Origin of the sequence: Streptomyces fumanus, assembly GCF_014655295.1 — a bacterium.
In the GTDB taxonomy this organism is placed as follows: Bacteria; Actinomycetota; Actinomycetes; order Streptomycetales; family Streptomycetaceae; genus Streptomyces; species Streptomyces fumanus.
This window is the reverse complement of record NZ_BNBI01000010.1, coordinates 282,401-340,071: the sequence shown is the minus strand read 5'-3', so window position 1 is coordinate 340,071 and position 57,671 is coordinate 282,401. Positions and strand designations below refer to the sequence as shown.

Annotated in this window: 49 protein-coding genes and 1 pseudogene (2 of these 50 running past the window's edge); 9 read left to right on the top strand and 41 right to left on the bottom strand. The window is 72.5% G+C overall.

Features of this window, described 5'->3' with window-relative positions:
• The 7 genes from IE316_RS23700 to fmt all read right to left on the bottom strand — a co-directional run.
• Window positions 1-81 carry the 5' portion of an amino acid permease gene (locus IE316_RS23700; protein ID WP_190206459.1) on the bottom strand. It extends 1,389 nt beyond the left edge of the window, so 81 of the gene's 1,470 nt are visible here — the first part of the coding sequence; the start codon lies at window positions 79-81; the stop codon falls past the left edge of the window.
• Window positions 82-318: 237 nt separating this feature from the next.
• Window positions 319-1,761 (bottom strand): GuaB1 family IMP dehydrogenase-related protein, encoded by a 1,443-nt coding sequence (locus IE316_RS23695; protein ID WP_190206534.1) that lies wholly within the window; start codon window positions 1,759-1,761, stop codon window positions 319-321.
• A gap of 108 nt (window positions 1,762-1,869) precedes the next feature.
• Complete coding sequence (locus IE316_RS23690) at window positions 1,870-2,250, bottom strand: barstar family protein (protein ID WP_190206458.1); 381 nt, start codon at window positions 2,248-2,250, stop codon at window positions 1,870-1,872.
• Between the two features lies 1 nt (window position 2,251).
• Window positions 2,252-3,295, bottom strand: a complete 1,044-nt coding sequence (locus IE316_RS23685) for a sugar-binding transcriptional regulator (RefSeq protein WP_190206457.1) — start codon at window positions 3,293-3,295, stop codon at window positions 2,252-2,254.
• A gap of 93 nt (window positions 3,296-3,388) precedes the next feature.
• Window positions 3,389-4,075, bottom strand: a complete 687-nt coding sequence (gene rpe, locus IE316_RS23680) for a ribulose-phosphate 3-epimerase (protein ID WP_190206456.1) — start codon at window positions 4,073-4,075, stop codon at window positions 3,389-3,391.
• 311 nt (window positions 4,076-4,386) lie between these two features.
• The gene (locus IE316_RS23675) at window positions 4,387-5,841 is read right to left on the bottom strand and encodes an RsmB/NOP family class I SAM-dependent RNA methyltransferase (RefSeq protein WP_190206455.1); all 1,455 of its coding nucleotides are present in this window, start codon (window positions 5,839-5,841) and stop codon (window positions 4,387-4,389) included.
• Window positions 5,842-5,895: 54 nt separating this feature from the next.
• Entirely contained in the window at window positions 5,896-6,828 is a 933-nt protein-coding gene (gene fmt / locus IE316_RS23670) for a methionyl-tRNA formyltransferase (protein ID WP_190206454.1), read from the bottom strand.
• Window positions 6,829-7,129: 301 nt separating this feature from the next.
• Here fmt and IE316_RS23665 point away from each other — a divergent pair, with 301 nt between their 5' ends.
• Window positions 7,130-7,675 (top strand): hypothetical protein, encoded by a 546-nt coding sequence (locus IE316_RS23665; protein WP_190206453.1) that lies wholly within the window; start codon window positions 7,130-7,132, stop codon window positions 7,673-7,675.
• A 125-nt stretch (window positions 7,676-7,800) separates the two neighbouring features.
• Here IE316_RS23665 and IE316_RS23660 read toward each other — a convergent pair whose 3' ends face one another.
• On the bottom strand, window positions 7,801-9,960 hold the full coding sequence (locus IE316_RS23660; protein WP_190206452.1) for a primosomal protein N': 2,160 nt from the start codon (window positions 9,958-9,960) through the stop codon (window positions 7,801-7,803).
• 233 nt (window positions 9,961-10,193) lie between these two features.
• On the opposite strand from IE316_RS23660, the gene IE316_RS23655 reads away from it, so the two are divergent.
• From IE316_RS23655 to IE316_RS23640, 4 genes are all read left to right on the top strand, one after another.
• Window positions 10,194-11,495, top strand: coding sequence for a helix-turn-helix domain-containing protein (locus IE316_RS23655; RefSeq protein WP_229910529.1), 1,302 nt, complete (start codon window positions 10,194-10,196; stop codon window positions 11,493-11,495).
• Between the two features lie 13 nt (window positions 11,496-11,508).
• Entirely contained in the window at window positions 11,509-12,261 is a 753-nt protein-coding gene (locus IE316_RS23650) for a TIR domain-containing protein (RefSeq protein ID WP_190206451.1), read from the top strand.
• A complete protein-coding gene (locus tag IE316_RS23645; RefSeq protein ID WP_190206450.1) occupies window positions 12,258-14,204 on the top strand; it encodes an ABC transporter substrate-binding protein in 1,947 nt (648 codons plus the stop codon). Before IE316_RS23650 ends, IE316_RS23645 begins: the two co-directional genes overlap by 4 nt.
• Window positions 14,205-14,288: 84 nt before the next feature.
• Window positions 14,289-15,395 carry a hypothetical protein gene (locus tag IE316_RS23640; RefSeq protein ID WP_190206449.1) on the top strand — a complete coding sequence of 369 codons (1,107 nt, stop codon included), beginning with the start codon at window positions 14,289-14,291 and terminating at the stop codon, window positions 15,393-15,395.
• Between the two features lie 53 nt (window positions 15,396-15,448).
• Here the strand turns inward: IE316_RS23640 and metK are convergent, their stop codons facing one another.
• The 13 genes from metK to pyrR all read right to left on the bottom strand — a co-directional run bounded on the left by metK (window position 15,449) and on the right by pyrR (window position 29,783).
• Window positions 15,449-16,657: a methionine adenosyltransferase gene (gene metK, locus IE316_RS23635; protein WP_190206448.1), complete on the bottom strand. Its 1,209-nt coding sequence runs from the start codon at window positions 16,655-16,657 to the stop codon at window positions 15,449-15,451.
• A gap of 261 nt (window positions 16,658-16,918) precedes the next feature.
• The gene (coaBC, locus tag IE316_RS23630) at window positions 16,919-18,121 is read right to left on the bottom strand and encodes a bifunctional phosphopantothenoylcysteine decarboxylase/phosphopantothenate--cysteine ligase CoaBC (protein WP_190206447.1); all 1,203 of its coding nucleotides are present in this window, start codon (window positions 18,119-18,121) and stop codon (window positions 16,919-16,921) included.
• A gap of 133 nt (window positions 18,122-18,254) precedes the next feature.
• Complete coding sequence (rpoZ, locus tag IE316_RS23625; protein ID WP_003988945.1) at window positions 18,255-18,527, bottom strand: DNA-directed RNA polymerase subunit omega; 273 nt, start codon at window positions 18,525-18,527, stop codon at window positions 18,255-18,257.
• 51 nt (window positions 18,528-18,578) lie between these two features.
• Window positions 18,579-19,172 carry a guanylate kinase gene (gene gmk / locus IE316_RS23620; protein ID WP_190206446.1) on the bottom strand — a complete coding sequence of 198 codons (594 nt, stop codon included), beginning with the start codon at window positions 19,170-19,172 and terminating at the stop codon, window positions 18,579-18,581.
• Window positions 19,173-19,209: 37 nt separating this feature from the next.
• A complete protein-coding gene (locus IE316_RS23615; protein ID WP_190206445.1) occupies window positions 19,210-19,533 on the bottom strand; it encodes an integration host factor in 324 nt (107 codons plus the stop codon).
• A 291-nt stretch (window positions 19,534-19,824) separates the two neighbouring features.
• Window positions 19,825-20,664, bottom strand: a complete 840-nt coding sequence (gene pyrF / locus IE316_RS23610) for an orotidine-5'-phosphate decarboxylase (protein WP_190206444.1) — start codon at window positions 20,662-20,664, stop codon at window positions 19,825-19,827.
• On the bottom strand, window positions 20,661-21,767 hold the full coding sequence (locus IE316_RS23605) for a quinone-dependent dihydroorotate dehydrogenase (protein WP_190206532.1): 1,107 nt from the start codon (window positions 21,765-21,767) through the stop codon (window positions 20,661-20,663). The genes pyrF and IE316_RS23605 overlap by 4 nt, the downstream gene beginning before the upstream one ends.
• 91 nt (window positions 21,768-21,858) lie before the next feature.
• Window positions 21,859-25,167 carry a carbamoyl-phosphate synthase large subunit gene (carB, locus tag IE316_RS23600; protein WP_190206443.1) on the bottom strand — a complete coding sequence of 1,103 codons (3,309 nt, stop codon included), beginning with the start codon at window positions 25,165-25,167 and terminating at the stop codon, window positions 21,859-21,861.
• Window positions 25,160-26,302: a glutamine-hydrolyzing carbamoyl-phosphate synthase small subunit gene (carA, locus tag IE316_RS23595; protein ID WP_190206442.1), complete on the bottom strand. Its 1,143-nt coding sequence runs from the start codon at window positions 26,300-26,302 to the stop codon at window positions 25,160-25,162. The genes carB and carA overlap by 8 nt, the downstream gene beginning before the upstream one ends.
• On the bottom strand, window positions 26,299-26,865 hold the full coding sequence (locus tag IE316_RS23590) for a PH-like domain-containing protein (protein ID WP_190206441.1): 567 nt from the start codon (window positions 26,863-26,865) through the stop codon (window positions 26,299-26,301). The genes carA and IE316_RS23590 overlap by 4 nt, the downstream gene beginning before the upstream one ends.
• Window positions 26,862-28,148, bottom strand: coding sequence for a dihydroorotase (locus tag IE316_RS23585; protein WP_190206440.1), 1,287 nt, complete (start codon window positions 28,146-28,148; stop codon window positions 26,862-26,864). The genes IE316_RS23590 and IE316_RS23585 overlap by 4 nt, the downstream gene beginning before the upstream one ends.
• Window positions 28,149-28,152: 4 nt before the next feature.
• On the bottom strand, window positions 28,153-29,124 hold the full coding sequence (locus IE316_RS23580) for an aspartate carbamoyltransferase catalytic subunit (RefSeq protein ID WP_190206439.1): 972 nt from the start codon (window positions 29,122-29,124) through the stop codon (window positions 28,153-28,155).
• Window positions 29,125-29,216: 92 nt separating this feature from the next.
• Entirely contained in the window at window positions 29,217-29,783 is a 567-nt protein-coding gene (pyrR, locus tag IE316_RS23575; protein WP_190206438.1) for a bifunctional pyr operon transcriptional regulator/uracil phosphoribosyltransferase PyrR, read from the bottom strand.
• Window positions 29,784-30,068: 285 nt separating this feature from the next.
• Here pyrR and bldD point away from each other — a divergent pair, with 285 nt between their 5' ends.
• Window positions 30,069-30,572 (top strand): transcriptional regulator BldD, encoded by a 504-nt coding sequence (gene bldD, locus IE316_RS23570; RefSeq protein ID WP_190206437.1) that lies wholly within the window; start codon window positions 30,069-30,071, stop codon window positions 30,570-30,572.
• 184 nt (window positions 30,573-30,756) lie between these two features.
• On the opposite strand, the gene nusB is transcribed toward bldD, so the two are convergent.
• The 12 genes and pseudogenes from nusB to IE316_RS23510 form a co-directional block, all read right to left on the bottom strand.
• Complete coding sequence (gene nusB / locus IE316_RS23565) at window positions 30,757-31,185, bottom strand: transcription antitermination factor NusB (RefSeq protein WP_190206436.1); 429 nt, start codon at window positions 31,183-31,185, stop codon at window positions 30,757-30,759.
• Between the two features lie 2 nt (window positions 31,186-31,187).
• Window positions 31,188-31,754 (bottom strand): elongation factor P, encoded by a 567-nt coding sequence (gene efp, locus IE316_RS23560; RefSeq protein WP_190206435.1) that lies wholly within the window; start codon window positions 31,752-31,754, stop codon window positions 31,188-31,190.
• Between the two features lie 69 nt (window positions 31,755-31,823).
• Window positions 31,824-32,930 (bottom strand): aminopeptidase P family protein, encoded by a 1,107-nt coding sequence (locus IE316_RS23555; RefSeq protein WP_190206434.1) that lies wholly within the window; start codon window positions 32,928-32,930, stop codon window positions 31,824-31,826.
• Window positions 32,931-32,999: 69 nt separating this feature from the next.
• A pseudogene (locus IE316_RS23550) lies at window positions 33,000-33,959 on the bottom strand (AAA family ATPase); the annotation flags it as partial.
• 687 nt (window positions 33,960-34,646) lie between these two features.
• A complete protein-coding gene (gene aroB / locus IE316_RS23545) occupies window positions 34,647-36,293 on the bottom strand; it encodes a 3-dehydroquinate synthase (RefSeq protein WP_190206433.1) in 1,647 nt (548 codons plus the stop codon).
• Complete coding sequence (aroC, locus tag IE316_RS23540; protein ID WP_190206432.1) at window positions 36,290-37,474, bottom strand: chorismate synthase; 1,185 nt, start codon at window positions 37,472-37,474, stop codon at window positions 36,290-36,292. Before aroC ends, aroB begins: the two co-directional genes overlap by 4 nt.
• A gap of 213 nt (window positions 37,475-37,687) precedes the next feature.
• Window positions 37,688-38,566: a shikimate dehydrogenase gene (locus IE316_RS23535; RefSeq protein ID WP_190206431.1), complete on the bottom strand. Its 879-nt coding sequence runs from the start codon at window positions 38,564-38,566 to the stop codon at window positions 37,688-37,690.
• Window positions 38,547-40,307 (bottom strand): endolytic transglycosylase MltG, encoded by a 1,761-nt coding sequence (gene mltG / locus IE316_RS23530; protein WP_190206430.1) that lies wholly within the window; start codon window positions 40,305-40,307, stop codon window positions 38,547-38,549. Before mltG ends, IE316_RS23535 begins: the two co-directional genes overlap by 20 nt.
• Before the next feature lie 124 nt (window positions 40,308-40,431).
• Window positions 40,432-40,896 (bottom strand): Holliday junction resolvase RuvX, encoded by a 465-nt coding sequence (gene ruvX, locus IE316_RS23525; RefSeq protein ID WP_190206531.1) that lies wholly within the window; start codon window positions 40,894-40,896, stop codon window positions 40,432-40,434.
• Between the two features lie 35 nt (window positions 40,897-40,931).
• On the bottom strand, window positions 40,932-43,604 hold the full coding sequence (gene alaS / locus IE316_RS23520) for an alanine--tRNA ligase (protein WP_190206429.1): 2,673 nt from the start codon (window positions 43,602-43,604) through the stop codon (window positions 40,932-40,934).
• Window positions 43,604-43,960 carry a hypothetical protein gene (locus IE316_RS23515; RefSeq protein WP_190206428.1) on the bottom strand — a complete coding sequence of 119 codons (357 nt, stop codon included), beginning with the start codon at window positions 43,958-43,960 and terminating at the stop codon, window positions 43,604-43,606. Before IE316_RS23515 ends, alaS begins: the two co-directional genes overlap by 1 nt.
• Before the next feature lie 8 nt (window positions 43,961-43,968).
• A complete protein-coding gene (locus IE316_RS23510; protein WP_190206427.1) occupies window positions 43,969-44,412 on the bottom strand; it encodes a DUF948 domain-containing protein in 444 nt (147 codons plus the stop codon).
• Between the two features lie 154 nt (window positions 44,413-44,566).
• Between IE316_RS23510 and IE316_RS23505 the strand changes: the two genes are divergently transcribed.
• Window positions 44,567-46,726 (top strand): ATP-binding protein, encoded by a 2,160-nt coding sequence (locus tag IE316_RS23505; protein ID WP_190206426.1) that lies wholly within the window; start codon window positions 44,567-44,569, stop codon window positions 46,724-46,726.
• A 30-nt stretch (window positions 46,727-46,756) separates the two neighbouring features.
• Here IE316_RS23505 and rpsD read toward each other — a convergent pair whose 3' ends face one another.
• From rpsD to IE316_RS23480, 5 genes are all read right to left on the bottom strand, one after another.
• Window positions 46,757-47,371, bottom strand: a complete 615-nt coding sequence (gene rpsD / locus IE316_RS23500) for a 30S ribosomal protein S4 (protein WP_190206425.1) — start codon at window positions 47,369-47,371, stop codon at window positions 46,757-46,759.
• A 304-nt stretch (window positions 47,372-47,675) separates the two neighbouring features.
• A complete protein-coding gene (locus IE316_RS23495) occupies window positions 47,676-49,031 on the bottom strand; it encodes a replication-associated recombination protein A (RefSeq protein WP_190206424.1) in 1,356 nt (451 codons plus the stop codon).
• Window positions 49,032-49,074: 43 nt separating this feature from the next.
• The gene (locus tag IE316_RS23490) at window positions 49,075-49,734 is read right to left on the bottom strand and encodes a vitamin K epoxide reductase family protein (RefSeq protein WP_190206423.1); all 660 of its coding nucleotides are present in this window, start codon (window positions 49,732-49,734) and stop codon (window positions 49,075-49,077) included.
• Between the two features lie 169 nt (window positions 49,735-49,903).
• Window positions 49,904-51,166, bottom strand: a complete 1,263-nt coding sequence (gene hisS, locus IE316_RS23485; protein WP_190206422.1) for a histidine--tRNA ligase — start codon at window positions 51,164-51,166, stop codon at window positions 49,904-49,906.
• Window positions 51,167-51,179: 13 nt separating this feature from the next.
• Window positions 51,180-51,887, bottom strand: a complete 708-nt coding sequence (locus IE316_RS23480; RefSeq protein ID WP_190206421.1) for an MBL fold metallo-hydrolase — start codon at window positions 51,885-51,887, stop codon at window positions 51,180-51,182.
• A gap of 180 nt (window positions 51,888-52,067) precedes the next feature.
• Here IE316_RS23480 and IE316_RS23475 point away from each other — a divergent pair, with 180 nt between their 5' ends.
• Window positions 52,068-52,889 carry a peptidylprolyl isomerase gene (locus IE316_RS23475; RefSeq protein ID WP_190206420.1) on the top strand — a complete coding sequence of 274 codons (822 nt, stop codon included), beginning with the start codon at window positions 52,068-52,070 and terminating at the stop codon, window positions 52,887-52,889.
• 135 nt (window positions 52,890-53,024) lie between these two features.
• Window positions 53,025-54,254 (top strand): DUF349 domain-containing protein, encoded by a 1,230-nt coding sequence (locus IE316_RS23470; protein WP_190206419.1) that lies wholly within the window; start codon window positions 53,025-53,027, stop codon window positions 54,252-54,254.
• 73 nt (window positions 54,255-54,327) lie between these two features.
• Here the strand turns inward: IE316_RS23470 and relA are convergent, their stop codons facing one another.
• The 3 genes from relA to secF form a co-directional block, all read right to left on the bottom strand.
• Window positions 54,328-56,859: a GTP pyrophosphokinase gene (gene relA, locus IE316_RS23465; RefSeq protein ID WP_190206418.1), complete on the bottom strand. Its 2,532-nt coding sequence runs from the start codon at window positions 56,857-56,859 to the stop codon at window positions 54,328-54,330.
• Between the two features lie 193 nt (window positions 56,860-57,052).
• Window positions 57,053-57,592, bottom strand: a complete 540-nt coding sequence (locus IE316_RS23460; protein WP_190206417.1) for an adenine phosphoribosyltransferase — start codon at window positions 57,590-57,592, stop codon at window positions 57,053-57,055.
• Window positions 57,589-57,671 carry the 3' portion of a protein translocase subunit SecF gene (gene secF / locus IE316_RS23455; protein ID WP_190206416.1) on the bottom strand. Its footprint extends 1,039 nt past the window's final position, so the window shows 83 of its 1,122 coding nt (coding positions 1,040-1,122); its start codon lies off the right edge, out of view; its stop codon occupies window positions 57,589-57,591. Before secF ends, IE316_RS23460 begins: the two co-directional genes overlap by 4 nt.

Sequence of the window (57,671 nt, the reverse complement as noted above, 5' to 3'; positions counted from 1 at the left end):
GCGCATCAGCCGGGCGGCCGGGCCCGGGGGCGGTGGGGCGGTCGCTGCGCCCTGCTGCGGGGATGCGCCGTGGTCGAGCACGCGGGGACTCCTTCGTCGCTGCGGGTGGGGCGGCGGCGGGGAGCGGTGGGGTCCAGCGCGAACGGGGACCCACCGAGCGGGGTCCCCGCCACGCCACGTACAGCGCAGAACTCTATGAGCAGCTCGTTGCTCCGGTAATGCAGCAACCTTGCGCATCGCCGGACGATCGTTGCGTCTCCACCCGGGGGGCGGGATTTCGTTGCGCCCGGGGTACCGGCCGTTGCGGGCCGGGGCCGGTCAGACCCAGCTCGCGTGCAGCGGCTTGCCCTCGGCGTAGCCGGCCGCGCTCTGGATGCCGACGATGGCCTTCTCGGCGAACTCCTCCAGGGAGGCGGCACCGGCGTAGGTGCAGGAGGAGCGGACGCCCGCGATGATCGAGTCGATCAGGTCCTCGACGCCGGGACGGGCCGGGTCGAGGAACATCCGGGAGGTGGAGATGCCCTCCTCGAACAGGGCCTTGCGGGCGCGGTCGTACGCCGACTCCTCCGAGGTGCGGTTGCGCACCGCGCGCGCGGAGGCCATGCCGAAGGACTCCTTGTACGGGCGGCCGTCGGCGTCGTGCTGGAGGTCGCCCGGGGACTCGTAGGTCCCGGCGAACCAGGAGCCGACCATCACGTTGGACGCGCCGGCCGCGAGGGCCATCGCCACGTCCCGGGGGTGGCGGATGCCGCCGTCGGCCCAGACGTGCTTGCCGTACTTCTTCGCCTCGGCGGCGCACTCCAGGACGGCGGAGAACTGGGGCCGGCCGACGCCGGTCATCATCCGGGTGGTGCACATGGCGCCGGGTCCGACGCCGACCTTGACGATGTCGGCGCCCGCCTCGATGAGGTCGCGGACGCCCTCGGCGGAGACGATGTTGCCGGCCACGATCGGCACCCGCGGGTCCAGGGCGCGGACCAGCTTCAGGGCGCTGATCATCGACTCCTGGTGGCCGTGCGCGGTGTCGATGACGAGGGTGTCCACGCCCGCGTCCAGCAACTGCTTGGCCTTGCCCGCCACATCGCCGTTGATGCCGACGGCCGCGGCGATGCGCAGCCTGCCCCGGGCGTCGACGGCCGGGGTGTAGAGGGTGGCGCGCAGCGCGCCGGTGCGGGTGAGGATGCCGGCGAGGCGGCCGTCCCGGTCCACGGCGGGGGCGTAGCGGCGGTTGGCGGCGTCGAGGGTGTGGAACGCCTCGCGCGGGTCGACCTCCGCGTCGAGCAGCAGCAGGTCCTTGGACATGACCGCTTCGAGCTGGGTGAAGCGGTCCACGCCGGTCAGGTCGGTGTCGGTGACCACGCCGATCGGCCGCCCGTCCGCGTCGACCACGACGCCGGCGTTGTGCGCCCGCTTGGGCAGCAGGGCCAGGGCGTCGGCGACGGTCTGGTGCGGGGCCAGCACGATGGGGGTGTCGAGGACCAGGTGGCGGCTCTTGACCCAGGAGACGACGTCGGTGACGACCTCGATCGGGATGTCCTGCGGGATGACCACCAGGCCGCCGCGGCGGGCCACCGTCTCGGCCATGCGGCGCCCCGCGATGGCGGTCATGTTGGCGACGACCAGCGGGATCGTGGTGCCCGTGCCGTCCGGCGAGCTGAGGTCCACGGCCTGCCGGGAGCCCACGGCCGAGCGGCTCGGCACCATGAAGACGTCGTCGTACGTCAGGTCGTACGAGGGCTGGATGTCGTTGAGGAAACGCACGTGCTGCACATCCCAGTCGATCAGAGGTGGCCCCCGGACAGGTCAGCCAGGGGGAAAGAGCACGTACTTCATTCTCCCATGCCCGGGGCGCGGCGGGCCCCGGGCAGATCATCCAGGCTGGTCGGAGGGGGTCTCGGAGGATCCTCCAGGGCCGAGGGTCACGAAGAGTCCGGGCCCGCGGTCGGTGGCCTCGGCGAAGACCTCCTCGGCGACCTGCCACTCCTCGGGCCGCGCCGCGGCGTACGCCCGCCAGCCCCGGACGACCAGCAGCAGGCCCCGGTCGGCGGCCTGCTCCGGCCAGAGCGCGGGGTCGGCGAGGCAGTCGGCGAGCGCGTCCCAGTTGCGGCCGAACCAGTCGGGCAGGGCCAGGTCACGGGCGCAGCGGTCCATCAGCCCCGCCTTGTCCGTGACCCCGTCCAGGTCGAGCGTGCGCACGATCCGCCCGGCCGGGTCGTCCGTCGTCTCCGCACCGCTGTCCGCTGACGCCATGTCAGATCCCGTCCGGGTCGGACCGGTTGAGGGCGGGCTTGGGCGCCGGGCCGGCCGCCATCAGGTAGTCCGCGGCGGAGGTGTCGGTGACCAGGCTGGTGACCAGGCCCGAGCGCAGGACCGCGTCGATGGCGGGGGCCTTGCGCTGCCCGCCCGCGATCGCCACCACCTCGGGGATCCGGCGGAGCTGGTCGGCCGTGACCGTGATGCACCGCTCCCCCAGGTCCCGTCCGACCCGGCGGCCCTCGGCGTCGAAGAGGTGCGCGGACATCTCGGCGGCGACGCCCAGCGAGGCGTAGTGGGCGCGCTCCTCGTCGCTGAGCATGTCGTGCACGGTGGAGATGCCCGGTTCCCAGGAGCCGATGGAGACACAGGCGACGGTGACCTTGTCGAAGTACTCGAAGGCCCGCGCGATGCCCGTCTGGTGGCGCAGGGCGGTCGCGGTCGCCGCGTCCGGCAGCAGCATCGGCGCGTAGATGGGGTGCGCGTCGCCGCCGGAGACCTGGGCGGCGCGGCGCACCGCCTCCACCGAGCCGCGCTCGGCGGTCCCGGCGTCGTACACCCCGGTCAACTGCACCACCGTGCAGGGCGGCAGCTTGTCCAGCGCCGCCGCCATGTGGATGGTGGAGCGGCCCCAGGCCAGGCCGAGCACGTCCCCCTCGTCGACCAGCTCGCCGAGCAGGTCGGCGGCCACCTCCCCCAGGTTCTCCGGATCGGGGCTCTCCTCGGCGTCCGCCGGGGACTCCACCACGACCGCGTGCCGCAGCCCGTACCGGGCGCGCAGCGCGTCCGAGCGCTCGGCGTCCAGCTCGGCGGGCACCCGGATCTCGATCCGCACGAGGTCCCGTTCGAGGGCGGTCTCCAAGACCCGGGCCACCTTGAAGCGGCTGACGCCGAACTCCTCCGCGATCTGGATCTTGGATTTGCCCTCGAGGTAGAAGCGGCGGGCCATGGCCGCCGCCTGCACCAGCTCAGCGGGTCCCATCCGCATGGCTGACCGGCCCGCCGACATACCCGACACGGCGATCTCCTCACTGCTGTTCACTTACGCGGCTGTTCACACTCTGGATTCGCCGTTCATCCTCGCAGATCCGGCGGGCGGGATCAGCCCTGATGGGAGCCGTTCACTTGTCGTTCTTCAGTGGGCGCAGGCCCAGGACGCCCCCGCGGTGGCGGCCTGGGCACGGGTGCGCAATGCACGTACCGCCTCCGCCGGGTCGGATGCCCCGTAGACGGCCGAGCCCGCCACGAAGACATCGGCGCCGGCCTCCGCGCAGCGCTCGATCGTCGCGTCGGAGACCCCGCCGTCGACCTGGAGCCAGAGTTCGAGTCCGTGCTTGGCGATCAGCTCACGGGTGCGGCGGATCTTGGGCAGCATGATGTCCAGGAACGCCTGCCCCCCGAAGCCCGGCTCCACCGTCATGATCAGCAGCATGTCGAGTTCGGGCAGCAGGTCCTCGTACGGCTCGATCGGCGTGGCCGGCTTCAGGGCCATGGAGGCGCGGGCGCCCTTGGCGCGGATCTCGCGGGCGAGCCGTACCGGGGCGGCGGCGGCCTCCACGTGGAAGGTGACGGAACCGGCCCCCGCCTCGACGTACCGGGGCGCCCACCGATCGGGGTCCTCGATCATCAGGTGGCAGTCCAGCGGGGTGTCGGTCGCCCGCGCCAGGGACTCCACGACCGGTACGCCGAGGGTCAGGTTGGGGACGAAGTGGTTGTCCATCACGTCGACGTGGAGCCAGTCGGCTCCCTCGACCGCGCGCGCCTCGTCGGCGAGGCGGGCGAAGTCGGCGGAGAGGATGCTGGGGTTGATCTGCACGGGCATGCGTCCAAGCCTGCCATGCCCTCCGGGGGTGGTGGGGGGTTGGGTGCGGGGTTCCTCGCGGTCCTGGGGGTGGGTGGGGGCGGTGGTTTGGCTGCGGGGGGTGGGGGGGCTGGGTGCGCAGTTCCCCGCGCCCCTGGGGGTGGGTGGGGGGCGGGGCGGTCGTATGGGTGCGGGGGGTCGGGGGCTGGGTGCGCAGTTCCCCGCGCCCCTGGGGGTGGGTGGGGGGCGGGGCGGTCGTATGGGTGCGGGAGGTGGGGGGCTGAGCGCGCAGTTCCCCGCGCCCCTTTAAGGGGGATTTGGTTGCCGTGTTGCTACGCGGTGCGGCGGATGAGGGTGAGGTACATGGCGTCTGTGCCGTGGAGGTGGGGCCAGAGTTGGATGTCCGGGCCGTCGCCTAGGTCGGGGACGCCGGGCAGGAGGGGGCGGGCGTCGATGAGGTCGGTGTCCGGGTAGCGCTTGAGCACGTCGGCCACCACGGCCCGGGTCTCCGCCAGGTGCGGCGAGCAGGTCGCGTAGCCGACGACGCCGCCGACCCGTACCGCCTCCAGCGCACCGCGCAGCAGCTCCCGCTGGAGCGGTGCGAAGCCGTCCAGGTCCTCGGGCCGGCGCCGCCAGCGCGCCTCGGGCCGGCGCCGCAGCGCGCCGAGCCCGGTGCAGGGCACGTCGACGAGGACCCGGTCGAAGCTGCCGGGCCGCCACGGCGGCCGGGTGCCGTCGGCGGCGATCACCTGGTACGGCCCCGGGTTGCCGTCCAGCGCCCGGGCGACGAGCCCGGCGCGGTGCGGCTGCTTCTCGGAGGCCAGCAGGAAGGCGCCGCGCTCGGCGGCCAGCGCACCGAGCAGCGCGGCCTTGCCGCCGGGACCGGCGCATCCGTCCAGCCAGCGCCGGTCGGGCCCGTCCAGCGGCGCGGCGGCCAGGGCCAGCGCGACGAGCTGACTGCCCTCGTCCTGCACCCCGGCCCGGTTCTCCCGGACCGCCTGGACGGCCCCCGGCTCGCCGCCCTCGGCGAGCCGCACGGCATACGGCGACCAGCGCCCCGGCGCCGCGGCGGGCTCGGCGAGCAGTTCCTCGGCCATGGCCCGGCCGGGGCGGGCGACCAGTGTCACCTCGGGCCGCTCGTTGTCGGCGGCGAGGAGTTCCTCGATGCCGGCCCGGCCGCCGCCGAGCGAGTCCCACAGCGCGGAGACCACCCAGCGCGGGTGCGAGTGCACCACGGCCAGATGGTCCTCGGGGTCCTCGTCGTAGGGCGGCGCGACCTTCTCCAGCCAGCCGTCGAGGTCGTCCCGCGCGATCTTGCGCAGCACGGCGTTGACGAACTTGGCCCGCCCGTCCCCGAGCACCACCCGGGCCAGCTCCACCGTGGCCGAGACGGCGGCGTGGCTGGGGATCCGGGTGCCGAGCAGTTGGTGGGCGCCCAGCGCGAGCACGTCCAGGACGGGCGGGTCCACCTCCCTCAGCGGCCGGTCCACGCAGGCCGCGATCACGGCGTCGTACGTGCCCTGGCGGCGCAGCGTGCCGTAGACCAGCTCAGTGGCGAGGGCCGCGTCCCGCGCGTCGAAGTCGCCGCTTTCCCGGGCCTTGCGCAGCAATGGCGGCAGGACGAGGTTGGCGTAGGCGTCCCGCTCGTCCACGGCCCGCAGCGCCTCGAAGGCGAGGATGCGGACGGGGTCCTTCTGGGGCCGCCGGTAGGGCTTACCGGGCCTGCCGGGCTTACCGGGCCTGCCGGTGCTGGCGGTCTTGCGGGGACGGCGCGGCTGCTCGCTCACGTAAAAGGTGCTCCGGGTGTGGGACGAAACGTCCCCGCCAGCCTACGCCGCCGGTCAGCCGCCGAGCCGCTCGCCCTCGGCGATGCGAACCCCGCGCGCCCAGTCCGCGGCCCGCATCGGCTTCTTGCCCTGCGCCTGCACCCACAGCAGCTCGACGGCGTGCGAGCCGGTGCCGGCGTACACGTCGTTCTTGCCAGCCGACAGCTCGCCCGGGGCCAGGTCCGTCCGCTCGGTGACGGGGGCCACCTGCACGAGCTTGAGCCGCTCGCCGCGGAACGTGGTCCAGGCGCCGGGCGCGGGGGTGCAGCCGCGCACCACGCGGTCGACGCGCAGCGCGGGGGCGGCCCAGTCGACGCGGGCGTCCTCGACGGTGACCTTCGGGGCGAGGCTGACGCCGTCGGCGGGCTGCGGTACGGCCTTCAGGGTGCCGTCCTCGATGCCGTCCATGGTCGCGGCCAGCAGCCCGGCGCCGGCGAGCGCGAGCCGGGTCAGCAGGTCGCCGCTGGTGTCGGTGGCCCGGACCGTCTCGGTGATCGTCCCGTACACGGGCCCCGAGTCCAGCCCCTCCTCGATGAGGAAGGTGGAGGCCCCGGTGATCTCGTCGCCGGCCATGATGGCGTGCTGCACGGGCGCGGCGCCGCGCCAGGCGGGCAGCAGCGAGAAGTGCAGGTTGACCCAGCCGTGGGCGGGGATGTCGAGGGCGACGCGGGGCAGCAGGGCCCCGTAGGCGACGACGGGGCAGCAGTCGGGCCCGATCTCGCGCAGCCGTTCCAGGAACTCGGGGTCGCGCGGCTTGGCGGGCTTGAGCACCTCGATCCCGGCCTCCGCGGCGCGCTCGGCCACGGGAGAGGCGACCATCCTGCGACCCCGCCCGGCCGGCGCGTCCGGGCGGGTCACGACGGCCGCCACCTCGTGCCGCCCGGAGGCGATCAGGGCGTCCAGTGCGGGAACGGCGACCTCGGGGGTACCGGCGAAGACGAGCTTCATGGGCAGGACGGCCTCTCGGACGGAAACGATCAGGTCAACGCCCCAGTCTAGAAGCGCCCGGCCGCCGACGGCGCCCAGCCCCCGCCTGAGAGGCGAGCCTCTCGGCCGACAGTAAACGGGTGGTGCGCGGGCGGGAGAAAGGACCCGAAGGCCGAAGGCCGAGGGGGGCGCACGAACATCCCCCCACGCCCCACCCCCGTGACCCGCGGAGCGTTCCCGCGTTGGTCAAGAAAGAGTTGACCACCCCCGGGCCGCCCGCCGCGGCCCGATTCCTTTCAACGCCGGTTCGAGAGGCTTGTTCATGGCCGACCACGCAACCCACGACGCCCAGGCTCGGGCCAGCCTGCACTTGCTGGTGCGGGACATCGAGCGGGTCCGTCGGCAGGTGGACGCACTGCGCACGCTCACCGCCCAGTTGGGCAACGTCTACCGCCCCCGCCGCTCCGGCCCCTCCACGGGCTTCGTCGTCTACGGACGTGCCCCCGCCCCGACGGTCCGTCTCGCCCAGGAGCTGCGGGACAGTGTCGAGACCCTGGTCACGGCCGCCGTGGACTTCGACCGCTCGCTCGGCTTCTCCTGGGACGCGGTGGGCTCCGCCCTCGGCGTCACCAAGCAGGCCGTGCACCGCCGTTACGGCGCCCGCCGCGCGGCCGCCGCCCAGGCCGCCCCCGCGGACCCCGAGCGCACCCCCGAACCGGGCACCCGCCCGGTGAACGTGGGCGGCGGCATCTCCCCGGTCCCCACGGTCCCCGCCGCCCGCTCCATGCCGACCCAGCCGACGGCCGGCAGTCCGTCCCTCCGCAACGACCCCAGGCCCACCGCCTTCCCGTCCCCCCGCAACGGCTGACCTCACCCGTCCCCCCATGGCCCCGCCCTCCTGCCCGGGAGGGCGGAGCCATGTCCGCAAGGGCAGGCCGCGTCCGGAAGGCCGGGACCATGCCCGGCCGCGAACCGACCACCCGCACCGGCCCCTCACCCGATGTCCGGCGGATCGATCCGCACCCGCACCCGCACCGCCCCCTCCGCGCCCCCCCGGGCCATCCGCGCCGCCTGCGCGGACTTCAGCGCGGCGGCCAGGGCCGCCCCGCGTCCCGGCGGCACCCGTACCAGCGCCCGCTCCCAGTGCTCACCGGGCGGCGGCGCCCCCGGCCGCCGCGCCCCGCCGGGAGCGGTGACCGGCATCGGCACGGGCCCCAGCACCTCGGCCTCGCCGGGCAGGTCCACCGCGCCGAGGAACTCGGCCACCGCCTCGCCGGGCCCGGAGACCGCGGCCATCCGGGACACCGGCGGGAACCCCAGCTCGGCCCGCTCCGCCAGCTCCCGTACCGCGTGGCCGACCGGGTCCCAGCGGACCAGCGCCTGCACCGGCCGCAGGGTGGGCTCCGCGACGATGACCACCGTGCCGCCCGCCGACTGCGGCCGGACCAGCGCGGACGCCGCCAGCCAGCGCCGCAGCGCGTCCTCGCCGGCCCGCAGGTCGGGCCGCCCGAGCATGGCCCAGCCGTCGAGGAGCAGCGCCGCCGCGTACCCGCCCTCGGCGACGGGCTCCGCGCCCGGGGTGCTGACGACGAGCGCGGGCGCCCCCGGCACCGTGTCCAGGACGTGCTCGCGCCCCGAGGTGCGCACCGGTACGGCGGGGAAGGCCCGCCCCAGTTCCTCGGCGGTCCGCCGGGCCCCGACGACCTGGGCCCGCAGCCGGAACCCCCCGCACTCCGGGCAGTGCCAGCCGCCCTCCTCGCGCCCGCACCACCCGCAGCGCAGCGCCGCCCCCGACTCCTGCCCCTCCAGCGGCCCGGAACAGTGCCGGCACCGCGCCGGGGCCCGGCACGCGGCACAGGCCAGCCGCGGTACGTAACCCCGCCGGGGCACCTGCACCAGCACCGGCCCGTGCCGCAGGCCCTCGCGGACGGTCGTCCAGGCCAGGGTGGGCAGGCGCGCGGCGCGGGCGGCCTCGTCCCGGGCGAGGTCGCCGTCTCCGACGGTCCGCATCAGCGGCGCGGCGGCGCGCACCCGCTCGCGGGAGGCGACCAGCGGCCGGGCCCACCCCGTCTCCACCAACTGGGCGGCCTCGACCGTGCACGCGACACCGCCCAGCAGGAACCCGCACCCGTCCTGCGCCGCCCGCAGCAGCAGCACCTCGCGCGCGTGCGGCTGCGGGGCGTGCTGCTCGCTGTGGCTGTCGTCGCCGTCGTCCCAGAGCGCGACCAGCCCCAGGTCCCGGACGGGGGCGAACATGGCCGCCCGGGTCCCGATCACCGCCCGGACCGCCCCCCGCCGCACCGCCAGCCACTGCGCGTACCGCTTCTCGGGCCCGGCGTCGGCGGTGAGCACGGCGTGCCGCCCCTCCCCCAGCAGCGCGGTCAGCGCGGCGTCGACCCGGGCGACCGTCCGCCCGTCCGGCAGGACGACGAGCGCGCCGCGCCCGGAGGCCAGCGTGGCGGCCACGGCCCGCGCCAGTTCCTCGCTCCACTCGGGTCCCGGCAGCGCGTTCCACACGGCGCGCGGCGAGCCCCCCGAGGCCAGCGCCGCCAGGAACCCGGCCCCGCGCTCGTACCGCTCCCAGCTCCCCGGCCCGGGCGCGGGCGGCGGGGGCAGCGGCGCCGGGGACGGCCGCCGCTCGGCGCGGGCGTTGCGCGGCGGCACCGCCAGTTGCAGCACATCGGCGAGGCTGCCCGCGTAGCGGTCGGCGACGGCCCGGGCCAGCCCGAGCAGTTCCGCGTCCAGCACCGGCTCGGGCGAGACGACCTGGGCCAGCGCGGCCAGCGGCCCGGAGTAGTCCGACTCGGCGAGCCGCTCGACGAGGAACCCGTCGACCAGCCCGCCGCCCTCGCGCCGCCCCTGCCGGACCCGGTGCCGCCCGGCCCCGAACCGCACCCGCACCCGCACCCCGGGCTGCGCGTCGGCGTCCAGCTCCGCGGGCACGGCGTAGTCGAAGTACCGGTCGAGATGCAGCACGCCCTTGTCGACCAGCACCCGCGCGACCGGCAGCTCCCCGGCCAGCGCGGCCCCCCGCCAGGTCCGCGGCTTGGCCCGCGGCACCGACGCCTTGCGCACACTCTCCCGGATCAACGCGAGCTGCTCGGGCGGCCCCCCCTCCCGGCCCCCGCCCACCTGCTCATCGTCGCTGCTCACACCAGCATTCTTACCAAACGGCACTGACAGCGGCGTCGCGCCTCGTGTGCCGTTCCCAGCCGACGCGGGGTGTCAACGGGTCGGGAATCGCTCCCTCGACACGGCGGGTGGGATCGGCTTCGCTCCGAAGGAGGAAACGGGAAACGCCCGTTTCGTCTTGTTCGGCCCAGCCGCCTGCCGCAGGCTGAACCGCGGCGCTTCCCGGCTGCCGGCCGAGAGCGACGGAGGTCGAAGTGCCGGAGACACCGAACGACTTCGGGTCGGAACTGCGCCGGAGGCGTATGGCCGCCCGGCTCTCCCTGCAACAGCTCGCACAGCGCGTGCACTACAGCAAGAGCCAGCTCAGCAAGGTGGAGCGCGGTCTCAAGCGTCCCACCCCGGAGCTGGCCCGCCTCTGCGACACCGTACTGCGGGCAGACGGCGCGCTCTCCCGCCTCGCGGAGACCGCCCAGCCCTCCCGGGCGCCCCTGCCCGTCTCCTCCCACAGCGACGACGAGGTGTGGTTGATGCACTTGCGCAAGGACGGTTCCAGCGCGTTCCAGCGCGTGACGCGCCGGGGCCTGATCACGGCCGGCACCGCGTCCGTACTGGGCGCGCGGGCCGGTGATGCCTGTCCAGCGGTTCCCGTGGACGAGGCGGCCCAGACCCTTGTGGACGCCTCACGCATGGTGTTCGACCAACTGCGGCGACTGGGCCAGTCGTCCGGCCCCGCGAGTGTGCTGCCTCCGCTCGTCGCCCAGACCCACGCCCTCGAACAGTTGGCCGCGCTCAGTGGTCGGCGCACCGGGCGACAGCTTCTCCTTCTCGCCTCCCGCTACGCCGAGTACGCGGGCTGGATGGCCCAGGAGTCCGGAGACGACGCCACCGCGATCTGGTGGACCGACCGAGCGGTGGGACTGGCGGACGCCGGCGCGGACGCCGGTCTCGCCAGCTACGCCCAGGTCCGCCGCTCCCTGATCAGTCTCTACCGGGGGGAAGCCGCTGAAGCCGTCGGTCTCGCCGCCCACGCCCTCGGCAGCGATGCCCCGGCACGCGTGCGTGGTCTGGCGGCGCAGCACCTCGCACAGGGCAGGGCCGTACAGGGCGATTACGACGCCTGCATGCGCAACCTCGATCTGGCGCGGAAGCTGCTCGAACAGGACGCCGCCGATCCGGTTCAGCCGGTGCTGGGCGCCTCCCACGTACCGGACGTGGTCTCCATGTTCACGGGCTGGTGCCTGTACGACCTGGGCCATCCGAAGCAGGCAGCCGCGCTCCTCGACGAGGAGACCGCACGCATCCCGGCGCACGCCTCCCGCACCCGGGCACGTTACGGCGTCCGTCGAGCGCTGGCCCACGCGGCGGCGGGAGACATCGACCGCGCCTGCCATCTCACCTCGGAGATCCTGCCGTCCGTACGCCTCGTCCGCTCGGCGACCGTTTCGAGCGATCTGGACCGCTTGTGCCAGACCTTGAGGCGACACTCACGCAACACGGCAGTACGGGACCTCTTGCCCGAATTATCCACCGCGTCCGTCCGCTGCTCCGTCTCCTAGAAGGGACCCGACCATGCACGAGATCTTTCTCAACTACCGGACCAAGGGCGGCAGGGAGGTCGCGCACCTCTGCGCCCAGGCACTGTCGGCCAGGTTCGGCACGGACAGCGTCTTCCTCGCCGGACGGTCCATCGACCTGGGTGAGAAAATGGACGTCCTGCTGCGGACCGCCCGCCGCAGCGAGGTCCTGCTCGCCCTGATCGACGAGGGGTGGCTGACCGTCCCCGACCGGAAGCGACCCGCTCGGCGCGCGTTGGACAATCCCGACGACTGGGTGCGCCGCGAGATCGAAGCGGCTCTCGATGCGGGAACCCTGGTCGTACCGGTGTTCGTCGGACGCGGGGTGGAACAGCTCGATCCGCGGCGGCTGCCCGGATCGATCGCCGAGATCGCCGAGTACCAGTACGCGCGGGTGCACATGAGCAGCATCGACACCGATCTGGCCCGGCTCGGGGACCGTCTCGCACGGCAGTTGCCCGCCCTCGCGGCCCTGGACGGCAACCGCTCCCCCGGCGCTTCCGGGTCCGGAGCGCCGGAAGCCGCCGCCGTCCGAACCGATCGGCAGAGCGGCGGCATCGGCAATGTCGCGGGCTCGGTCGAGACGTACATCAACGACACCCACGCTCCGCTGCACGCCGGCCGGGGCGATCAGCACAACGGTCCGCGCTTCGACGGCGACGGAACGAACTACGTCGCCGGGGACAACCACGGCGGCATACGGCAGGGCTTCGGCACCCGGACGCCTCGCGGAGGCGAGAGGAAGTGACGGAGATCCACGAGGGGGTGTTCGTCAACGAGGCCCACGGCTCGGTGCACAGCGGTTCCGGCGCCCAGTTCAACTTCTACGTACGAACCGCCGAGGAGAAACTGCGCGAACGAGCGCGGGGACGGACGCGCACCATCGCCGAAGAGGACCGCGTCCACATCGCCCAGCGCTTCCTGGCCCCACCCGGACTGCAACGTGCCCGCGACCGCGTCCGCGACACGCACACGGTGCTGATCGACGGCCTTCCGGGCAGCGGTCGCCGTACCGCCGCGCTGATGCTGCTGCACGAACTGCCCGAGACCCACGGCAGCCTCCATGAACTCCCGGACACCTCCGACGACAAGAGCGCCTCTCTCCTCGACCCGGGGGACGTAGGGCCGGGCGACCGGTTGCTGCTGGATCTGTCGGAGGTGGAGGAGTCGCGGTACCTGGACGTCCAAGGGGAGCTGTCCGGTCTGCGCAGCACGCTCATCGGGCGGGGAGCACATCTCGCGGTGGTGCTCCCGCACCACCTCGCCTACCTCCTCAGGGCCGATCTGCGCTACCTCGTGGCGGAGGTCGGCCGCCCTTCGCCCCACCGGGTGCTCAAGCGTCATCTGCGGGCCGTCGGCATCATGCCCACGGCCGAGGAACTGAGCGGTGCCGAGCTGCTCACCTACTTGGCGAAGGCGCCGATGCGCGACGTGGCGGCACTGGCCGACCGGATACGGCACTGCCGGGACCGCTCCCCGGCCGACCGGGGCCTGCCGGACTGGCTCGCCCGGTCCTTGGCCGTCCAGCAGGACCGGAGCGCCCAGGTGGCGGCGGACCTGACGGCCATGCGCAGCGGCCGGGAAAGAGCTCTTCTCATCTCCACGGCGATGTTTCACGGAGCGACCGCCGAAACGGTGCTTCGGGCCACCAACGCGCTGCTGGACGTGATGAGTCACCCACCGGACACGACGCCCCGCCTGGACCGGGCCGATCTGCACGCGGAGCTCTCCATGATCGGCGTCGAACCGCAACCGGACGGACGCGTCCGCTTCGGCGCCGAGGGGTACGACCGTGCCGTACGGGACCACTTCTGGACTTTTCTGCCGGACGTCCGCCGTCAGCTCCGGGACTGGTTCAAGGAGTGTCTGACCGACGCAGCGATCGGTCCGGCCGACCGGGAGGCGGCCATCACCCGCTTCGGCCGGCAGGTTCTGCGCACCGGTCGGCCCGAGGACCTCGCCTGGCTGGCCGAACGGTGGATGTCGGTCCGGCCCTGGGAACGGTTCGTGCCGGAAGCGTCCCAGGCGCTCGCGATCGGCCTGGACGACGAGCGGTACGGCCGCTTCTTCCGGCAGCGCGTCTACGACTGGGCCACCTCCGCCGAGACGGACAACCGATTGCGTCAGATCCTCGTCTCGGTCTGCTCGCAGACGATGGCTCTGACCCACCCCGACCAGGCCCTGGTGCGCCTGCACCATCTCGCTCGGCGTGCGCGCGGCCCGGTCGCCGCCAATGCCCGGCAGGCGGTACTGGATCTGGCCGGCTCCGATGAGCGTCTCTACCGGCAGATGCTCGACCGGCTGGCCGCCGGTCTGGCAGACGACCGGTGGCCGACGGATCGGACATTGTTCACGGAACTGGCGGATCCGCTCCGCGGTCTCGGGTTCGCCACCGTCCGCGCGTCCCTGATCGCCTGCTGGCGCTCGGTGCTTCGACGGCCGGTCGAAACCTGGGCCGCTCCCGTCCGCGACTGGCTCACCGCCGGTGTGGACCTCCGCCACCGCCGCCTCGTCCTGCCGGTACTCGCGGCGGCCGCGGCCACGGACACCCGGGTCTCGGGCCGCGTCTACCGGGTCGCGCTCGACTGGGAGCGTGCCGGGCACAGCGACGAGCGCGCCGCCACCGTCCGCGACCTGCTGCGGACGATCGACGCGGCTCAGGGCCTGGATTTCCACGGCCGGGCCGCCTGACGACGTCGAAACATCTCCTAGCGAGGATCCGGAGACGGATCTTCTTGATTCGGGGGGCCTCCCATGAGTTCTGGACACCGGACCATGACTCTCTTCGTCACGGTCATCCTGGGCCTGATCCTGGTCATCCTCGGCCTGAGCGCCGAGTGGCCCTTGTGGGCCTGGCCGACCGTGGCCGCACTGATGCTGGTGATCGCCGCGGTCACGGACAAGGTCCTCGCCCCGGCGCCCGAACCGTTCCCGCGGCGACTGGGCGAGGACCCCGATCTGCCGCTGCCCGAGCCACAGCGCCAGGAGCACCGGATCACCCATGTGGCGTTGCCCAGCTCGGTACCCGACTACGACTTCTCGTTCTCCGCCACGGTCCGCTGGCTGATGCTCGACGCCCCGGCCGACGCTCCTCACGTCAACGCCGCCGGCCTGGCCGTCGACGCCGTACTCCAGCGGGCCCGTGCGGTGACCGCCCAGCAGCCGCCCCACCGCAGCGCCTTCTGCCAGCACCAGCTCGACGGGGCGCTGGCGACCATGCGTCCCGACCCCACCGGCCGGGTCACGGCGATGGCACAGAACGTCTCCCTGGTCCTCCCCGAGCACGACCGGGAGCGCCTCGCCAAGCTCTCCGACGTCCGCAAGGACGAGGACGTGTGGGAGCACGAGCGGAACTACGAACGCAGCAAGCGCGCCTACCTGGGCGACGACGTGCTCAAGAACACGGGCAGCGCCGTGGTGTGGTGGCTGTCCCGGAACGACGACAAGGTGGAGGACGCGGTGGACCGCATCGGCCTGCTCGCCAGGCTCTCCGCCGCGGCCAACAACGAAGAGGTGGCGCCCCCGTTCGCGCACCTCGCGCCACAGGCTGCGGCGGGCGGAGGAACGGTGAACGGCCATGCCTTCCCGTACTGGCAGCGGCCCCATGAACCGACCACTCCGGTGCCGGACGCGGACCCGGTCCCGGATCTCTCCGTCGACACGCTCCTCGCGTGGTTCGGCGTCTCCCCCGCCGACCCGGACTTCGACCTGTTCGCGGAACGGCTCCTCAAGCTGGCGGAGACACACGGCGCGGCGAAGCTGACGGAGGAACTGCGACAGCGCTTCGGTCCCGGACCGGGACGGCCGGATGATCCGGACGGTGGCGATCCCAGTGCGGCGGACGGCTCCGGGCCTCCGGATCATGGCACCCCGGCTCCATGACACGCAGAGGCCCGGCACCCCCCAGGGCGCCGGGCCTCCCGTGAGACGGGGTGCTACAGGCCCGCCGCCTCGCGCAGCGCGTCCACGCGGTTCGTCTTCTCCCAGGTGAAGTCCGGCAGCTCGCGGCCGAAGTGGCCGTACGCGGCGGTCTGGGCGTAGATCGGGCGGAGCAGGTCGAGGTCGCGGATGATGGCGGCCGGGCGGAGGTCGAAGACCTCGTCGATCGCCTTCTCGATCTTCTCCTGGTCGATCGTGGCGGTGCCGAAGGTCTCCACGAACAGGCCGACCGGCTCGGCCTTGCCGATCGCGTACGCCACCTGGACCTCGCAGCGGGAGGCGAGGCCCGCGGCGACCACGTTCTTGGCGACCCAGCGCATGGCGTAGGCGGCGGAGCGGTCGACCTTGGACGGGTCCTTGCCGGAGAAGGCGCCGCCGCCGTGGCGGGCCATACCGCCGTACGTGTCGATGATGATCTTGCGGCCGGTGAGGCCGGCGTCGCCCATCGGGCCGCCGATCTCGAAGCGGCCGGTGGGGTTGACCAGCAGGCGGTAGTTCTCGGTGTCGAGCTTGATGCCGTCCTCGACCAGCGCCTTCAGCTCGGGCTCGACGACGAACTCGCGGATGTCGGGGGCGAGCAGCGAGTCCAGGTCGATGTCGGAGGCGTGCTGGGAGGAGACGACGACCGTGTCCAGACGGACCGCCTTGTCGCCGTCGTACTCGATGGTGACCTGGGTCTTGCCGTCGGGGCGCAGGTAGGGGATGGTGCCGTTCTTGCGGACGTCCGAGAGGCGCTTGGACAGGCGGTGCGCCAGGAAGACCGGCAGCGGCATCAGGGTCGGCGTCTCGTCGGAGGCGTAGCCGAACATCAGGCCCTGGTCGCCGGCGCCCTGCTTGTCCAGCTCGTCCTCGTCGCCCTCGACCCGGGTTTCGTACGCCGTGTCGACGCCCTGCGCGATGTCCGGCGACTGGGCGCCGATCGACACCGACACGCCGCAGGACGCGCCGTCGAAGCCCTTCTTGGAGGAGTCGTAGCCGATCTCCAGGATCTTGCCGCGCACCAGCGTGGCGATGTCGGCGTAAGCCTTGGTGGTGACCTCGCCGGCCACGTGGACCAGGCCGGTGGTGATCAGGGTTTCGACAGCCACCCGAGAGGTCGGGTCCTCCCGCAGGAGCGCGTCGAGGATGGTGTCACTGATCTGGTCAGCGATCTTGTCGGGGTGACCTTCGGTCACGGACTCCGAGGTGAACAGGCGACGGGACACAACGCTCCCTGGGGTTGCAGCGGCTGCTGGCTGATCATGGTTGGACGGCACGGGGAGCTGCACCCGGCGACGTCCGAGAACAGTTTATCGGTCGCGCTCGGCCGCGGGCCCACCCGTCTCGACTCTCAAGAAGGCTGTGACCTGCGGCACGCGCATTCTGCCCAATGAGCGGCGCCCTTGGCCAGGGGCGCCGCGGCCGAATGTGTCAGATACGCGGGTGCTCCACCGGGGTCGGAGGGAGCCTCGACACGGCCGGAGGAGTCAGTCGAGGCGGGCCGCGACGAGGTCCCACACCGTTTCGGCCAGGGCTTCCTTGGGGCCGTACGGGACGGGGGTCTCGCTGCCGTCGGCGCCGAGCACCACGGCCTCGTTCTCCTCGGCGCCGAAGGTCTTGCGCTCGCCGACCTCGTTGACGACGAGCAGGTCGCAGCCCTTGCGCCGGAGCTTGGCGCGGCCGTGGGCGAGGACGTCGTCGGTCTCGGCGGCGAAGCCGACCACGATCTGGCCGGGCCGGGCGCGGCGCGCGGAGATCTCCGCGAGGATGTCCGGATTGCGCACCAGGGCGATGGGCGCGGGCTCCTGGTCGTCCTGTTTCTTGATCTTGCCGGTGGCGTAGACGGCGGGCCGGAAGTCCGCGACCGCGGCGGCCATGACGACCGCGTCGGCGTCCCCGGCGGCCTTCAGCACCGCCGCGCGCAGTTCCTCGGCCGTGCCGACGGTGACCAGGTCGACGCCGGCCGGGTCGGGCAGCGCGGCGTTGGCCGAGATCAGGGTCACCCGGGCGCCCCGCGCGGCGGCGGTGCGGGCGAGGGCGTAGCCCTGCTTGCCCGAGGAGCGGTTGCCGAGGAAGCGGACCGGGTCGAGGGGTTCGCGGGTGCCGCCGGCGGTGACGACGACGTGCCGGCCGGCCAGGTCGGGCTCGGGGACGCCCCGGGCGAGCACCCGGCGGCAGAGTTCGAAGATCTCGGCGGGGTCGGGGAAGCGGCCCTTGCCGGTGTCGGCGCCGGTGAGGCGGCCGACGGCCGGTTCGATCACGACGGCGCCGCGGCGGCGCAGCGTCGCCACGTTCTCCCGGGTGGCCGGGTGTTCCCACATCTCGGTGTGCATCGCGGGGGCGAAGACGACCGGGCAGCGGGCGGTGAGCAGGGTGTTGGTGAGCAGGTCGTCGGCGAGGCCGTGGGCTGCCTTGGCGAGCAGGTCGGCGGTGGCGGGGGCGACGACGACGAGGTCGGCGTGCTGGCCGATGCGGACGTGCGGGACCTCGTGGACGTCGTCCCAGACCTCGGTGGAGACCGGGTGGCCGGAGAGGGCCGACCAGGTGGCGGCGCCGACGAAGTGCAGTGCGGAGGCGGTGGGGACGACCCGGACGTCGTGCCCGGACTCCGTGAACCGGCGCAGCAGCTCACCCGCCTTGTAGGCGGCGATGCCGCCGCTGACCCCCAGGACGACCTTGGGCTTGTCCACCGTCTCTCCCCGGACCTCGGAAAACGTACGACCCCCATCACACACCACAGGCCCGGCAGACGTGCTGCCGGGCCTGTGGACAAGTCAGCGTCGAGCTGAAAATACTACTGCGCGGTGTCTGACCGCCGACGCACTACTGCGCGGGGCCCTCGACGGCCTCGGAGGTCAGCAGCCCCGCGTTGATCTCGCGCAGGGCGATCGAGAGCGGCTTCTCGTGGACGTGCGTGTCGACGAGGGGACCGACGTACTCGAGGAGGCCCTCGCCGAGCTGCGAGTAGTACGCGTTGATCTGGCGGGCCCGCTTGGCCGCGTAGATCACGAGGCTGTACTTCGAGTCGGTGGCCTCGAGGAGCTCGTCGATCGGCGGGTTGATGATGCCCTCGGGCGCGGAGATGGAAGAGGACACGCTCTACCTTCCGATGGATGGGAAAGAATCAGTCTCAGTGACCGGATGTGATCACACGACGTCCATCAAGGCTAGCAGCTCGCGCGCCACGTCCTCGACGGAGGTGTTGACCAGGGTGCTGTCGAACTCGGGTTCGGCCGCCAGCTCCACCTTGGCCGCCGCGAGACGGCGCTCGATGACCTCGGGCGGCTCGGTGCCCCGGCCGGTGAGCCGGCGCACCAGCTCCTCCCAGGAGGGAGGGGCGAGGAACACCAGTTGGGCCTCCGGCATGGAGTCGCGGACCTGCCGGGCGCCCTGGAGGTCGATCTCCAGCAGCACCGGCTCCCCCGCCGCCAGCTTCTCCAGCACGGCCGCGCGGGGCGTGCCGTAGCGGTTGCCGGCGAACTCGGCCCACTCCAGCAGCTCGCCGTTGGCGATCAGCTTGTCCATCTCCTCGTCGGTGACGAAGAAGTAGTGGACCCCGTGCTGCTCGCCCGGCCGGGGCTTGCGGGTCGTCGCCGACACCGAGAGCCAGACCTCGGGGTGTTCCTTGCGCATATGAGCGACGACCGTGCTCTTGCCGACCCCGGAGGGGCCGGAGAGCACGGTCAGCCGCGGACGTGAATCCGGGGGCACGGGGGTCGTCCCCCGGGGTGTTGCAGCCATGCGGCGATTATTCCAGCAATCCCGGAGTGGTCCGGACTCAGTTGCCGGTGCTGCCGAACTCACGCTCCAGCGAGGCGATCTGGTTGGACCCGAGACCGCGCACGCGGCGGCTCTCGGAGATGCCGAGTCGCTCCATGATCTGCTTGGCGCGGACCTTGCCCACGCCCGGCAGCGACTCCAGGAGGGCGGAGACCTTCATCTTGCCGATGACGTCGTTCTCCTGGCCCTGCTTGATGACCTCGTGAAGGGAGGCGCCGGAGTGCTTGAGTCGATTCTTGACCTCGGCCCGCTCCCGGCGAGCCGCGGCGGCCTTTTCGAGCGCGGCTGCGCGCTGTTCAGGGGTAAGGGGCGGAAGAGCCACGCCTACGTCACCTCGGATGTCGAACTGTCGGATACGGACCGGTGAGGAACCTAGTCGCCCCACACCAGGGGAGCCACGAGCAACACGCTCGCCCGGTGTCCCCCACTGCCAGGACGGCGTGGAAGGGGCCCCCACTCGTCGGAGACTAGCGGTCAAGGCCGCAAGAGTCAGCGAGAACAGCGGAAAAGTCCTGGTCAGCCTCCATGAGGCCCGACATTCTGGACATAACGCCTCGGATTTGAGGATGTATTCACCTTCGGGCCGGACTCAAGGCCGGACTCGGGGCCGGACTCAGGCGGCGGCGAGGACGGACCTGATCTCGTCCGCGAACCGGTCGGCGGACCCGCGCAGCGCGCTCACGTCGGGTCCGTGCCGCAGCACGCCCCGGCTGACGTTCGGCACCACGTCGCGCAGCGCGGACCCGAAGACCCGGGGAAGATCGGCCGGGGCCGCCCCCTGGGCGCCGATGCCGGGCGCCAGCAGCGGGCCGTTGATGCCGAGGTCGTACGCGGAGAGGTCGCCGAGGGTGGCGCCGACCACCGCGCCGAAGGAGCCGAGCGGCTCCGCCCCCGCGTTCTCGGCCGCCAGGCGGGCCAGCACGGTCGCGCCGACGGTGCGTCCGTCCTCCCGCACGGCGTGCTGGACCTCGCCGCCCTCGGGGTTGGAGGTCAGCGCCAGCACGAACAGGCCGCAGCCGCTCTCGCGCGCCAGGTCGACGGCCGGCTTCAGCGAGCCGTAGCCGAGGTACGGCGAGACGGTCAGCGCGTCCGAGTACAGCGGGGCGTCCGGGCGCAGGAACGACTCGGCGTACGCGGCCATGGTGGAGCCGATGTCGCCGCGCTTGGCGTCCATCACCACCAGCGCCCCGGCGGCCCGCGCCGCCGCCACGGTCTGCTCCAGGACGGCGATGCCGCGGGAGCCGAACCGCTCGAAGAAGGCGCTCTGCGGCTTGACGACGGCGACCCGGTCGGCCACCGCCTCGACGACCGTGCGGCTGAACCGCTCCAGGCCGGCCACGTCGTCGGCCAGGCCCCACTCGGCGAGCAGGGCGGCGTGCGGGTCGATGCCCACGCACAGCGGGCCGCGCTCGTCCATGGCCCGGCGCAGCCTGGCGCCGAAGGGCTCGTTCATGCGGGATTCCTCACATCGGCGCCGACCGCGTCGGCGAGGGTGGCGTACGGGCTCTGCCGCAGACGGGCGGCGAGGCCCTTGTGGACGGTCCGGCACCAGAAGGGGCCCTCGTAGACGAACGCGCTGTAGCCCTGGACCAGGGTGGCGCCGGCCAGGATGCGCTGCCAGGCGTCCTCGGCGGTCTCGACGCCGCCGACGCCGATCAGGGTGATCCGGTCGCCCACGCGCGCGTAGAGGCGGCGCAGCACCTCCAGGGAGCGCGCCTTGAGCGGGGCGCCGGACAGGCCGCCGGCCTCCTGGACCAGGGAGGGTCCGGATTCCAGACCGAGTCCTTCGCGCGCGATGGTGGTGTTGGTGGCGATGATGCCGTCCAGACCGAGTTCGACGGCGAGGTCGGCGACCGCGTCGACGTCCTCGTCGGCCAGGTCGGGGGCGATCTTGACCAGCAGCGGTACGCGCCGGGCGGCGGCGACCCGGTCGGCGGCCTCGCGGACAGCCGTCAGCAGCGGGCGCAGCGCCTCGGTGGCCTGGAGGTCGCGCAGGCCCGGCGTGTTCGGCGAGGAGACGTTGACGACGAGGTAGTCGGCGTACGGGGCCAGCCGCTCGGCGGACTTCACGTAGTCGGCGACGGCCTCCGCCTCGGGGACGGCCTTGGTCTTGCCGATGTTGACGCCGACGACCGTGCGGAAGACCGGCCGGCGGGAGGCCAGGCGGGCGGCGACGGTCAGCGAGCCGTCGTTGTTGAAGCCCATGCGGTTGATCAGCGCCCGGTCGGCGACCAGGCGGAACAGCCGCTTCCTGGGGTTGCCGGGCTGCGGCTCCCCGGTGACGGTGCCGATCTCGACGTGGTCGAAGCCGAGCATCGCCATGCCGTCGATGCCGACGGCGTTCTTGTCGAAGCCGGCCGCGAGGCCGAAGGGCCCATGCATGCGCAGGCCGAGCGCCTCGGTGCGCAGTTCCGCGTACCGCGGGGCGAGCGCGGCGGCGACGAAGGTGCGCAGCACGGGGACACGGGCGGCGAGCCGGATCCAGCGGAAGGCGAGATGGTGCGCCCGCTCCGGGTCCAGCCGGGAGAAGACGAGCTTGAAGAAGATCTTGTACATGGTGTCCTCGGGATGCCTCACGGGCGGTGGGCGCCTGATGGGGGCCGCATGAAGAGGGGGACACCGTCCGCCGGTGTCCCCCTCGGGGCCGCTAGTCGCGGGCCGCGGTCAGGAACTCCGCGTGTTCCTGGAGCGACCGGACGCCCACGTCGCCGTGGTTGAGGGCGTCGATGCCCTGCACCGCCGCCGCCAGCGCCTGGACGGTGGTCAGGCACGGCACGGACCGCGCCACGGCCGCCGTACGGATCTCGTAGCCGTCGAGGCGGCCGCCGGTGCCGTACGGGGTGTTGACGATGAGGTCGACCTCGCCGTCGTGGATGAGCTGGACGATCGTCTTCTCGCCGTTGGGGCCGGTGCCCTCGGACTGCTTGCGCACGACGGTGGCGTTGATGCCGTTGCGCCGCAGGACCTCGGCGGTGCCGGAGGTGGCGAGCAGCTCGAAGCCGTGCGCGACCAGCTCCCGGGCCGGGAAGATCATCGAGCGCTTGTCGCGGTTGGCGACCGAGATGAACGCCCGTCCCTTGGTCGGCAGCGGCCCGTACGCGCCCGCCTGCGACTTGGCGTACGCCGTGCCGAAGACGGAGTCGATGCCCATGACCTCGCCGGTGGAGCGCATCTCCGGGCCGAGCACGGTGTCGACACCGCGGCCGTGGATGTCCCGGAAGCGGGACCACGGCATCACGGCCTCCTTGACGGAGATCGGCGCGTCCAGCGGCAGCTCGCCGCCGTCGCCGTGGGCCGGCAGCAGCCCCTCGGCGCGCAGCTCGGCGATGGTGGCGCCCAGCGAGATCCGGGCGGCGGCCTTCGCCAGCGGCACCGCGGTCGCCTTGGAGGTGAACGGCACGGTCCGCGAGGCGCGCGGGTTGGCCTCCAGGACGTACAGGATGTCCCCGGCCAGCGCGAACTGGATGTTGATCAGGCCGCGTACGCCGACGCCCGCGGCGATGCCCTCGGTGGAGGCGCGCAGCCGCTTGATGTCGAAGCCGCCGAGCGTGATCGGGGGCAGCGCGCACGCCGAGTCGCCGGAGTGGATGCCGGCCTCCTCGATGTGCTCCATGACGCCGCCCAGGTACAGCTCCTCGCCGTCGTACAGGGCGTCGACGTCGATCTCGATGGCGTCGTCGAGGAAGCGGTCGACCAGGACCGGCCGGGAGGGGCTGATCTCGGTGGACTCGGCGATGTAGGACTCCAGGCGGGTCTCGTCGTAGACGATCTCCATGCCGCGTCCGCCGAGGACGTAGGAGGGGCGCACCAGGACCGGGTAGCCGATCTCGTCGGCGATGGCCTTGGCCTCGGCGAAGGTGGTGGCGGTGCCGTGCTTGGGGGCGGGCAGGCCCGCCTCGGCCAGCACCCGGCCGAAGGCACCGCGGTCCTCGGCGGCGTGGATGGCCTCGGGCGAGGTGCCGACGATCGGCACGCCGTTGTCCTTGAGCGCCTGGGACAGGCCGAGCGGGGTCTGGCCGCCCAACTGGACGATGACGCCCGCGATCGGGCCGGCCTGCGCCTCGGCGTGCACCACCTCCAGGACGTCCTCCAGGGTGAGCGGCTCGAAGTAGAGCCGGTCGGAGGTGTCGTAGTCGGTGGAGACGGTCTCCGGGTTGCAGTTGACCATCACGGTCTCGTACCCGGCGTCGCTCAGCGCGAAGGAGGCGTGCACGCAGGAGTAGTCGAACTCGATGCCCTGGCCGATCCGGTTGGGTCCGGAGCCCAGGATGATCACCGCGGGCTTCTCGCGCGGGGCGACCTCGCTCTCCTCGTCGTAGGAGGAGTAGAAGTACGGCGTCTTCGCGGCGAACTCGGCGGCGCAGGTGTCGACCGTCTTGTAGACCGGGCGGACGCCGAGCGCGTGCCGCACCTCGCGGACCACGTCCTCGCGCAGGCCGCGGATCTCGGCGATCTGCTGGTCGGAGAAGCCGTGCCGCTTGGCCTCGGCGAGCAGCTCGCGGGTGAGCTCGGGGGCCTCGCCGAGCTCGTCGGCGATCTCCTTGATGAGGAAGAGCTGGTCGACGAACCAGGGGTCGATCTTCGTGTACTCGAAGACCTCCTCCGGGGTGGCGCCCGCGCGGATGGCCCCCATCACGGTGTTGATCCGGCCGTCGGTCGGGCGGACGGACTCCTCCAGGAGGGTCTGCTTGTCGCCCGGGTCGCCGGTGAACGTGAACTGGCTGCCCTTCTTCTCCAGCGAGCGCAGCGCCTTCTGGAACGCCTCGGGGAAGTTCCGGCCGATCGCCATGGCCTCGCCGACCGACTTCATGGTGGTGGTGAGGGTGGAGTCGGCGGACGGGAACTTCTCGAAGGCGAAGCGGGGCGCCTTGACGACCACGTAGTCGAGGGTCGGCTCGAAGGAGGCCGGGGTCTCGGCGGTGATGTCGTTGGGGATCTCGTCCAGCGTGTAGCCGACGGCCAGCTTGGCGGCGATCTTCGCGATCGGGAAGCCGGTCGCCTTGGAGGCGAGGGCCGAGGAGCGCGACACGCGCGGGTTCATCTCGATCACGATGACGCGGCCGTCGGCCGGGTTCACCGCGAACTGGATGTTGCAGCCGCCGGTGTCGACGCCGACCTCGCGGATGATCGCGATGCCGACGTCGCGCAGCACCTGGTACTCGCGGTCGGTCAGGGTCATCGCGGGCGCCACGGTGATGGAGTCGCCGGTGTGCACGCCCATGGGGTCGAAGTTCTCGATGGAGCAGACGACCACGACGTTGTCGTTCTTGTCGCGCATCAGCTCCAGCTCGTACTCCTTCCAGCCGAGGATGGACTCCTCCAGGAGCACCTCGGTGGTCGGCGAGAGGGTCAGGCCCTGCCCGGCGATGCGGCGCAGCTCCTCCTCGTCGTGGGCGAAGCCGGAGCCGGCGCCGCCCATGGTGAAGGAGGGCCGGACGACCACGGGGTAGCCGCCGAGCGCCTCGACGCCCTGGAGGACGTCATCCATGGAGTGGCAGATGTAGGACCGGGCGGACTCGCCGTGGCCGATCTTCTTGCGGACCTCCTCCACGACCTCCTTGAACCGGTCGCGGTCCTCGCCCTTGTGGATGGCCTCCACATTGGCGCCGATCAACTCGACGCCGTACTTCTCCAGGACGCCGTTCTCGTGCAGCGAGATGGCGGTGTTCAGGGCCGTCTGGCCGCCCAGGGTGGGCAGCAGGGCGTCGGGGCGCTCCTTGGCGATGATCTTCTCGACGAACTCGGGGGTGATCGGCTCGACGTAGGTGGCGTCGGCGATCTCCGGGTCGGTCATGATCGTCGCCGGGTTGGAGTTCACCAGGACGACGCGCAGGCCCTCGGCCTTGAGCACGCGGCACGCCTGGGTGCCGGAGTAGTCGAACTCGGCGGCCTGGCCGATGACGATCGGGCCGGAGCCGATGACCAGGACGGACTGGATATCGGTGCGCTTAGGCACGCTGGCCCTCCATCAGGGAAACGAAGCGGTCGAACAGGTAGGCGGCGTCGTGGGGGCCCGCTGCCGCTTCGGGGTGGTACTGGACGCTGAAGGCCGGCCGGTCGAGGAGCTGGAGCCCCTCCACCACGTTGTCGTTGAGGCAGACGTGGGAGACCTCGGCGCGGCCGTAGGGGGTGTCGGAGACCTTGTCGAGCGGGGCGTCGACGGCGAATCCGTGGTTGTGCGCGGTGACCTCGACCTTGCCGGTCGTACGGTCCTGCACGGGCTGGTTGATGCCGCGGTGGCCGTACTTCAGCTTGAAGGTGCCGAAGCCCAGGGCGCGGCCCAGGATCTGGTTGCCGAAGCAGATGCCGAACAGCGGGGTGCCGCGCTCCAGCACGCCCCGCATCAGGGCGACGGGCTGGTCGGCGGTGGCCGGGTCGCCGGGGCCGTTGGAGAAGAACACGCCGTCCGGCTGGACCGCGTAGACCTCCTCGACGGTGGCGGTGGCGGGCAGGACGTGCACCTCGATGCCGCGCTCGGCCATGCGCTGCGGGGTCATGCCCTTGATGCCGAGGTCGACGGCGGCGACGGTGAACTTCTTCTCGCCGATCGCGGGGACGACGTACGCCTCCTGGGTGGCGACCTCCGCGAAGAGGCTGGCGCCCTTCATCTGCGGCTGCTCCAGCACGCGCGCGAGGAGGGCGGCGTCGTCGGCGAGGGCCTCGCCGGAGAAGACGCCGGCCCGCATCGAGCCGCGTTCGCGCAGGTGGCGGGTGAGGGCGCGGGTGTCGATGCCGGCGATGCCGACGACGCCCTGGCGGGTCAGCTCCTCGTCCAGGGAGCGCCGGGAGCGCCAGTTGGACGGCACCCGCGCGGGGTCGCGGACCACGTAGCCGGAGACCCAGATGCGGCGGGACTCGTCGTCCTCGTCGTTCCAGCCGGTGTTGCCGATCTGCGGGGCGGTCGCCACGACGATCTGCCGGGCGTACGACGGGTCGGTCAGGGTCTCCTGGTAGCCGGTCATGCCGGTGGAGAAGACGGCCTCGCCGAAGGTCTCCCCCACGGCCCCGTAGGCGCGGCCGCGGAAGATCCGGCCGTCCTCCAGGACGAGTACGGCGGGAACCCTGGTGGTTCCCCTGGTGGAGGTCGTCATCGTGCGCCTTCCGTTTCCGTCTTGTTGATCATGTCGTTCAGGGTCTCGACCCACTCGTGGTGCTCGGCCGCGCGGTCCGAGCGGAAGCCGGAGTCGATCAGCTTGCCGCCGTGCGCCCAGGTGATCACCAGCAGTCCGCCTTCGGTGAGGACCTTGCCGGCGATGCCCTTGTCGAGCCGGGCCTCGCGCAGCGCGGCGCGCGGGACGAAGAAGTCGGTCGCGCCGGGGCGTACGACGTCCAGTCCCGCGTCGGTGAGCGTGAGGTCGGCGCGGCTGCGGGTGCCCAGGCCGTGCGCGACGATGCGGTCCAGCCACTGCCCGGCGGTGGTGGAGCCGTGGTAGCGGCCGCTCATCGTCAGTCTGGCCGGTCCGGCCGGCTCGGGCGCGGTGGGCAGGGCCGGCAGGTCGCCCTGGAGGGTTCCGCGCCACTTCCAGCCCTCGCGCATCAGCCAGTAGACGAGCGCGACGAACAGGCCGAGGCCGACGACCCAGCCGATCCGGGCGGCCCAATCGGTCACTTGCGCCGATTCCTTCTCGGCGGCCAGCAGGATTACAGGTGTCACGTGAGCTTCCCGTCGACGAGCGTCGCCTTGCCCCGGAGCCACGTGTGGGTGACACGGCCCGGCAGCTCGCGTCCCTCGTAGGGGGTGTTGCGGCTGCGCGAGGCGAAGCCCGCGGGGTCCACGCGCCCACGGTATTCCGTGTCGACCAGGGTGAGGTTGGCGGGCTCACCAGCCGAGACGGGACGGCCCTGGCCGGCGGCGCGGCCGATCAGCGCGGGCTTGGCGGACATCCGGTCGGCCACGCCCGCCCAGTCCAGCAGGCCGGTGTCCACCATGGTGGCCTGGACCACCGACAGCGCGGTCTCCAGACCGACCATCCCCATGGCGGCGGCGGCCCACTCGCAGTCCTTGTCCTCGTGCGGGTGCGGGGCGTGGTCGGTGGCGACGATGTCGATGGTGCCGTCGGCCAGGGCCTCGCGCAGGGCGCGCACGTCCCGCTCGGTGCGCAGCGGCGGGTTCACCTTGTAGACCGGGTCGTACGTGCGGACCAGCTCGTCGGTGAGCAGCAGGTGGTGCGGGGTGACCTCGGCGGTGACCTGGATGCCGCGGGACTTGGCCCAGCGGACGATCTCCACCGACCCGGCGGTGGACAGGTGGCAGATGTGCACGCGGGAGCCGACGTGCTCGGCGAGCAGCACGTCCCGGGCGATGACCGACTCCTCGGCGACCGCGGGCCAGCCGCCGAGGCCCAGCTCGGCGGAGACGACGCCCTCGTTCATCTGGGCGCCCTCGGTCAGCCGCGGCTCCTGGGCGTGCTGGGCGACGACGCCGTCGAACGCCTTCACGTACTCCAGGGCCCGGCGCATGATCACCGCGTCGTGGACGCATTTGCCGTCGTCGGAGAAGACGGTGACGCCGGCCGCGGAGTCGTGCATGGCGCCCAGCTCGGCGAGCTTGACGCCCTCCAGGCCGACGGTGACGGCGCCGACCGGCCGTACGTCGCAGTAGCCGGACTCCTTGCCGAGCCGCCAGACCTGCTCGACCACGCCCGCCGTGTCGGCCACCGGGAAGGTGTTGGCCATGGCGAACACGGTGGTGTAGCCGCCGCTGGCGGCCGCGCGGGTGCCGGTCAGCACGGTCTCGGAGTCCTCGCGGCCGGGCTCGCGCAGATGGGTGTGCAGGTCGACCAGGCCCGGCAGCAGCACCTTGCCGCCGGCCTCGACGACCTCGGCGCCCTCGGCGTCCAGGCCGGTGCCCACCGCCGCGATGGTCTCGCCGTCGATTAGCACGTCCTGCGGCTCGCCGCCGAGCACCTTCGCACCGCGGATCAGGATCTTGCTCATGGTCTTACTTCTCCTCAGTGCGGGTCTGGGCGGGCTCGTTGCCGCCGAGCAGCAGGTACAGCACGGCCATGCGGATGGAGACGCCGTTGGCGACCTGCTCGACGACGGTGCAGCGGCCGGAGTCGGCGACCTCGGCGGTGATCTCCATGCCGCGGACCATCGGGCCGGGGTGCATCACGATGGCGTGCTCCGGCATCCGCGCCATGCGGTCCCCGTCCAGGCCGTAGCGGCGGGAGTACTCGCGCTCGGTCGGGAAGAAGGCGGCGTTCATCCGCTCGCGCTGCACCCGCAGCATCATCACCGCGTCGGACTTGGTGAGCGTGGCGTCCAGGTCGTAGGAGACCTCGCAGGGCCAGGATTCGACGCCGACCGGCAGCAGGGTGGGCGGGGCGACCAGGGTGACCTCGGCGCCGAGGGTGTGCAGCAGGTCGACGTTGGAGCGGGCGACCCGGCTGTGCAGCACGTCGCCGACGATGGTGATGCGCCGCCCGCCCAGGTCCTTGCCGAGCCCGGCGTCCCGGCCGACCAGCCGGCGGCGCATGGTGAACGCGTCCAGCAGGGCCTGCGTGGGGTGCTGGTGGGTGCCGTCACCGGCGTTGATCACATGGGCGTCGATCCACCCGGAGGTGGCGAGCCGGTACGGGGCCCCGGAGGCGCCGTGCCGGATGACCACCGCGTCCACGCCCATGGCCTCCAGGGTCTGGGCGGTGTCCTTCAGGGACTCGCCCTTGGAGACGCTGGAGCCCTTGGCGGTGAAGTTGATGACGTCCGCGGACAGGCGCTTCTCGGCGGCCTCGAAGGAGATCCGGGTCCGGGTGGAGTCCTCGAAGAAGAGGTTGACGACGGTACGTCCGCGCAGGGTGGGCAGTTTCTTGATCGGCCGGTCCGCGACCCGGGCCATCTCCTCGGCGGTGTCGAGGATCAGGACGGCGTCGTCGCGGGTGAGGTCGGCGGCCGAGATGAGATGACGCTGCATCTGTCAGGCTCCGTAAGGCAGTTCATTCGGGAGGATTCGGGCACGCCGGGACACGCGTGGGCACGCCGGAGCGGCCCGGTGCCCCCGGGGTGCTACTGGCCGGCCTTGGCGCCGAGCAGCACGGTGTCGCGACCGTCCTCCTCGGCCAACTGGACCTTGACCGTCTCCCGCAGCGACGTGGGGAGGTTCTTGCCGACGTAGTCGGCGCGGATGGGCAGTTCGCGGTGGCCCCGGTCGACGAGCACCGCCAACTGCACCGCGCGGGGGCGCCCGATGTCGTTCAGGGCGTCGAGGGCGGCGCGGATGGTGCGGCCGGAGAAGAGCACGTCGTCGACGAGGACGACGAGGCGGCCGTCGAGGCCGTCACCGGGGATCTCGGTGCGGGCCAGCGCACGCGGCGGGTGCATGCGCAGGTCGTCGCGGTACATGGTGATGTCGAGCGAGCCGCAGGGGACCTTGCGCTCGGTGATCTGCTCCAGCTTGGCGGCGAGCCGGCGGGCGAGGAAGACGCCCCGCGTCGGGATGCCGAGGAGCACCACGTCGTCGGCGCCCTTGGCGCGTTCGACGATCTCGTGGGCGATACGGGTCAGTACCCGCGCGATGTCGGGGCCCTCCAGGACGGGCCGTGCGTCGGGGGGTGAACCGGGCTGCGTGTCCATACGAAACGGACCTCCTTCTCCGCCTCACGGGACGGACCTTAAAGGACGTCGGATTTGCGCCATCCACGGTAGCAGGTGCCCGGCACCACCCCGGCGTGCCCCCCGTCACCCCTTCGGCGTACCTCTGTCACTCGTCCGGCGCAGTGGGCTCCCGCTGTCACGGAAGCGTCGGTGCGGACCGTTCGGCTTGACGCGGGAGAGTAACGCTGCGTAACCTCACAGTGAGTTACCAGCCGCGCGGCAGGATTCCGGCCCGTCGCGTCGACACAGTGTCCGGGGAGCCATATGTCCAGCGAATACGCCAAACAGCTCGGGGCCAAGCTCCGGGCCATCCGCACCCAGCAGGGCCTTTCCCTCCACGGTGTCGAGGAGAAGTCCCAGGGACGCTGGAAGGCCGTCGTGGTCGGTTCGTACGAGCGCGGCGACCGTGCCGTGACCGTGCAGCGCCTCGCCGAGCTGGCGGATTTCTACGGCGTGCCGGTGCAGGAGCTGCTTCCGGGCACGACCCCCGGCGGCGCCGCCGAGCCGCCGCCGAAGCTGGTCCTGGACCTGGAGCGGCTGGCCACGGTGCCCGCCGAGAAGGCCGGGCCCCTCCAGCGCTACGCGGCCACCATCCAGTCCCAGCGCGGTGACTACAACGGCAAGGTGCTGTCGATCCGCCAGGACGACCTGCGCACACTCGCCGTGATCTACGACCAGTCGCCCTCGGTCCTGACCGAGCAGCTCATCAGTTGGGGCGTGCTGGACGCGGACGCGCGGCGCGCGGTCGCCTCCCACGAGGAAGTCTGAGCCCTCGGGTCCCAGCAGAAACGTGCCGCCGGGGTGGCCGGAACTCTACGGTTCCGGCCACCCCGGCGGTTTCTGCTCTCGTACCTGCGCACCGATGCCCTCGGGGCCGCGGGAACCGCGCGACCGGCCACGACGCGCCCGCGGGCGGTCGAGCGGCCGCGGCTCACCGCGCCCCCGGGGAAGGCTAGCCGCGCCTGAGCGTCGGCTTCAGCTCCTTGAGCCGGCCGAGCAGACCGTTGACGAACGAGGGCGACTCGTCCGTGGAGAACTCCTTCGCCAACTGCACCATCTCGTCCAGCACGACGGCGTCGGGCGTCCCGTCGACCCAGATCAGCTCGTAGGCGCCGAGCCGCAGGATGTTCCGGTCGACGACCGGCATCCGGTCCAGCGTCCAGCCCACCGCGTACTGGGCGATCAGCTCGTCGATGCGCGCGGCGTGCTCCGCGTACCCCTCGACCAGCTCCATCGTGTACTCGCTCACCGGCGGCTGCCGGGTGTCGCTGCGGGCGTGCCGGACCCAGTCCGCGAGGACGGTCAGGACGTCGGCGCCTCGCTGGTCGCTCTCGAAGAGGATCTGGAAGGCGCGTTTGCGGGCCGTGTTGCGGGCAGCCACGGTTAGCTGTTCACCCGGCCGAGGTAGTCGCTGGTGCGGGTGTCGACCTTGATCTTCTCACCGGTGGTGATGAAGAGCGGGACCTGGATCTGGTGACCGGTCTCCAGGGTGGCGGGCTTGGTGCCGCCGGTGGAGCGGTCGCCCTGGACGCCCGGCTCGGTCTCCTGGACGGTCAGCTCGACGGCGGCGGGCAGCTCGACGAAGAGCACCTCGCCCTCGTGCTGGGCGACGGTGGCCTCGAACCCCTCGATGAGGAAGTTGGCGGCGTCACCGACGACCTTGCGGTCGATGTGGAGCTGGTCGTAGGTCTCCATGTCCATGAAGACGAAGTAGTCGCCGTCCATGTACGAGAACTGCATGTCGCGCTTGTCGACAGTGGCCGTCTCGACCTTGACACCGGCGTTGAAGGTCTTGTCGACGACCTTGCCGGAGAGCACGTTCTTGAGCTTGGTGCGCACGAAGGCGGGGCCCTTGCCGGGCTTGACGTGCTGGAACTCGACGACGGACCAGAGCTGGCCGCCTTCGAGCTTGAGCACCATGCCGTTCTTGAGGTCGTTCGTGGAAGCCACGGTTGCGGAATCTCCTGGACGTAACTGACGTGGACGACCCCGGGGCGGCGTGGTGCGCACAGCGCGAGGCTAGAGCGCGAGCAGCTCCTTGGTCGTGATGGTGAGTAGCTCGGGTCCGCCGTCCGCCTCGGGGCGTACGACGAGCGTGTCATCGATCCGGACACCGCCCCGGCCCGGGAGGTGGACCCCCGGTTCGACGGTGACCGGCACACAAGCGTCCAGTTTACCCATGGCCGCCGGGGTCAATTGAGGGTCCTCGTCGATTTCGAGCCCGACGCCGTGTCCGGTGAGCGCCGGGAGGTGGTCGGCGTAGCCCGCTGAGTCCAGTGTCTGACGGGCCGCGCGGTCCACGTCACGGCAGGAGGCGCCGGGCGCGAGGGCCTCCCGGCCGGCCCGCTGGGCGGCGAAGACGAGGTCGTACAGCTCGATCTGCCAGTCGGCGGGCGAGGTGCCGATGACGAACGTACGGCCGATCTCGCAGCGGTAGCCGCGGTAGGTGGCGCCGAGGCAGACGGAGAGGAAGTCGCCCTCCTCCACCCGGCGGTCGGTGGGGCGGTGGCCGGGGCGGCCGGAGTTCGGGCCGGTGCCGACGGAGGTGGGGAAGGCGGGGCCGTCGGCGCCGTGGTCGACCAGGCGGCGTTCCAGCTCCAGGGCGAGGTGCCGTTCGGTGCGGCCGACCAGGATGGATTCCAGCAGTTCGCCGAGGGCCTGGTCGGCGATCTCCGCGCCGATGCGCAGGCAGGAGATCTCCTCCTCGTCCTTGACCACCCGGAGCTGTTCGACCGCGCCGCCGAGGTCGGCCAGGCGCAGCCGGGGGGCGACCGAGCGCATGGCCCGGTGCCGGGCGACGGTGAGGTGGTGCTCCTCCACGGCGAGGGAGTCGGCGCCCTGGTCGGCGGCGAGTCCGGCGGCGGCGACGGCCGGGTCGCCGCCGGGGCCGGGCAGCACCCGCAGCCGTACGGCCTCGTCCGGCCGGCCCTCGGCGGGGCGGTCCTCCGGTGGCCCGCCGCACAGCAGCAGCTCCTCGGTCCTGCCCAGGAGCAGGACGGCGCCGGGCGGGGCGGCGCCCGCGAGATAGCGCACGTTGGCGGGCCGGGAGACGAGCGCCGCCGCGCTGCCGCCCGCATTGCAGCGTTCCCGTAGGCGCGTCCGGCGGGCCGCGTACACCTCTGACATGTGCCGAGCGTACGAGCGGGGGGCGGGCCGCGCCGGTCGGGCGGGGCCGAGTGGGCGTCCGCCGGGCGGTTACCAGTTCGGGGGGCTGGCCAGGGAGCGGGTGAGGACGTCGTCCAGGAGGCGGGCCGTCTCGGCCACGTCGAGCTGGGAGTTGTCGATGATGGGCAGGCCCGAGCCGTACCAGCCGGCCATACGGCCGTGGATGCGGGCGACCTCCTCGTCGCTGAGGCGGCGGTTCCCGCTGCGCTCGGCGTTGCGCTCCAGGACGACGTCCAGGCCGGGCAGGAGGACGACCGGGAGCAGGCCGGGGCCGACGTGCCGCTTCCAACCGCCGAGGCCGACGACCGGGCGGTCGGGGAAGACGGCGTCGTCGAGGATGCAGGAGATGCCGTTGGCGAGGAAGTTGCGCGCGGCGAAGCCGCAGGTGCGGCGGGCGAGGCGGTACTGCGCCTCGGAGTGCTCGTTCCACCCGGACTGCGGGTCGGCGAATCCCGAGCGCACCCATTCGCGTACGTCGTCGAGGCTGATGTGGGCGGTGGGCACGCGGCGGTGGTCCGCCCAGTACTTGGCGACGCTGGTCTTCCCGGCCCCGGCGGGGCCGATGAGCAGCACGGCGAGGGTGGTGGTCGCGGGGTCCGGCGCGGCACTGGCGGCCGACGGCGCGGCGGGCGCGGCGACGGGACCGCCGGGGGGCAGCGGCACATGCCCGGTGCCGTCCGGCACGGGCGGGGCGGCGGGGGCGCGCGGCGGGACGACGTGGCGCGGCGGCGCGGCGTGCTGCGGCGGCGCGGCGACGGGATGCGGCGGCGGGCCGGGGTGGGGGGCGTGTGCGGGGTGCGGGGGCTGAGCCGGGTGCGGGGGCTGCTCGGCGTGCGGAGGCTGAGCGGCGTGCGGAGGCTGAGCCGCGTGCGGGGGCTGCTCGGGGCGCGGCGCGTGATGAGGGTGGCCGGGCTGGCCGGGGTGTGGTGCCGGGGCGGGGTGACCGGGTTGGCCGGGCTGGCCGGAGTGTGGCGCCGGGGCGGGCTGGCCAGGCTGGCCGGCGTGGGGTGCCTGACCGGACTGACCGGCGTGGGATGCCTGGGCGGCGTGGGCGGGGCGCGGAGCCTGACCGGCGTGACCCGGCTGATCCGCCAGCGACGCCAGACCGGCCTGACCGGCGTGACCCGGCTGATCCGCCAGCGGCGCCCGACCGGCCTGACCGGCGTGACCCGGCTGGCCCGGCTGCGGAGCCCGACCGACCTGACCGGGGTGACCCGCCTGCGGCGCCCGACCGGGCTGGCCGGGCTGACCCGCCTGCGGCGCCTGGGCCGTGTAGTCGGGGTCCGGGCCCGGGCCCGGGTGGTGTGCGGCCGGGGACCGGCCGGCGGCCGGTCCGTGCCCCGGCTGGTGGGGCGGCGGCAGCGGAGAACCCACTGCGTGCTGCATCCGGTGCCACTCCGTCTCGTTCTGTCCGGGCTCGGTCCGCCGCCGGGGTGCCGCGGCCGGTGCCGTGAGGCACGACCGCGCGCGGCCCCTGGGGCCGCACCGCGCTCGACCTCTGCGCACCGGCGCGCCCCGTCGACGGGCTCGCCGCGGGCGATGGGCGCTGACCGCGGGGGCGGGCCCCGCTCTGCTACCGAACGGTACCGCCCCCGGCCGGCGTTTGGTGAAACGGGCGGGGGCGGTCCGAAGTGCCCGTCGGGCACGGCGAATCGGGCGGAAGGGACGCCGGGGAACCTACTGCCCGACCTCCCCGTAGGCGGCGAGCAGGACGGCCGGGTCGGGGCCCTCCAGGACGGTGGGCTTGGCGAGGCCGTCGAGGACGATGAAGCGCAGCAGGTCGCCGCGGGACTTCTTGTCCAGCTTCATGTTCTCCACCAGCTTGGGCCACTGGTCGTAGCGGTAGTGCAGGGGCAGCCCGACCGACTCCAGGATGGTGCGGTGCCGGTCGGCGGTGGCGTCGTCCAGGCGGCCGGCCAGCCGCCCCAGCTCGGCGGCGAAGTGCATGCCGACCGCGACCGCGGCGCCGTGCCGCCACTTGTAGCGCTCGTTCTTCTCGATGGCGTGGCCGAGGGTGTGGCCGTAGTTGAGGATCTCCCGGCGGCCCGCCTCCTTCAGGTCGGAGGAGACGACCTCGGCCTTGACCCGGATGGACCGCTCGATCAGCTCGGCGGTGTGCGGCCCGGCCGGGGTGCGGGCGCCCTCGGGGTCGGACTCGATGAGGTCGAGGATCACCGGGTCGGCGATGAAGCCGGTCTTGATGACCTCGGCGAGCCCGGAGACGTAGTCGTGGACCGGGAGGGAGTCCAGGGCGGCGAGGTCGCACAGGACGCCGGCCGGGGGGTGGAAGGAGCCGACGAGGTTCTTGCCCTCGGCGGTGTTGATCCCGGTCTTGCCGCCGACAGCCGCGTCGACCATGGCGAGCACGGTGGTCGGGACGGCGATCCAGCGCACGCCGCGCAGCCAGGTCGCGGCGACGAACCCGGCCACGTCCGTGGTGGCGCCGCCGCCCACGCCGACGATGACGTCGGTCCGGGTGAACTGCGACTGGCCGAGCGCTTTCCAGCAGTAGGCGGCGACCTCGGCGGTCTTGGCCTCCTCGGCGTTGGGCACCTGGATGGCGATCGCGTCGTAGCCCTGTCCGGCGAGGTCGGCGCGGAGCGCGTCGCCGGTCTCGGCGAGCGACTCGGGGTGGATCACGGCGACCCGCTTGGCCCTCGGCCCGATCAGTCCGGCCAGCTCGCCGAGGAGCTGACGGCCCACCAGCACCTCGTACGGCTCGGTGCCGGCGGTGCCGCCGACCTGGATCCTGGTGACTTGGCTTGCCATGACGTCCTCCGGCCGGGGGTCCGGGGGTTGTCCCCCGGGGGAAGCGGTCTTCAACTCCAGTGCGTCCAGGGCGGCCTGGGTGACCTCTTCGGGCGTCCGTCCGTCGGTCGCCACGACGGCGGTGGCGACGCCCTCGTACAGGTGCCGCCGGGCCTCCATCAGTTCGCGCCACTGCTTGCGCGGGTTGACCGCGAGCAGCGGGCGGGCGGCGTTGAGGCCGGTGCGCCGGACCGCCTCCTCGACGTCCATCGAGAGGTAGACCACCCGCACCCCGCCGAGCAGCGCGCGGGTGTCCGCGTCCAGGATCGCGCCGCCACCGAGGGCGAGGACGCCGTCGTGCTCGGTGAGCGCCCGGCGTACCGCCCGCTTCTCGATCGCCCGGAAGGCGTCCTCGCCGTCCTCGACGAAGATCTCGGCGATGGTCCGGCCCTGCTCGGCGACGATGTCGTCGTCGGTGTCCCGGTAGGCGGTGCCGAGCCGCTCGGCGAGCAGGGCGCCGACGGTGGACTTGCCGACGCCCATCGGGCCGACCAGGACGAGCAGCGGTGCGGTCATCGGATGGCCAGGGCGTCGAGGTACGAGGTGACGTTGCGCCGGGTCTCGGGCACGGAGTCGCCGCCGAACTTCTCGGCGACCGCGTCGGCCAGCACCAGGGCGACCATGGCCTCGGCGACGATGCCGGCGGCCGGGACGGCGCACACGTCGGAGCGCTGGTGGTGGGCGGCGGCCTCCTCGCCGGTGACGACGTCCACGGTCTTCAGGGCGCGCGGCACGGTGGCGATCGGCTTCATCGCGGCCCGCACCCGCAGCAGCTCGCCGGTGGTCAGACCGCCCTCGGTGCCGCCGGACCGGCCGGAGGCCCGCTTGATGCCCTCGGGGGTGGCGAGGATCTCGTCGTGCGCCTGGGAGCCCGGCACCCGGGCGAGGTCGAAGCCGTCGCCGACCTCGACGCCCTTGATCGCCTGGATGCCCATGAGGGCGGCGGCCAGCCGGGCGTCCAGCCGGCGGTCCCAGTGCACGTGCGAGCCGAGGCCGACCGGGACGCCGTACGCCAGGACCTCGACCACGCCGCCGAGGGTGTCGCCGTCCTTGTGGGCCTGGTCGATCTCCGCGACCATTGCCTTGGAGGCGTCGGCGTCCAGGCAGCGCACCGGGTCGGCGTCCAGCCTCTCCACGTCCGCCGGGGTCGGGTAGACGCCGTAGGGCGCCTTGGCGGCGGCGAGTTCGACGACGTGGCTGACGATCTCGATGCCGGCCGTCTCCTTCAGGTACGACCGGGCGACCGCGCCCAGCGCGACCCGGGCGGCCGTCTCCCGCGCGGAGGCCCGCTCCAGGATCGGCCGGGCCTCGTCGAAGCCGTACTTCTGCATGCCCGCGAGGTCGGCGTGGCCGGGCCGGGGCCGGGTCAGCGGGGCGTTGCGGGCGAGTCCGGCGAGGACCTCCGGGTCCACCGGGTCGGCCGCCATGACCTGTTCCCACTTGGGCCACTCGGTGTTGCCGACCATGATCGCGACCGGGGAGCCCAGGGTCAGCCCGTGCCGGACGCCGCCGAGGAAGGTGACCTCGTCCCGCTCGAACTTCATCCGCGCGCCGCGCCCGTAGCCGAGCCGCCGCCGCGCCAGGTGGTCCGCCACCATGTCGGTGGTGATCGGCACACCCGCGGGCAGGCCCTCCAGCGTCGCGACGAGTGCGGGACCGTGGGACTCCCCCGCGGTCAGCCAGCGCAACCTGCTCAACGGTGCTCCTCAGTCCTCAGCGCCCTGTGGGTCCTATGGCGCGACCGGGTGCGCGGCCCTGATCCGCCGTCCCCGATTCTCCCATGTCCGACCGGGCGCCCCGGGCGGCGGTCCACCAACCGGACACCGATCCGCCCGCGTCCGGCCACGTCCGCGACGGGCCCCCGTCACCCGCCGGCGGTTCCCGGCCCGTAACACCGCCGGCGCCCCCGCTTACTCACCCCCGGGCAGGCCCCCGCCGTCCGCCCCCGGGGCCCGGGCCGCCAGCGCCCGTTCCCCCGCCACGCGCATCGCGGCGAGCGGCGCCGGAGTGCGTCCCGTCATCTGCTCGACCTGGAGCACCGCCTGGTGGAGCAGCAGGTCGAGGCCGCTGACCACGGCCCCGCCGTGTGCCGACCAGCGGGCGGCGAGGGCGGTCGGCCAGGGCTCGTACAGCACGTCGAAGAGGGTGGCCGGCATCTCCGGCACGGCGGCGGCGAGCGCGTCGGTGGCACCGGCCGGCGTGGTGGCCACCACCAGCGGGGCCCGCAGCGCCTCCGCCGCGCGGTCCCAGCCCACCACGCGCACCTCGGCCCCCAGCCGCTCGGCCCACCCCCGCATCTCGGCGGCGCGGGCCTCGCTGCGCACATAGACGGCGATCTCGCCGGCGCAGATCCGGGTGAGCGCGGCGAGCGCGGAGGAGGCGGTGGCACCGGCGCCGAGGACCGCCGCGGACTCGGCCTTGTCCACGCCGTGCTCGCGCAGGGCCGCGACGATCCCGGGGATGTCGGTGTTGTCGCCGGTACGGCGCCCGTCCTCGGTGAGGACGACGGTGTTCACCGCGTCCACCGAGGCCGCCGTCTCACTGATCCCGTCGAGCAGCGGGATCACCGCCCGCTTCAGCGGCATGGTCAGCGACAGCCCCGCCCACTCGGGCCCCAGCCTCTCCAGGAAGCCGGGCAGCGCCCGCTCGTCCACGTCGAAGCGGTCGTACGTCCAGCCCGCCAGGCCCAGCTCCGCGTACGCGGCCCGGTGCAGCACCGGGGAGAGGGAGTGGCCGATCGGGGAGCCGAGTACGGCGGCCCGGCGGGCGTCAGTTGCCGGAACTGGCATTGAATTCGTCCTTGAGCCTCTCGAACTCGTCGTTGGTCCTGGCGAACTCCGTCTTGTGCACCCCGTCGACGGCCACGAAATACAGCCAGCCCTGTTTCGTGGGGTTCAGCGCGGCCCGGAGCGCCTCGTCGCCGGGGTTGCCGATGGGTCCGGGCGGCAGCCCCCGGTTGGTGTACGTGTTGTACGGGTCCTTGTTGCCGTTGACCTCGGACTCGCTGATGTGGATGTCGCTCTGCTTCTTCAGGTAGTTGTACGTGGAGTCGAACTGGAGCAATTGGTTGGTCTCGGTATTGCTGGTCTTCAGCCGGTTGTAGATGACCTCGGACATCTTCCGGAAGTCGTCGTGCGTCTTGCCCTCGGCCTGTACCAGGCTGGCGACCGTCACCAGTTGCCACGGGCCCTCCAGGCCGAGTTCCGCGGACTTCTTCTCGAATCCGAGTTCCTCGTACTTATCGGCCGCCCGCGCCACCATCTGCTTGAGGACGTCCTTCGGCTTCTGCCCCTTGGCCACCGGATAGCTGGACGGGTAGAGGAAGCCCTCCAGCGGATCCTTGACGGCGGGGTGGTTCATCGCCCAGTCGGGCAGGCCCAGGCTCTTCCACTGGGTCTCGGCGACCTTCGCGGTGGTGCCGTCGTCGACTTCCAGGCGTTTGTCGATGAGCTGGTAGACGTCGTCGTTGCGCTTGCCCTCGGCGATGATCAGGTTGTTGCGGCTCTTGGGGCTGAGCATGAGCGCGACCGCGCTGTCGGCCGACATCTCCTTCTGCAGCGTGTAGACGCCGTCCTGGATGCTCTTGCCGTCGGGGTTGCTCTGGATCGCGGCGATGAAGGCGTCGACGCTCTTGACCACGCCCTGGCGTTTGAGCACCTGGCCGATGACCGAGCCGCCCGCGCCCTTGGGAATGGTGACGGTGACCTGTTCGCCGTTTCCGTCGCCGGCGAAATCCGGGGCCGTGCCGAAACGATCCTGGTAGAACTGGAACCCGAAATAGCCGACGCCCGCCACACCTCCGCCGAGGACCAGGCAGACGACGAGACACGCACAGCCGTTGCGTCTCTTCCTGGGCTTGCTCCCGCGCCCCCGGCGCTCCCCGCGCCCGGCACCGGCCTCGCCGTCGTCACCGCCGTCCTCGTCCTCGTCGCCGCCCGCGAAGAAGGCGTGCTCGCCCTGGTCGGGGCCCGGGTCCCAGTCGGTGCGCTCGGCCTCGGCCTCGGGCTCGGGCTCGGTGCGCCGGCGGGCGGGCGGCTCGGGCGGCGGGTAGGCGTCGGGGGTGCCGTAGAGGTCCGGCTGCTCGGTGCCGTAGGCGGCGGCCTGCTGCCCGTACGGGTCCGCGGGGTCGGCGGGGTAGTGGACGGGCACCTGGCCGCCGTTCCCCCAGCCCCCGGTGTCGTAGCCCTGCTGCTGGTGCTGCTGGTGCTGGTGCTGCTGCTGGTGCTGCTGCTCCGCCGGGTACTGCTGCTGGTCGTACTGCTGCTGGTCGTAACCGTCCTGCCGGCCGTAGCCCTGCTGGTCGTACGCGTACTGCTGCTGCCCCTGGTCGTAGCCCTGACCGTCCTGGGCCGCCCAGGTGCCGTCGGTGTACTGCTGCTGCGGCTGCTGCGGGTAGTGCTGCTGCGGCTGGCCGCCGTAAGGGGACTGCGGGGCCGCCTGGGCCTGCTGTCCGCCCCATCCGCCGTCCCCGTACAACGGGTCCTCCGGATCCCACGGTTCGGAGCCCTGGCCCCGGCCATACTCAGTCATCGATCCCCTAGAGCCGCGAGGTGGTGGTGCGCGGCTCGCCGGTGGGCCCGGTTCCGCTCCGCCTCTTGCTGTGCGGTGGCTGTTCGAATGCCGCCGCATCGCGCGGAACGTTACCGTATCGCGATCACATGACCACTTCGACGCCCTCGCCAGGCGGATTACCTGACACCCGTTCGGATTCAAGGGCCTGTTGCAGGATGATCACAGCGGCGGCCTGGTCGATCACCGACCGGCCTTTCTTCGCTTTCACGCCCGAGGCGCGCAGCCCCTGGCCGGCCGTGACGGTGGTCATCCGTTCGTCGACCAGGCGTACGGGGACGGGGGCGATGCCCTTGGCCAGTTCCTGGGCGAAGCGGCGGACCTTGGCGGCGGCCGGGCCCTCGCCCCCCTTGAGGGAGCGAGGGAGACCGACGACGACCTCGATCGGCTCGTACTCCGCGACCAGGTTCCGCAGCCTCCGGTGGGCGGCCGGGACGTCCCGGCCGGGGACCGTCTCCACCGGGGTGGCGAGGATCCCGTCGGGGTCGCAGGAGGCGACCCCGATCCGGGCGTCCCCGACGTCGATGGCCAGGCGCCGGCCGCGGCGCATCGCCGGGCGCCCGGCCCGGCCGTCCGTCGTGCCGTTCACTTGGCGGTGTCCGCCACGAGCCGCTCGACGGCCGCGACGGCCTCGCCGATGGCGGCCGGGTTCTGGCCGCCGCCCTGGGCCACGTCCGGCTTGCCGCCGCCACCGCCGCCGAGGGTCTTGGCGGCGGTGCGGACCAGGTCACCGGCCTTCAGCCCGCGCTCGCGGGCGGCCTCGTTGGTGGCGATCACGGTCAGCGGCTTGCCGTTGACCGTGGTGAACAGGGCCACCACGGCGGCCCGCCCGCCCTGGATCCGGCCGCGCACGTCCAGGACCAGCTTGCGCAGGTCGTCGGCGGTGGTGCCGTCCGGGACCTGCCCGGTCACCAGGGCGACGCCCCGCACGTCCTTGGCGGACTCGGCGAGCCCCGCGGCGGCCTGGAGGACCTTCTCGGCGCGGAACTTCTCGATCTCCTTCTCGGCGTCCTTGAGCTTGCCGAGCATCGACGAGACCTTCTCTGGCAGCTCCTCCGGGCGGCCCTTGAGCAGCTCGGTGAGCTGGTTGACCACCGTGTGCTCGCGGGCGAGGAAGTTGTAGGCGTCCACGCCGACGAGCGCCTCGATGCGGCGTACGCCGGAGCCGATGGAGGACTCGCCGAGCAGCTTGACCAGGCCGAGCTGGGCGGTGTTGTGCACGTGGGTGCCGCCGCACAGCTCCTTGGAGAAGTCGCCGATGGTGACCACGCGCACCCGGTCGCCGTACTTCTCGCCGAACTCGGCGATGGCGCCCTGCTTCTTGGCCTCGTCGATGCCCATGATGTCGGCGCGGACGTCGAGGTCGCGGGCGAGCACCTCGTTGATCTTCTGCTCGACGTCGGTCATCACGGCCGTCGGCACGGCGGACGGCGAACCGAAGTCGAAGCGGAACCGGCCGGGCTGGTTCTCCGAGCCGGCCTGCGCGGCCGTCGGGCCGAGAGCGTCGCGCAGCGCCTGGTGGGTGAGGTGGGTCGCGGAGTGGGCGCGGGCGATGGCCTTGCGGCGCCGGTCGTCGATCGCGGCGTGCGCCTTGGCGCCGACGGTGATCTCGCCGACCTGGACGACGCCCTTGTGCACGTACACGCCCGGCACGGGCTTCTGGCAGTCGCGGACCTCGATGACGGCACCGGAGTCGGCCCTGATCCGGCCGGTGTCGCCGATCTGGCCGCCGCCCTCGGCGTAGAAGGGGGTGCGGTCCAGGACGATCTCGACCTCGTCGCCCTCGGTGGCGGCCGGGGAGGAGACGCCGTCGACCAGGATGCCGACGATGGTGGACTCGCCCTCGGTGTCGGTGTAGCCGATGAAGTCGGTGGCCCCGGCCCGGTCGGCGATCTCGCGGTAGGCGCCGAGGTCGGCGTGGCCGGTCTTCTTGGCCTGGGCGTCGGCCTTGGCGCGCTCGCGCTGCTCCTTCATCAGGCGCCGGAAGCCGTCCTCGTCCACGGACAGGCCCTGTTCGGCGGCCATCTCCAGGGTGAGGTCGATCGGGAAGCCCCAGGTGTCGTGGAGCAGGAACGCCTTGTCGCCGGGGAGGACGCTGCCGCCGGCCGCCTTGCTCTCGCTGACCGCGGTGTCCAGGATGTTGGTGCCGGCCTTGAGCGTCTTGAGGAAGGCGTTCTCCTCGGCGAGGGCGACCTTCTCGATCCGCTCCCGGTCGGTGATCAGCTCGGGGTACTGCTGCCCCATCATGTGGATCACCACGTCGATCAGGTCCTTGACGACCGGACCGGTGGCGCCGAGCAGCCGCATGTTGCGGATGGCGCGGCGCATGATGCGGCGCAGGACGTAGCCGCGGCCCTCGTTGCCGGGGGTGACGCCGTCGCCGATGAGCATCACGGCGGTGCGGATGTGGTCGGTGACCACGCGCAGGGACACGTCCGAGGCGTGGGCGTCGCCGTAGGCCACGCCGGTCAGCTCGGTGGCCTTGTTGATGACGGCCATGGAGGTGTCGATCTCGTACATGTTCTGCACGCCCTGCAGAATCATGGCGAGCCGCTCCAGGCCGAGCCCGGTGTCGATGTTCTTGGCGGGCAGGTCGCCGAGGATCTCGAAGTCCTCCTTGCCGGTGCCCTGGCCGCGCTCGTACTGCATGAAGACCAGGTTCCAGATCTCCACGTACCGCTCGTCGTTGACGGCCGGGCCGCCCTCGGGGCCGAACTCGGGCCCGCGGTCGTAGTTGATCTCGGAGCAGGGGCCGCACGGGCCGGGCACGCCCATGGACCAGAAGTTGTCCTTCTTGCCCAGGCGCTGGATGCGCTCGGCGGGGACGCCGACGGTCTCCCGCCAGATCCGCTCGGCCTCGTCGTCGTCCTGGTAGACGGTGATCCACAGCTTCTCCGGCTCCAGGCCGTAACCGCCCTTGTCCCGGGAGCTGGTGAGCAGCTCCCAGGCGAGCTTGATGGCGCCTTCCTTGAAGTAGTCGCCGAAGGAGAAGTTGCCGCACATCTGGAAGAACGTGCCGTGCCGGGTGGTCTTGCCGACCTCTTCGATGTCCGGGGTGCGCACGCACTTCTGGACGCTGGTGGCGCGTGCGAAGGACGGCTTGACCTCGCCGAGGAAGTACGGCTTGAAGGGCACCATGCCGGCGTTGACCAGCAGCAGAGTCGGGTCGTCCGCGATGAGCGACGCCGACGGGACGACGGTGTGCCCGCGCTCCTCGAAGAAGCTCAGCCAGCGGCGGCGGATCTCGGCCGACTCCATCAGTGGTCCTCATTCCGGTTGTACGAGTATGTCGTCCTGTCGACATACGTCGGGTCGTTGCGGTTCTCGATGGCGGCGATGCGCCGGGGGGCGGGCAGCTCGCGGTCCGGGTCGACGGGGGCGTTGAGCCCGAGCGCGTCGCCCAGTTCGGCCTCCCGCTGGGCCATGTTGTCGCGGACCTCCAGGGCGAAGTCCACCGCGCGGTCCCGGAGCCGGCCGCCGGCCTCGATCGCCTTGTTGGCGGCGGTGACGGCGAGGTTCTCGGGCGTCAACTGCTTGAGCTTGCGGTTGACCTTGGTGGTGGCCCACACTCCGGCGGCGACGCCGCTGGTGAACCAGAAGGTACGGCGGAACATTCCTGGGATCAGTCCTTCTTCCGCTTCGCCCGTCGGGTGGCCGGCACGGTCCGGCCCACGATCACGGTGCGCCTGGGCGACTTGGCCGGCACCTCGTCCTTGCGGCCGCCGAGTGCCCGGCGCACGCCGTACCCGAACGCGGCCACCTTGACCAGGGGGCCGCCGAAGGTGGAGGCCACGGTGGTGGAGAGCGCGGAGGCGTTGGAGGTGACCTCCTGGACGTCGGAGGCGATCGCGTCCACCCGGTCGATCTGGGTCTGCGCGGACCGCACCGCCGAGGAGGCGTCGGCCAGCAGCGGGACGGCCTGGTCGGTCACGTCCGCGACGAGTTTGGTGGTCGCCTTGAGCGTCTGGGCCAGCCTCGCCAGGGCGACGGCGAGGAAGGAGACCAGGATCGCCCAGAAGACGGCCACCAGGATCCCGGCCACCTCTCCACCGGACACTGTGTGCACCCGCTCCCTGAAACGTGCCTGAACATCGAGAAAGTCGTGCGACCGAGCCTATCGCGCCGGGGAAGGGGCTCCGCACCGGATCGCCACCGGGCACGAGCGGAGTGGGACGCGGTGATTGTACGGACTGAATACGGTTCAGTACGCTGCGTTGTCTATGCGAGATCGACGGCACGACGGAACGTTCCCGCACGGACATCCGCCCCTGGAACTCGACGCCTTCGTGGGACGCGCGGCGGAACTCGCCGGACTGGCGCGGGCACTGGCCGGCGCGCGGCTGGTGACGGTGACCGGGCCGGGCGGGGTCGGGAAGTCCCGGCTGGCCGCGCGGGCCGCCGCCCGGTGGGCGGGGCGGGCCGCGATGCGGGTGGAGCTGGCGTACGTGCGCGACCCGGAGTTCGTGGACTACGCGGTCGTGGAGGCGCTGGGGCTGACCGATCACACGGCCCGGCCGCCGCGCGAGATCCTGCGCGACCATCTCGCCGGGCGCGAACTGCTGCTGGTGCTGGACGGGGTCGAGCACCTGGTGGACGCCTGTGCCGCGCTGGTGACCGATTTGCTGGGCCGGGCCCCCGGCCTGACCGTCCTCGCGGTGGGCCGGGGACCGCTGGCCGTGCCCGGCGAGCACCTGTTCCCGCTGGCGCCGCTGACCGAGGACGAGGCCGTGGAACTGCTGGCGGTGCGCGCCGCCCAGCACGGCGTCCGCTGCGGCGACGGCGCGGAGGTGCGGGAGCTGTGCCGGAAGCTGGAGGGGATCCCGCTGGCGCTCGAGCTGGCCGCGGGGCGGCTGGGCGCGCTGTCGCCGGGGCAGGTGCTGCGGAAGCTGGACGACCGGTTCCGGCTGCTGGCCGGCGAGGACCGGGCCGTCCTGCCCCGGCACCGGGCGCTGCGCACCACGATCGGCTGGAGCCATGAGCTGTGCAGCCCCGCGCAGCGGCTGCTGTGGGCGCGGCTGTCGGTGTTCGCGGGCCGCTTCGACCTGGACGCCGCGGAGTACGTGTGCGGCGGCGACGGGCTGCCCGCCGAGGAGGTCCTGGACGTGCTCAGCGCGCTGCTCGCCCAGTCGGTGGTGACCCGCGAGGACACCCCGGCCGGGGTCCGCTACCGGATGCTGGACACGGTCCGGGCGTACGGCGCCGAGTGGCTGGCGGCGACCGGGGAGGCGGCCCGGCTGCGGCGGCGGCACCGGGACTGGTACGTGGGGCTGGCCACCTGGTGCGAGCTGGACTGGTTCTCGCCGCGCCAGGCGGAGGTGGCGGCGCGGATCGAGGCGGAGCTGCCGAATCTGCGGGACGCGCTGGAGGAGTGCCTGACCGATCCGGACGCGGTGCACCTGGGCCAGTACCTGGCGGGCTCGCTGTGGTTCCACTGGGTGGGCTGCGGGCAACTGTCGGAGGGCCGGCACTGGCTGGACCAGGCGGTGCGCCTGGAGGGCGAGCGGACCGCGCACCAGCAGTCCCGGCTGAAGGCGCTGTGGGTGCTGGCGTACGTGGCGATCCTCCAGGGCGACACCGTGTCCGCGCTGGTGGCGCTGCGGGAGTGCCGCGAGGCGGCGGAGCTGACGGGGAACGCGGCGGCGACCGCGTACGCCGTGCACCGCACCGGCTGTCTGGCGCTGGTCACCGACGACATGCCGGCCGCCGAGTCGCTGCTGCGCTCGGCGCTGGAGCACTACCGGGAGATCGGCGAGCTGAACAGCAATGTGCTGATGGGCCAGGTGGAGCTGGCGATGACGCGGGCGTTCCAGGGCGATCTGGCGGGCGCGGTGCACCTGTGCGAGGACGTGCGCCGGGTCTGCGACGACCACGGCGAGCGCTGGGCGCGCGGCTACGCGCTGTACGTGCTGGCGTACGCGGCCTGGTACGACGGCGACGCGCGCCGCGCCCGCCAGTTGCTGACCGACTGCCTGCGCGACGCCCACGGCTTCCGGGACCTGCTCGGCTCGGTGCTGTCGATCGAGCTGCTGGCGCTGGTCACGGCGACGGAGGGCGATCCGGCGGAGGCGGCGGTGCTGCAGGGCGCGGCGGGCCGGATGTGGCCGTCGGTGGGGCTGCCGCTGTTCGGTTCGGCGCACTACAACGCGCCGCACGAGCTGTGCGAGACGACGGCCCGGCAGCACCTGGGCGACGAGCGGTACGAGGAGTGCGTGCGGGCCGGTGCGCGGCTCGGCCGGGAGGAGGCGGTGGCGCGGGCGCTGGGCCGGCCGGCCGGGGCGGAGCCGTCCCCGCCGGGTCCGGGCCGGCGGGCGCCGTCGGCGGGGCGTACGACGAGGCCCGCCGCCTCCCGCGCCCGGAGGGGCGGGGAGACGGCGGGCTGAGGTACCGCTCGGTGCTGCGTCCGGCTGGGGTCAGCGGGCGTAGTACTCGACGACGAGCTGCTCGTCGCAGATCACCGGGATCTCCTTGCGGTTCGGCTCGCGGTCCAGGCGGAACGCCAGGGCCTTGAGGTTCACCTGGAGGTAGCGCGGGGTCTCGCCGTCGGGGGCGAAGCCGCCCTCGCGGGCGATCTGGAACAGCGTCTTGTCCTTGGAGCGGTCGCGGACCTGCACCACGTCGTCCGGGCGGACCCGGAAGGACGGCTTGTCGACCTTCTGGCCGTTGACCTGGATGTGGCCGTGGACGACCATCTGGCGGGCCTGGTAGATCGTGCGGGCGATGCCCGAGCGCAGGACCAGCGCGTCGAGGCGGCGCTCCAGCTCCACGATCAGGGCCTCACCGGTCTTGCCCTGGACCTTGGCGGCACGCTCGTAGGCGCGGACGAGCTGGCGCTCGGACACGTCGTACTGCGCGCGCAGGCGCTGCTTCTCCAGCAGTCGGACCTTGTAGTCCGAGTTCTGCTTGCGGCCGCGGCCGTGCTCACCCGGCGGGTAGGGGCGGGCCTCGAAGTACTTGACGGCCTTCGGGGTCAGCGCGATGCCGAGGGCACGCGACTTCTTGACCTTGGGGCGGGACTGGTTCGCCACTGTCTCTCATTTCCTGGGTATCGGCTCGTCAGGGTTGAGGGAGGTCGCATCCGCAGCCGGGGAGACCCGCCGGGGTCCGTACGGACCTCGGTGGGCAGCCGCTCCCTGGTCTGGGCACATATGTGCAGCACGCGAGTGGCCCACCGGCCGGTCCCGCCGCTCGTCTGCCACGGCGGGTGGTGGTGGGCTGCCCGCGACACCGGTCGACGGTGCGCGACGCTCCTGGAACCCCCGAGGGGGCTCCGGCCGGGTGTCCCGTTCTGACTGCGCGGGACTCGGCACTCCGAGCGAGTTTACAGGGTGTTCAGGACCGCTTGCGACCGAGGTGCTTGCGGGTCCACTCCACGGCGTCGGCGTACCGCGCCTCGGCGCCGTGCCGGGTCGGGGTGTAGTACTCGCGGTCCTTGAGGGCGTCCGGGGCGTACTGCTGGGCGGCGATGCCCTCGGGCAGGTCGTGCGGGTAGACGTAGCCCTGGCCGTGGCCGAGCTTGCCGGCGCCCTGGTAGTGGCTGTCGCGCAGATGCGCCGGCACCGGCCCGGCCAGTCCCTTGCGTACGTCCTCCAGGGCGGCGCCGATGGCGGTGGTCGCGGCGTTGGACTTCGGGGCGAGGGCGAGGGCGATGGTGGCGTGGCTGAGGGTGAGGGCGGCCTCGGGGAAGCCGATCATGGCGACGGCCTGGGCGGCGGCGACGGCGATCGGCAGGGCGCTGGGGTCGGCGAGCCCGATGTCCTCGCTGGCGGAGATCATCAGGCGGCGGGCGATGAACCGGGGGTCCTCGCCGGCCTCGATCATGCGGGCGAGGTAGTGCAGGGCGGCGTCGACGTCGGAGCCGCGGATGGACTTGATCAGGGCGCTGGCGACGTCGTAGTGCTGGTCGCCGTCCCGGTCGTACTTCACGGCCGCCCGGTCGACCGTCTCCTCCAGGGTGGCCAGCGCGATCTCGCTCTCGCCCTTGTCCAGGGCGGCCCCGGCGGCGGCCTCCAGGGCGGTCAGCGCGCGGCGGGCGTCGCCGCCGGCGATGCGCAGCAGGTGGTCCTCGGTGTCCTCGGGGAGCGTGACGGCGCCCTTGAGGCCCCGTTCGTCGGTGAGGGCGCGGCGGAGCAGGCCCCGGACGTCGTCGTCGGTGAGGGGTTCGAGGGTGAGCAGCAGGGAGCGGGAGAGCAGGGGGGAGATCACCGAGAAGTACGGGTTCTCCGTGGTGGCGGCGATCAGGGTCACCCAGCGGTTCTCCACGGCCGGCAGGAGGGAGTCCTGCTGGGCCTTGCTGAAGCGGTGGATCTCGTCGAGGAAGAGGACGGTCTCCTTGCCGTACCCCCCGACGGCGCGGCGGGCGCCGTCGATGACGGTGCGGACCTCCTTGACGCCGGCGGTGATCGCGGACAGCTCCACGAACCGCTTGTTGGTCGCCTTGGAGACCACGTACGCCAGGGTCGTCTTGCCGGTGCCGGGCGGCCCCCAGAGGATCACCGAGGAGGGGCCCGCGGGGCCGGTGGCGCCCTCGCCGACCAGGCGGCGCAGGGGGGAGCCGGGCTTCAGCAGGTGCTGCTGGCCGACCACCTCGTCGAGGGTGCGCGGGCGCATCCGGACGGCCAGCGGGCTGCCGGCGGGGTCCTTCTCCTGGCGTTCTTCTGCTGCGGCGGTGAACAGGTCGGGCTCCACGTCAAGAACCCTAAATCACCGCACCGACAACGCGGGCGGCGCGTCAGCTCGTCCAGAAGTCCCACCAGCGGGTCAGGATCAGCATCCCGATGATGCCGATGTGCAGCACCGGCAGGACCCAGGTGAACTCGCCGAAGAAGCCGCGCAGCCAGCCCGGCGCGGGCAGGAAGCCCTTGCGGACGTTGAAGGAGGTCACGTACCAGAACATGACGATCGTGGCGACCCAGGCCAGGCAGCACCACAGGCACAGGGCGTTGATCCGGTACAGGGACTGGAACATCAGCCAGGCGCAGAAGCCGACGCCGAAGAGGGTGCCGGCGTTGAAGGTGAGCCAGTACCAGCGCGGGAAGCGGGCGCGGGCGAGCAGGCTCATGCCGACGCAGATCACGACGGCGTAGGCGGCCAGGCCGAGCATCGGGTTGGGGAAGCCGAAGGCGGACGCCTGGTCGCTCTCCATGACGCTGCCGCAGGAGACCACCGGGTTGAGGCTGCACCCGGGGGTGAAGGTGGTGCCCGCGACCTTGGCTTCGAGCAGTTTGAACTTGTCGAGCGTGATGACCCACGCGGCGAGCAGCCCGGCCGCGCCCGTGATGATCAGCAGCAGCGCGAGGGCGCGGCTGCCTCCCTCGGTACGCGGACCCGTGGAGGGGTCCGGCGAGGGACCGGGTCCGGTGGAGACGTCCCGCACTGTCGTCCTGCTCATCACGCCGATTCCGTCACTTGAGATGCGGACCTGCTTCCGACAGGGACATTGTGCCGCACCCGCGCGCGTGCGCACCGTTCGTTGCGGATAAGGAAGTCCGTGCGGGCGCTCACCGGCACGGAGCAGGGCGCCGGTTCCCCGGCGCCCTGCTCCGTCGGTGCCTGCGGCCTCAGCCGAGCCGCGACTCCAGTTCCGCCACGATCTCGTTGACGCCGATCGCCGTCTGCTCGCCGGACTCCATGTCCTTGAGCTGGACGACGCCTTCGGCCAGGTCGCGTTCGCCCAGCACCAGCGCGTAGCGGGCACCCGAGCGATGGGCGGCCTTCATCGCGGCCTTCAGGCCCTTGCCGCCGTAGGCGAAGTCGGCGGCGATGCCGTTCTTGCGCAACTCGGTGACCTTGGCGAACAGCAGGCGGCGGGCCTCCTCGCCGAGCGGCACGGCGAACACCGAGGTGGTCGGCGGCAGGTCCAGCGTCACGCCCTCGGCCTCCAGGGCGAGCACCGTGCGGTCCACGCCGAGGGCCCAGCCGACGGACGGCAGCGCGGGGCCGCCGATCATCTCCGAGAGGCCGTCGTACCGGCCGCCGCCGCCCACCGCGGACTGCGAGCCCAGCCCGTCGTGCACGAACTCGAAGGTGGTGCGGGTGTAGTAGTCCAGGCCGCGGACCAGCTTGGGGTCGTCCTCGAAGACCACCCCGGCCGCGGTGATCAGCTCGCGGACCTCCTCGTGGTACGCCTTGCAGGCGTCGCAGAGGTAGTCGCGCAGCAGGGGCGCGCCGGTGAGCTGCCGCTGGACCTCCGCGCGCTTGTCGTCCAGGACGCGCAGCGGGTTGATCTCCGCCCGGCGCAGGGTCTCCTCGTCGAGGTCGAGGCCGCGCAGGAACTCCTGGAGCGCCGCGCGGTAGACCGGCCGGCACTCCTTGTCGCCCAGGCTGTTGAGCAGGATGCGGAACCGGCTCAGGCCCAGCGAGCGGTACGCCTGGTCGGCCAGGATGATCAGCTCGGCGTCCAGCGCCGGGTCCTCCGCGCCGATCGCCTCGGCGCCGACCTGCGAGAAGTGGCGGTAACGGCCCTTCTGGGGACGCTCGTAGCGGTAGTACGAGCCCGAGTACCAGAGCTTGACCGGGAGGTTGCCGGTCTTGTGCAGGCTGGCCTCCAGGGCGGCGCGCAGCACCGAGGCGGTGCCTTCGGGGCGCAGGGCGAGCCGGTCGCCGCCCTTGGTCTCGAAGGCGTACATCTCCTTGGTGACGATGTCGGTGGACTCGCCGACACCGCGGGCGAACAGCTCGACGTTCTCGAAGCCGGGCGTCTCGATGTAGCCGTAGCCGGAGTCGCGCAGCGGGGCGGCGATCGCCTCGCGGACCGCCAGGTACGTGGCGGAGTCCGGCGGCAGCAGGTCGTAGGTGCCCTTGGGGGCCTTGAAGGTGCTCACGGGGGGTTTCTCGTCACATTCCTCGTCGGGGAGCCTCGGATGCTCCCTGGCCGGCCGCCACCTGCCGCAGGTACGGGTTGGTGGCGCGCTCCCGGCCGATGGTCGTCTGGGGGCCGTGGCCGGACAGCACCACGGTCGAGTCGTCGAGCGGCAGGCACACGCGGGCCAGCGAGTCGAGCAGCTCGGCCATGTCGCCGCCGGGCAGGTCGGTGCGTCCGATGGAGCCGGCGAACAGCAGGTCGCCCGAGAACAGCACCGGCGGCACGTCCGCCGCCTCGGGCAGGCCGAAGGTCACCGACCCCTTGGTATGGCCCGGCGCGTGCGCCACGGTCAGCTCCAGGCCCGCCAGTGCGAGCCGGGCGCCGTCGGACAGCTCCCGGACGTCGTCCGGCTCCCCCACCGTCAGCTCGCCCATCAGCGGCATCCCGATGGCACGGCCGATCCCCTTCTCGGGGTCGCTCATCATGTACCGGTCGGCGGGGTGGATCCAGGCGGGCACGTCGCTCGCGCCGCACACCGGGACGACCGAGGCCACGTGGTCGATGTGGCCGTGGGTGAGGACGACGGCGACGGGCTTGAGCCGATGCTTCTTCAGCGCCTCCTCGACTCCCTGGGCGGCCTGGTGGCCGGGGTCGATGATCACGCACTCCTCGCCGGCGGCGGGGGCGACGAGGTAGCAGTTCGTCCCCCAGGCCCCGGCGGGGAACCCGGCAATGAGCACGATCGTCCTTCGTTGTGTCGAAACGGGTGACTTGTGAACGGGCTGCGCCCGTGGTCAGAGCCTACCGGCGGTGCCGATTCCTCAGCCAACCCATATACGGTACGGGGCTAACGCAGGCGGTCGGCCCACGAGCACCCAGGCGTTCCGGTCGGCACACGAAGACGCATAGGAGACAACCCGGTGGTCAGCCAGGAGCAGCGGCGGCGTCAGCTCGCCCGGGAGAAGTTCTTGCGCCAGCAGCAGCGGCGCACCGCCGCGCGCCGCAAGGCGCGGGTGCGCAACACGGTGATCGCGTCGGTGCTCGGCGTGGTCCTGGTGGGCAGCCTCGCGCTGTACACCACCGGGACCCTCAAGGGCGACGACGACAAGGCCAACGCGAGCGCGGAGGCCACCCCGAGCGCGTCGGCGACCAGCAAGGCGCCCGATCCGTGCGACAAGCCGGCGGCGGGCAAGCCGGCGACGAAGACGTGGAAGAAGGAGCCGGCGATGTCGATCGACAAGTCGGCGGACTACACCCTGAAGCTGGACACGACGTGCGGTGAGATAGACGTCGCGCTGAAGACCGCGGCCGCGCCGCACACGGTCAACTCGTTCGACTTCCTCGCCGGGAAGGGCTACTTCGACCACACCAAGTGCCACCGGCTCACCACCAACGGCATCTACGTGCTCCAGTGCGGCGACCCCACCGGGCAGGGCACCGGCGGCCCGGGCTACACGATCCCGGACGAGAACCTGAAGGACAAAAGCCTGAAGGACAACACCTACCCGGCGGGCACGGTCGCCATGGCCAACACCGGTCAGAAGAACACCGGCGGCAGCCAGTTCTTCCTGGTCTACCAGGACAGCAAGCTCCCGCCGAGCTACACCCCGTTCGGTACGGTCTCGGACGCCGGCATGAAGGTGCTGAAGAAGATCGCCAAGGCCGGCGAGAGCACCGGCGCCGGTGACGGGGCGCCGAACGCGACGGTCGTGATCGACAAGGCGACCGTCACGAAATCCTGACCGCCAACTGCGGAATTTCGGTCGCGCGGGATGCGGACAGGCCACCCGCCGGTCGCCTATGTTGGCCGTGACGAAACTGTGGACGATGCCCGGGGGTGGGAAAGCCCTCCGCAGGCATCATGTGGAGGAGGCGCTGTGAGCAGCGACCCGTGGGGCCGCGTCGACGAGACGGGGACCGTGTACGTGCGTACGGCCGACGGCGAGCAGGTCGTCGGTTCCTGGCAGGCCGGCTCCCCCGAGGAGGCGCTGGCCTACTTCGAGCGCAAGTACGAGGGCCTGGTGGTCGAGATCGGCCTCCTCGAGAAGCGTGTGCGGACCACCGACCTGTCGTCCAAGGACGCCATGGCCGCCATCGACCATCTGCGGGAGCAGGTCGACGCCCATCACGCGGTCGGCGACCTCCAGGCGCTCCGCGACAAGCTGGACAAGCTGGTCGAGCTGGTGGAGAAGCGCCGCGAGGAGCGCAAGGCGCAGCGGGCCAAGCAGTCCGACGAGGCCCGCCGGGCCAAGGAGGACCTGGTCGCCGAGGCCGAGCGGCTCGCCCAGTCCGACCAGTGGCGGGCCGCCGGTGAGCGGTTGCGGGCGCTGGTGGACACCTGGAAGGGGCTGCCGCGGCTGGACCGCAAGTCCGACGACGAGCTGTGGCACCGCTTCTCGCACGCCCGGTCGGCGTTCTCCAAGCGGCGCAAGCAGCACTTCGCGCAACTGGACGCGCAGCGCGAGGAGGCCCGCCGGATCAAGGAGCGGCTGGTCGCCGAGGCCGAGGAGCTGTCGTCCTCGACCGACTGGGGTCCGACGGCCGCGCGGTACCGCGAGCTGATGGCCGAGTGGAAGGCGGCGGGCCGGGCCCAGCGCGAGCACGAGGACGACCTGTGGAACCGCTTCCGGGGTGCCCAGGACGTGTTCTTCGCGGCCCGCAGCTCGGTGTTCGCCGAGCGCGACGCCGAGCAGGCCGAGAACCTCAAGCTCAAGGAGGAGCTGGCCGAGGAGGCCGAGAAGCTGCTGCCGATCGCGGATCTGAAGGCGGCCCGGGCGGCCTTCCGGTCGATCAACGAGCGCTGGGAGGCCATCGGCCATGTGCCGCGCGACGCCCGGCCGAAGGTCGAGGGCCGGATGCACGCCGTCGAGCGGGCGCTGCAGGAGGCCGAGGAGGCCGAGTGGCGGCGGACCAACCCGGAGGCACGCGCGCGTGCCGAGGGGCTGACCGGTCAGCTCCAGGCGGCGGTGGACAAGCTGCGCGGCCAGATCGACCAGGCGCGGGCCCAGGGCAACACCGCGCGGGCCGAGAAGCTGGAGCGTGAGCTGGAGGGCCGCCAGGCGCTGCTGGACCAGGCGCTCAAGGGCCTCCAGGAGTTCGGCGGCTGATCCGGTCCCGCGTACACCGAAGGGGCTCCCGTACGGGGGCCCCTTCCGCGTTCCCGTGCGTGCTCTGCCGGTTCTACGAGGGCCTGCGCGCCGACGTCACCCGGTACACGTCGTAGACGCCCTCCACCCCGCGCACGGCCTTCAGGACGTGGCCGAGGTGCTTCGGGTCGCCCATCTCGAAGGTGAAGCGGGAGGTGGCGACGCGGTCCCGGGAGGTCTGGACGGCGGCGGAGAGGATGTTGACGTGCTGGTCGGACAGCACCCGGGTGACGTCCGACAGCAGCCGGGAGCGGTCCAGTGCCTCGACCTGGATGGCGACCAGGAAGACCGAGGACTGGGTGGGCGCCCACTCCACGTCGAGGATGCGCTCGGGCTCGCGGGAGAGCGACTCCACGTTGACGCAGTCGCTGCGGTGCACCGAGACGCCGCTGCCGCGGGTGACGAAGCCGATGATCGGGTCGCCGGGGACGGGGGTGCAGCAGCGGGCCAGCTTGACCCACACGTCGTCCACGCCCTTGACCACGACGCCCGGGTCGGCGCTGGAGCGGCGCTTGCGGCTCCGGCCGCGCGACGGCGGGACCGCCTCGTCGATCTCCTCGGTGGCCGCCTCCTCGCCGCCGAGCGCCTGGACCAGCTTCTGCACGATGTTCTGCGCGGAGACATGGCCCTCGCCGATCGCCGCGTACAGCGCGGAGATGTCCGAGTAGCGCATCTCGTGCGCCAGCGTGACCAGGGAGTCGCCGGTCAGGATGCGCTGGATCGGCAGGTTCTGCTTGCGCATGGCGCGGACGATGGCGTCCTTGCCCTGCTCGATCGCCTCGTCGCGGCGCTCCTTGGAGAACCAGGCCCGGATCTTGTTGCGGGCGCGCGGCGACTTCACGAAGCCCAGCCAGTCGCGGGAGGGGCCCGCGCCGGCCGCCTTGGAGGTGAAGACCTCCACCAGGTCGCCGTTGTCCAGGGTGGACTCCAGCGGCACCAGCCGTCCGTTGACCCGTGCCCCTATGGTCCGGTGGCCGACCTCGGTGTGCACCGCGTACGCGAAGTCCACCGGGGTGGCCCCGGCCGGGAGCGCTATGACATCGCCCTTGGGGGTGAAGACGAAGACCTCGTTGCGGGAGAGGTCGAAGCGGAGCGACTCCAGGAACTCGCCGGGGTCCTCGGTCTCCTTCTGCCAGTCCAGCAACTGCCGCAGCCACGCCATGTCGTTGATGGCGTCCTTGTCCTTGCCGGACGCCTTCGGCACATCGGTGCGGATCTTGGAGGCGCCGGCCACGGCCTCCTGCTTGTACTTCCAGTGCGCGGCGATGCCGTACTCGGCGCGGCGGTGCATGTCGAAGGTGCGGATCTGCAGTTCGACCGGCTTGCCGTTGGGCCCGATGACCGTCGTGTGCAGCGACTGGTACATGTTGAACTTGGGCATCGCGATGTAGTCCTTGAACCGCCCGGGAACCGGGTTCCAGCGGGCGTGGACCGTGCCCAGGGCCGCGTAGCAGTCGCGGACGGTGTCCACCAGGACGCGGATGCCGACCAGGTCGTAGATCTCCGCGAAGTCGCGGCCGCGGACGATCATCTTCTGGTAGACGCTGTAGTAGTGCTTGGGGCGGCCGGTCACCGTCGCCTTGATCCGGGCGGCGCGCAGGTCCTGCTGGACCTCGTCGGTGACGATCGCGAGGTACTCGTCGCGCTTGGGGGCGCGCTCGGCGACCAGGCGGACGATCTCGTCGTACATCTTGGGGTAGAGGATCGCGAAGGCGAGGTCCTCCAGCTCCCACTTGATGGTGTTCATGCCCAGGCGGTGGGCGAGCGGCGCGTAGATCTCCAGGGTCTCGCGCGCCTTCTTCTCCTGCTTCTCGCGCTTGAGGTAGCGCATGGTGCGCATGTTGTGCAGGCGGTCGGCGAGCTTGATGACCAGGACGCGGGGGTCCTTGGCCATGGCGACCACCATCTTGCGCACGGTCTCGGCCTGCGCGGCCTCGCCGAACTTGACCTTGTCCAGCTTGGTGACGCCGTCGACCAGCAGGGCGACCACGTCGCCGAAGTCGCGGCGCAGGTCGTCCAGGCCGTACTCGGTGTCCTCGACGGTGTCGTGCAGCAGGCCCGCCATGAGCGTGGCCGGGTCCATGCCCAGCTCGGCGAGGATGGTGGTGACGGCGAGGGGGTGGGTGATGTACGGGTCGCCGCTCTTGCGCTTCTGGCCGCGGTGCCAGCGCTCGGCGACCTGGTAGGCGCGCTCGATCTGGCGCAAAGTCGCCGTTTCGATCTTCGGGTCGTTGCCGCGGACTATCCGCAGCAGCGGCTCCAGGACCGGGTTGTACGGGTTGGCTCGCTGGACGCCGAGGCGGGCGAGGCGGGCCCGGACGCGGTTGGAGGAGCCGGAGCGGGGCTGGGCGGCGGGCGCGCGGACCACGGGCGGGTTCTGCGGGCGCTCGGCGGGGGCGGCCGGCTTGGGGCGGGCCTCGGCCTTGCCGACGGGCGCGGCCGGGGCGTGCTGGATCGGCCCGCGGGTGTCGTTCGTGGCGTGCGGAGCGCTCGGTGCGGGCTTGGCCGCGGGCGCCGAGGCGGGCTCGGGCTTGGCGGCGGTCAGTGGCTGGGCCTCGTCTGGCAAGAGGACTCCTCGTGCGCGATCCGGGTCCCCCGGTCAGGCTCCGGAAACCCCATGGTAGCGATCCGGACTCGGTGGATCGCCTTCAGGACGGTGTGAAGCCCGTCCACCACGGAAACACCTGGGGCGGGCGCCGGATTCCTCCGGGCCCGCCCTCGGGTGTCGCGCCGGTGTCCCGGCGGTCGCGGCGCGGTGGCTAGACGGTGAGCAGCGCCTGGAGCGGTGCGCCGTCCAGCGCGGGTTCCAGCCGGGCCCGACCGGGCAGGAAGCCCAGCTCCATCAGGACCGCGACGCCCGCGACCGCGGCGCCGGCCCGCCGGATGAGCTGGAGCGACGCCTCGGCGGTGCCGCCGGTGGCGAGCACGTCGTCGACGACCAGCACCCGGTCGCCGGCGGCCAGGTCCTCGGCGTGGATCTCGATCTCGGCCGAGCCGTACTCCAGGTCGTACGCCTGGCTGAGGGTGGCTCCGGGGAGCTTGCCCGCCTTGCGTACGGGGATGAAGCCGAGGCCGGCGCGGACGGCGACCGGGGCGCCGAGGATGAAGCCGCGGGCCTCCAGGCCGACGACCTTGGTGGCGCCGGTGTCCTTGGCGATCCCGGCCAGCGCGTCGGTGAGCGCGGTGAACGCCTCGGGGTCGGCCAGCAGCGGGGTGATGTCCTTGAACATCACGCCCGGCTCCGGATAGTCGGCGACGTCCCGGATGCGGCTGAGCAGCAGCTCCTGCAGGCCGGTCATCGGCGCTTCCCCGAGGGTCGGCCGCGGCCCCGGGTGCGGGACGCGGGCTGGTTGCGGGGGCCGACGACGACGGTCGCGG

What these genes read in the sequence shown, in the direction of transcription:
- IE316_RS23555 (WP_190206434.1), bottom strand. Translation starts at nt 32,930, where the DNA reads ATGTCAGAGGTGTACGCGGCCCGCCGGACGCGCCTACGGGAACGCTGC.
- IE316_RS23585 (WP_190206440.1), bottom strand. Translation starts at nt 28,148, where the DNA reads ATGAGCAAGATCCTGATCCGCGGTGCGAAGGTGCTCGGCGGCGAGCCG.
- IE316_RS23460 (WP_190206417.1), bottom strand. Translation starts at nt 57,592, where the DNA reads ATGACCGGCCTGCAGGAGCTGCTGCTCAGCCGCATCCGGGACGTCGCC.
- IE316_RS23650 (WP_190206451.1), top strand. Translation starts at nt 11,509, where the DNA reads ATGCACGAGATCTTTCTCAACTACCGGACCAAGGGCGGCAGGGAGGTC.
- pyrF (WP_190206444.1), bottom strand. Translation starts at nt 20,664, where the DNA reads ATGAACGAGCCCTTCGGCGCCAGGCTGCGCCGGGCCATGGACGAGCGC.
- aroB (WP_190206433.1), bottom strand. Translation starts at nt 36,293, where the DNA reads ATGACCGCACCGCTGCTCGTCCTGGTCGGCCCGATGGGCGTCGGCAAG.
- fmt (WP_190206454.1), bottom strand. Translation starts at nt 6,828, where the DNA reads ATGAAGCTCGTCTTCGCCGGTACCCCCGAGGTCGCCGTTCCCGCACTG.
- IE316_RS23515 (WP_190206428.1), bottom strand. Translation starts at nt 43,960, where the DNA reads ATGTTCCGCCGTACCTTCTGGTTCACCAGCGGCGTCGCCGCCGGAGTG.
- IE316_RS23490 (WP_190206423.1), bottom strand. Translation starts at nt 49,734, where the DNA reads ATGAGCAGGACGACAGTGCGGGACGTCTCCACCGGACCCGGTCCCTCG.
- IE316_RS23690 (WP_190206458.1), bottom strand. Translation starts at nt 2,250, where the DNA reads ATGGCGTCAGCGGACAGCGGTGCGGAGACGACGGACGACCCGGCCGGG.
- rpe (WP_190206456.1), bottom strand. Translation starts at nt 4,075, where the DNA reads ATGCCCGTGCAGATCAACCCCAGCATCCTCTCCGCCGACTTCGCCCGC.
- IE316_RS23605 (WP_190206532.1), bottom strand. Translation starts at nt 21,767, where the DNA reads ATGTACAAGATCTTCTTCAAGCTCGTCTTCTCCCGGCTGGACCCGGAG.
- IE316_RS23535 (WP_190206431.1), bottom strand. Translation starts at nt 38,566, where the DNA reads ATGCCAGTTCCGGCAACTGACGCCCGCCGGGCCGCCGTACTCGGCTCC.
- alaS (WP_190206429.1), bottom strand. Translation starts at nt 43,604, where the DNA reads ATGGAGTCGGCCGAGATCCGCCGCCGCTGGCTGAGCTTCTTCGAGGAG.
- ruvX (WP_190206531.1), bottom strand. Translation starts at nt 40,896, where the DNA reads ATGCGCCGCGGCCGGCGCCTGGCCATCGACGTCGGGGACGCCCGGATC.
- IE316_RS23505 (WP_190206426.1), top strand. Translation starts at nt 44,567, where the DNA reads ATGCGAGATCGACGGCACGACGGAACGTTCCCGCACGGACATCCGCCC.
- mltG (WP_190206430.1), bottom strand. Translation starts at nt 40,307, where the DNA reads ATGACTGAGTATGGCCGGGGCCAGGGCTCCGAACCGTGGGATCCGGAG.
- IE316_RS23640 (WP_190206449.1), top strand. Translation starts at nt 14,289, where the DNA reads ATGACTCTCTTCGTCACGGTCATCCTGGGCCTGATCCTGGTCATCCTC.
- bldD (WP_190206437.1), top strand. Translation starts at nt 30,069, where the DNA reads ATGTCCAGCGAATACGCCAAACAGCTCGGGGCCAAGCTCCGGGCCATC.
- gmk (WP_190206446.1), bottom strand. Translation starts at nt 19,172, where the DNA reads ATGGCTGCAACACCCCGGGGGACGACCCCCGTGCCCCCGGATTCACGT.
- IE316_RS23665 (WP_190206453.1), top strand. Translation starts at nt 7,130, where the DNA reads ATGGCCGACCACGCAACCCACGACGCCCAGGCTCGGGCCAGCCTGCAC.
- IE316_RS23580 (WP_190206439.1), bottom strand. Translation starts at nt 29,124, where the DNA reads ATGCAGCGTCATCTCATCTCGGCCGCCGACCTCACCCGCGACGACGCC.
- pyrR (WP_190206438.1), bottom strand. Translation starts at nt 29,783, where the DNA reads ATGGACACGCAGCCCGGTTCACCCCCCGACGCACGGCCCGTCCTGGAG.
- carA (WP_190206442.1), bottom strand. Translation starts at nt 26,302, where the DNA reads ATGACGACCTCCACCAGGGGAACCACCAGGGTTCCCGCCGTACTCGTC.